The organism is Motilibacter rhizosphaerae, from assembly GCF_004216915.1.
Lineage (GTDB): Bacteria > Actinomycetota > Actinomycetes > Motilibacterales > Motilibacteraceae > Motilibacter > Motilibacter rhizosphaerae.
This window is the reverse complement of the sequence record NZ_SGXD01000005.1, coordinates 283,356-331,277: the sequence shown is the minus strand read 5'-3', so window position 1 is coordinate 331,277 and position 47,922 is coordinate 283,356. Positions and strand designations below refer to the sequence as shown.

Here is a 47,922-nt window from a genome sequence, read left to right as displayed (position 1 = left end):
GCGCCGATGGTACTGCCACCGAAGGGTGGTGGGAGAGTAGGACACCGCCGGACATCTGTTGTGGGGGGCCGGTCCTCCCCGTCACACCCCCTTTTGTGTGGGGTGGTGGCGGGTCGAGGACCGGCCCTTCGCCTTTTCCCCGACGCGTAGAGTCGCGGGACCAACTGGACAGCGGCTCGGACGGAGGGACTCGGCGTGGCTGAGGGCAACGACAGGGACCCGCGGCAGCGGCGCGACGGTGCGACCGGTCGTCCGGACCGGGCCTCGTCCGGTGGGCAGCGCTCGTCGGGCGCGCCCCGGTCGTCCGGTGGACCCCGCTCGTCCGGTGGCCAGGGCGGTGCTGGTTCGTCCGGCGCTCCCCGGTCCGCAGGCGGACCGCGCTCCTCGAGCGGCGCGCGCCAGGGCGGCCAGGGGGGCCGGCCGCAGGGTGGTGGCCGTCCCCAGGGCGGGCGACCCCAAGGGCCGCGTACGCAGGAGGAGCGTCCTCCTCGCGACCTCGGTCCCGAGCTGCCCGACGAGATCACCGGCGACGAGCTGCCCAAGCCCGTGATCGCCGAGCTGTCGAGCTTCCCGCCGCGCACGGCGACCCTGCTGGCGCGGCACCTCGTGGCCGCCGGCGTGCTGCTCGACGAGGAGCCCGAGCTCGCCTGGGCCCACGCCTCCTACGTGCGGGGGCGCGCGCCGCGGCTGGCCTCCGTGCGCGAGGCGGCGGGGCTCGCCGCGTACGCCGCCGGCCACTACGCCGAGGCGATGAACGAGCTGCGCGCCGCCCGCCGCATGACGGGGTCCGTGGCGCTGCTCCCGGTGCTCGCCGACCTCGAGCGGGCCCTCGGGCGGCCGGAGCGCGCCCTGGAGATCGCCGCGAGCGACGAGGCCCGGGGTCTCGACGCCGACGGCCTCGTCGAGATGCGCATCGTGGCCGCCGGCGCGCGCCGCGACCTCGGCCAGCTCGATGCCGCCGTCCTCACGCTGCAGGTGCCGGAGACGCGGCGCTCGCCGCGGCTCGCCTACGCGTACGCGGATGCCCTGCTCGCGGCGGGTCGCCGCGAGGACGCCCTCGCGGCCTTCCGCCAGGCTGCCGCGCTCGACCGCGAGGGCGCGACCGACGCCGACGAGCGCGTCGCCGAGCTCGAGGGGGTCGCCATCGTCGACCTCGAGGACGACGAGCTCGACGAGGAGGCCGTGGACGCGCTCGTCCTGCCCGCGGCCGGCTCCTCCCCGCTGTTCGAGGCTCCGCGCGCGGAGCAGGTGCCGGAGGCTCCGCCGGCGGCCGGCGGTGCGCCCGCCGCCGTCTTCCTGCCCCCGCAGGACGAGCAGGACTGACGGAGCAGCGGACCGGTCCTCCCGCGTCGCGGTCGTCCACACTCCCCGGCTGCGCGGCGGGAGCCGGTCGTCCACAGGGGGCCGCGGGCGGACCTCGGGCAGCGCGTCCTCCGAGCAGGATCGGGGGACCGGCGGCGCCCGTCGCCGGGCACCGTCCTGGAGGTCCTGTGCGCGCCCCTGCCCCCACCGCTGCCCCGGATGCCGGTCCCGCACCCCTGCAGCCGGACGACAACCGCGTCTTCCTCACCGGACGGCTCCCTGCGGCGCCCGAGGAGCGCGAGCTCCCGAGCGGGGACACGATCGTGGTCCTCCGGCTCGTCGTCCGCCGGCCCGCTGACCCGCGGGGCGGCCCGACCGTCGACACGGTCGACTGCGTGGTGCGGGCCCCGGGCCTGCAGCGGCGGGTCCTCGCCTGGGCGCCGGGCACGACGGTGTCGGTCGAGGGCGCGCTGCGGCGCCGCTTCTGGCGCTCCGCGGGAGGCCCCGCCAGCCGCACGGAGGTGCTGGTGGACAAGGCGCGCCTGGCGACGCGCGGCCGCTCCGGCTGAGGTGCGAGACTGGCGTGGACTCGTGGAAGGGGGCCGGGCGTGGAGCCGAGCGTCGAGCGTGGGGACGACGAGGGTCGCGGTCCGGGCGGCGAGGTCTACGACTGGTACCAGCGGGGGCGCACGCTCCTCGAGAGCGGCAGCCCCGAGGCGGCCGCGACGCTCCTCGAGCACGCGGTGGACGCCGAGCCCGGGTCGGCCAGCCTGCGCGAGGCCCTCGCCCGGGCGCTGTTCGACGCCCGCCGCTACGACGAGGCCCTCGTGCAGTTCACGACCCTCACGCAGCAGGCGCCGCAGGAGGACTACGCGTGGTTCGGCCTGGGCCTGACCCGCTACCGGCTCGGGCAGGTCGAGGCCGCGGCGGAGCACCTGGCGATGGCCGTGGCGATGCGGCCGGGGCGACCGGCGTACGTCCAGGCGCTGCGCGAGGCCCGCGCGACGCTGCGCGCCCGCGAGGAGCTCGCCGAGGGCGGCGGCGGGACCGTGGCGCCGGGAGCTGCGCCCGAGGGACCCGCCCCGGCGCCGGGCTCGGCACCGGTGGACGGCGACTAGCCGTGCTGGTCGCCTCCTGCGCGCCGCTGAGCGCGGCGTACGACGTCGCCCTGCTCGACCTCGACGGGGTCGTCTACGTGGGTCCCGCCGCCGTCCCGGGCGCCGCGGAGGCGCTCGCCGCCGCCGCGCGCGACGGGATGCGGCTCGCCTTCGTCACCAACAACGCCTCCCGCACGCCGTCATCGGTCGCCCAGCACCTCGGCGAGCTGGGGGTGCCGGCCACGGTGGAGCAGGTCGTCACCTCGGCGCAGGCGGCGGCGCGGCTCGTCGCGGAGCAGGTGCCCGCGGGCAGCCCGGTGCTCGTCGTCGGCGGCGAGGGGCTCGTGGTGGCGCTGGGGGAGCGCGGCCTGCGCGCCGTCGGCTCGGCCGACGACGGACCGGTGGCCCTGGTGCAGGGGTTCGCGCCGGAGGTCGGCTGGCGCCAGCTCGCCGAGGGCGCGCTGGCGCTGCAGCGGGGCGTCCCGTGGATCGCGTCCAACGTCGACCGGACGATCCCGACGCCGCGCGGCCTCGCCCCGGGCAACGGGACGCTGGTGGAGGTGCTGCGCCTCGCCACCGGTCGCGAGCCGGTCGTCGCGGGCAAGCCGGAGCTGCCGCTCCACGCCGAGGCCGTCGCGCGCACCAGTGCGGAGCGCCCGCTCGTGGTGGGGGACCGGCTCGACACCGACATCGAGGGTGCGGTGCGCGCGGGGACGCCGAGCCTGCTCGTCCTCACGGGGGTGACCGGCGCCGCCGAGCTGCTCGGAGCCGGGCCGCAGCACCGGCCGAGCTACCTCGGCGCCGACCTGGGCGCGCTGCTCGAGCCGCACGCCGCTCCCGCGCTCGAGGGCGACCGCGCGAGCCTCGGGGGGTGGGATGCGCACCTCGAGCACGGGGTCCTGCGCGTGACCGGGACCGGGGACCCGCTCGACGCCCTGCGCGCGGCCTGCGCGGCGGCGTGGAGCAGCGAGGGCGGGGTCGACCGCATCGACGCGCCGCCCGCCGCGCAGCTCCCTGCGGCCCCGGTGCGCGGCTGACCGCTCGCGACCCGTCGGCGCCGCCCCGACGACCCGCCGTCCACCCGCCGACGACCCGCCGTCCGCCCGGCGTCGACCCGCCGTCCACCACGTGCCCAGCCGCCGCCGACCGGGCCCGGCGAGCGCGCTGGCCGGAGGGGGCCCTCCCGGCGCTCCGCCCGCCCGGCCGTCAGTGGTCGCGGGTAGCGTGGTGCCCCTCGCCCGGGGACAGCCTCCCGGGCCCCGTCGACGGCCGCGAGCAGCGGCCACGAGCAGGAGGTGGAGCGTGAGCGACCTGCCCAGCCCCGCCGACCTCGCCCGCCCCGCTCCCGGTCCGCGGCCGGGGCCGCCGGCCACCCCGGGAGCCGGAGCGACCGACGCCGCCGCGGCGGTCGAGGCGGCGCTCGCGCCCCTGGCCCGGCTCGAGGGGCTCGACGTCGCCGAGCACGCCGCGGTCTTCGACGAGGTCCACCGCGGCCTGGCCGCCGTGCTCGCCGGTGCCCCCGGCCCGAGCCGGTGAGCCGCACCGCGATGGCCCCCCGCCAGCGCCCGGGCAAGCTGCTCCGCCTCGACGCCGAGCTCGTGCGCCGCGGGCTCGCCCGTTCGCGCGAGCACGCCTCCACGCTCATCGCGGCCGGCCGCGTCAGCGTCGCGGGCACGACCGCCACGAAGCCCGCCTCGCAGGTCTCGCCCGAGGTCTCCCTCGTCGTCGCCGAGGCAGCGGAGGGCCCGGACTACGCGAGCCGCGGCGGGCACAAGCTCGCCGGGGCGCTCGCGGCCCTCGTCCCGCGCGGCCTCGTCGTCGCTGGCCGCCGCTGCCTCGACGCCGGCGCCTCGACCGGCGGGTTCACCGACGTCCTGCTCCGCGCCGGCGCCCGGGAGGTCGTCGCGGTCGACGTCGGCTACGGCCAGCTCGCCTGGGCGCTGCAGACCGACCCCCGCGTCGTCGTGCGCGACCGCACCAACGTGCGCGACCTGACCCCGGAGCTGGTCGGCACCGTCGACCTCGTCGTGGGGGACCTGTCGTTCATCAGCCTGGCGCTCGTCCTGCCCGCGCTGTCCGGCATCACCGCGGAGGGCGGCGACCTCGTGCTCATGGTCAAGCCGCAGTTCGAGGTCGGGCGCGAGCGCCTGGGCAGCGGCGGCGTCGTCCGCGACCCCGGGCTCCGCGCCGAGGCGGTCCGCGGGGTGGCCGCGTCGGCGCTGGAGCTGGGGCTCGGCGTGCGGGGCGTCACCGCGAGCCCGCTCCCCGGCCCCTCCGGCAACGTGGAGTACTTCCTGTGGCTCCGCGCCGGGGCGGCCGCCCTCGACGAGGACGAGCTGCGCACGGCGATCGAGGAGGGGCCGCGATGACGGGGCTGCGCGTGGTCCTGCTGGTCGTCCACACCGGGCGTCCGGAGGCCCTCCCGCTGGCCGAGCGCGTGGTCGCGCGGCTCACCGGCGAGGGCGTCTCCGTGCTGGCCCTCGCCGAGGAGGCGGGCTCGGGCCAGCTGCAGGGCACCACGCCGGTCTCCGCGGAGCAGGTCTGCTACCAGTGCCCCGAGCTCATCGTCGTGCTGGGCGGCGACGGCACGATCCTGCGCGCGGCCGAGCTGGCGCGCGACACCGACGTCCCCGTCCTCGGGGTCAACCTCGGCCGGGTCGGGTTCCTCGCCGAGGCCGAGCCGGCGGACATCGACTCGGTCGCCGACCGCATCCTCGAGCAGTCCTACGACGTCGAGGAGCGGATGACGCTGGGCGTCGAGATCACGCTGCCGGACGGCAGCACGCGCCAGGAGTGGGCCGTCAACGACATCAGCGTCGAGAAGGCCGACCGGGCGCTCATGCTCGACCTCGCCGTCGAGGTCGACGGACGACCGCTGTCGGTCTGGGGCTGCGACGGGGTCGTGTGCGCCACGCCGACCGGGTCCACCGCGTACAACTTCTCGGCGGGCGGCCCGATCGTGTGGCCGGAGGTCGAGGCGCTGCTGCTGACGCCGCTCAGCGCGCACGCGCTGTTCAACCGCCCGCTCGTCACGGCGCCGACCTCCACCCTGGCCATCGAGCTGCTGAAGGGCCACGCGACGAGCCACGAGCGCTGCGGCATCCTCTGGGCCGACGGGCGCCGCTCGCACGACCTGCCGCCGGGCGCCCGCATCGAGGTGCGCCGCGGCGACCGGCCGGTGCGGCTCGCCCGGCTGCGCGCGGCACCCTTCACCGACCGGCTGGTCGCGAAGTTCCGGCTGCCGGTCCAGGGCTGGCGCGGGCCCTCCTCCGGCGGGAGCTGAGCCGTGCTGCGCGACGTCCGCATCCGCGACCTCGGGGTCATCGCGGAGGCGCTGCTGGAGCTCGGGCCCGGCCTGACCGTGCTCACCGGCGAGACCGGCGCCGGCAAGACCCTCGTGGTCGGCAGCCTCGCGCTGCTGCTGGGCGGCAAGGCCGACCCGGGCGCCGTCCGCGCCGGAGCCCCCACTGCGCTGGTCGAGGGGCGCGTCACCCTCGCACCGGGCAGTCCCGCCGCGGCCCGCGCCGAGGAGCTGGGCGCCGAGCTCGAGGACGGCGAGCTGCTGCTGGCCCGGTCGGTCTCGAGCTCGCGCAGCCGGGCCTGGGCCGGCGGGCGCAGCGTCCCCGCGTCCGTCCTCGGTGAGATCGGCGAGGAGCTCGTCGTCGTCCACGGCCAGTCCGACCAGCAGCGCCTCCTGCGCCCCGGCCGCCAGCGCGAGCTGCTCGACCGCTACGCCGGCCCCCCGGTGGCCGCCCTGCTCGAGGAGCACGCGGCGGGCTGGGCCCGGCTCCGCGAGCTCGAGCGGCGCACCGAGGAGCTCCGCGCAGGGCGCCGCGAGCGCGAGCAGGAGGCGGACCTGCTGCGCTACGGCCTCGAGCGCGTCGCGCAGGTCGCGCCGCAGCCGGGGGAGGACGCGGCCCTGCGCGAGGAGGCCGAGCGGCTCGGCAGCGCCGACGAGCTGCGCCGCGCCGCCGAGGTCGCGCACGCCGCGCTGCTGGGGGACCCGGACTCCGCCGGGGACGGCGCCGACGCCGTGGCGCTGGTGGGCGCCGCCCGCCGGCAGCTGGAGTCGGCCGCGACGGCCGACCCGGAGCTCGCTGCGCTGGCGGCGCGGGTGGCGGAGTCCGCGTACCTCCTCGCGGACCTGGGCGCCGACCTCGCGGCCTACGCCGCGGGCATCGAGGCCGACCCCGCCCGCCTCGCGCAGGTGCAGGAGCGCCGGGCCGCCCTCGCCGAGCTCTGCCGGCGCTACGGCGACACCGTCGACGAGGTGCTCGCGTGGAGCGAGCGCTCCGCGCTCCGGCTCGCCGAGCTGGACGGTGACGACGACCGCACCAGCGGCCTGGTCGCCGAGGCGGAGGCGCTGCGGGAGCGCCTCGGCACCGTGGCGGGCCGGCTCAGCGCCGAGCGCGCGGCCGCCGCAGTCCGCCTCGGGGAGGCGGTGACGGCCGAGCTGCGCGAGCTCGCCATGCCGCGCGCCAGCGTCGAGGTCGTCGTGCAGCAGCGCACTGCGGGTGCGGGCGAGCCCGCCCTGGACGTCGCGGGACAGCGGCTCGCCGCCGGTCCGACCGGCGTCGACGAGGTCGAGCTCCTGCTCGCGGCCAACGCCGGCGCACCGGGGCGGGGACTCGCCCGGGCCGCGTCGGGCGGCGAGCTCTCCCGGGTCATGCTCGCGCTCGAGGTCGTCCTCGCCGAGGTCGACCCCGTGCCGACCTTCGTCTTCGACGAGGTGGACGCGGGTGTCGGCGGCCGCGCCGCCGTCGAGATCGGGCGCCGGCTCGCCGCGCTCGCCGAGCACGCCCAGGTCCTCGTCGTCACCCACCTGCCGCAGGTCGCCGCGTACGCCGACCGCCACCTGCTCGTCGCCAAGGACAGCGACGGCACAGTGACGACGTCGGGGGTGCGGGCGCTGGACGACGGGGAGCGGGTGCGCGAGATCTCGCGGATGCTCAGCGGGCTGGAGGGCTCGGCGACCGGGCTGGCGCACGCCGAGGAGCTGCTCACGACCGCTCGCGGCACGAGGTGATCGCCGGGCCCCGGTCTGGCACGATGGCGCCACGATGAGGATCGCGCACTCCCGCCACCGGTCCCGCGACTCCGACCTGCCGGGCATCGTCGGCGTCGCGCGGGTGGACGCGCGCACGAAGAACCTCACCAAGCGGCTCGGAGCCGGCGAGGTCGCCGTCATCGACCACCGCGACCTCGACCGGGTGGGCGCCGAGGCGCTCGCCGCGCGCCGTCCGGCGGCGGTCGTCAACGCCGCCCCGAGCACGAGCGGGCGCTACCCCAACCTCGGGCCGGGGATCCTGCTCGAGGCGGGCATCCCGCTGCTCGACGACTGCGGCGCGGGCGTCATGGCGGTGCCCGACGGGAGCACGGTCCAGCTCGAGGGCGGCTCGCTCTACCGCGACGGGGTGCTCGTGGCCCGCGGCACGCTGCAGACCGCCGAGACCGTGGCCGCCTCGCTGGAGGCCGCCCGCGCCGGGCTCTCCGAGCAGCTCGAGGCCTTTGCGACCAACACGATGGAGTACCTCCGCCGCGAGCGCGACCTCCTCCTCGACGGCGTCGGCGTCCCCGACATCCGCACGGACCTCGCCGGGCGGCACGTGCTCCTCGTCGTGCGCGGCTACCACTACCGCGAGGACCTGCGGACGCTGCGCTCCTACATCCGGGAGTTCCGGCCCGTGATGATCGGCGTCGACGGCGGCGCGGACGCGCTGCTGCAGGAGGGCTACCTGCCCGACCTCATCGTCGGCGACATGGACAGCGTCTCCGACCGGGCGCTGTCCTGCGGTGCCGAGCTCGTCGTGCACGCCTACCGCGACGGCCGCGCACCGGGGCTCGAGCGGCTGGAGCGGCTCGGGCTCCCCACGGTCGTCTTCCCCGCCGCCGGCACCAGCGAGGACGTCGCGATGCTGCTCGCCGACGACAGCGGCGCCAGCCTCATCGTCGCGGTCGGCACCCACGCGACGCTCGTGGAGTTCCTCGACAAGGGCCGCTCCGGCATGGCGAGCACCTTCCTCACCCGGCTGCGCGTCGGGGGCAAGCTCGTCGACGCGAAGGGCGTGAGCCGGCTCTACCGCAACCGCATCTCCACCCTGCAGATCCTGCTCCTCGTGCTCGCGGGCACGGTCGCCCTGCTCGCGGCGCTCTGGTCCACGGCCGCCGGGCAGGTCTTCTTCATCTACGTCCAGGACCGCTGGGCCGACTTCACGTTCTGGCTCGAGAGGCTCACGTCCTAGATGGTCGACTTCCGCTACCACCTCGTCTCGATCATCGCGGTCTTCCTCGCCCTGGCCGTCGGGATCGTCCTGGGCGCGGGCCCGCTCGACAAGCCCATCGACCAGGCGGTGAAGGACCGCGCCGCGACGCTCGCCAAGGACAAGGCCGAGCTCCGGACGCAGAACGACGCGCTCAGCGCGCAGCGCGACTTCGACGAGTCGCTCATCAAGGAGGCGGTGCCCGCTGTCGTCGGGGGGCGGCTCGAGGCGGTCGCCGTCAACGTCGTCGCGATGCCCGGCACCTCCGGCGACCTGCTCGGCGCCGCTCGCGACGCGATCGAGGAGGCCGGCGGCACCGTCGGCGGCACCGTCTCGCTCACCAGCGACTGGACCGACCCGACCCGCTCCACCGACCTCGACGCCGCGCTGACCGCGACCGGGCAGGTGTCCGGGCTGAGCGGCACCGACGCGACCAGCGTCGCCGCCCGCGCGGCCGCCGCGGTGGCGAGCTCCGTGGTGACGACCGACACGACGGCCGTCGGGAAGGCCGACCCCGCGTCGCAGGCCGTGCTGCGCACGCTGCGCGACGCCGCCTTCCTGCGCATGGGCGGGAAGCCCTGGCAGCGCGCCAGCCTCGCCGTCGTCCTCGTGCCCGCACCGGCGCAGGTCGCGTCGGGCTCGTCGCGCAGCCCGCAGCAGGCGGCGGTCGACCAGGCCACCGGCGTCGCCGACGTCCAGGTCCCGCAGCAGCTCTCGAAGCTCGCCGCCGGCCTGGTCGTCGCCGGCCCGCAGCACAGCGCCGACCCGGCGGGAGCCGGGCCCGCGGGAGCGGTGGCAGTCGTGCGGAGCGGTCCGCTGCGTACCTCGGTGTCGACGGTCGACGACCTCGACATGACCGCCGGGCGCCTCGCCCTCGCCCTCGCGCTCGTCGCGGAGCGCGACGACCAGACCGGCCACTACGGCAACGGCGCCGCCGCCGACGCGCCGCTGCCGGCCATCCCCGGCGTCACCGAGCGGTGAGCGGCGTACGCCCTGCCGGAGCGGGCGCGGCGGCCGGGGCGCTGCTCGCGGCCGGCGCCCTGCGCGCCCTCCGGTCGCGCCCCCCGGGTGGCGCCGCTGCCTGGACGCGGCTCAACGCCCGCGGTCGCGAGGTCTCGCTGCTCGCCGGTCCGGCGTACGCGGGGGCAGCCGCCGCCGCACTGCTCGTCCAGCCCGGGCTGGGACGCCGGGAGCGCGCTGCTGCGGTGATCGCCGTCGCGGCGGCCGGCGGGCTGGGCGTCTACGACGACCTCGCCGGCAGCGGTGCCGACCGGGGTCTGGCCGGGCACCTGCGGGCGCTGCGCGCTCGCCGGCTGACGACGGGGGGCGTGAAGGTCCTCGGCCTGGGGGCAGCCGGGCTCGCCGCGGGAGGCTTGCTGCGCCGCGGCCCGCTGGACGCGGCGCTCGCCGCCGGCGTCGTCGCCGGCAGCGCCAACCTCGCCAACCTGCTCGACCTGCGGCCCGGCCGGGCGCTCAAGGCCGGGCTGCTGGCCGGGTCGCCGCACCTGCTGGGCCCTGCGCCTGCCCGGCTGCTCGTCGCGGCTCCGCTCGGTGCCGCTGCGGCGCTGCTGCCCGACGACCTCGGCGAGCTGGTCATGCTCGGCGACGGCGGTGCCAACGCGCTCGGCGCGGCGCTCGGGGTGGCGGCCGCGGCCGGTGCGGGACGCCGCAGCCTCGCCGCCCGGCTGGCGGTGCTCACCGCCCTCACCCTCGCCAGCGAGCGGGTGAGCTTCACCCGGGTCATCGCCGCGACCCCCGTGCTGCGCGAGCTCGACGCGCTCGGCCGCCTGCCGTGAGCACAGCGGTCGGGCGTCGCGCCGGCAGCCTCGTCGGCGCCGCCGGGCTGATCGCGGCGCTCACGCTGCTGAGCCGCGTGGTCGGCTCCGGCCGCTCGCTGGTCTTCGCCGTCGCGGTGGGGGACACGCCGCTCGGCACCGCGTACGCCACCGCCAACCAGCTGCCCAACGTGCTGTTCGAGGTGGCGGCCGGCGGGGCGCTCGCCGGTGTCGTCGTGCCGCTGCTCGCCGGTCCGCTCGAGCGGGGCGACCGCGAGGAGGCCGGCGCCGTCGCCTCGGCGCTGCTCGCGTGGACGCTCGTCGTGCTCGTCCCGATCGCCCTCGTGGCGGCGCTCGTCGGGCCGCCGCTGCTGCGCGCGCTGTTCGGCGGCGAGCACGAGCAGGGGGACGCCGCGGCGACGATGCTGCTGGCCTTCGTCCCCCAGGTCCCGCTCTACGGCGTCGCGGTCGTCACCGCCGGCATCCTGCAGGCCCAGCGGCGCTTCCTCGCCGCGGCCGCCGCCCCGCTCGCCTCCAGCCTGGTCGTGGTCGCGAGCTACGCCGTCTTCGGCGCGGTCGCCGACGCGCGCAGCTGGCCGGGCCGCTCGCTGCCGGCCGGCGCGCTCGCCGTCCTCGCCGGCGGCACCACGCTCGGGGTCGTCGCCCTCGCGCTGGTCACGGCCGCGCCGGCGCTGCGCTCCACCACCGTGCCGCTGCGCCCCCGAATGCGGCTCGACCCGGCCACCGCCGCCCGCGCCCGCGCGCTCGCCCTCTCCGGCGTCGCGGCCGTCCTGGCCCAGCAGGTGCTCGCGGTCGTCGTCATCGTCGTCGCCGACCTGCGCGACCCGCACCGCGCGCTGGTCGTCCACGGCTGGGCGTGGACGCTGTTCACGCTGCCCTACGCCGTCCTCGCCGTCCCGCTCGCCACCAGCGCGTACCCCGCGCTGAGCAGGCACGCGACCCGCGGCGACACCGTCGCGTACGCCGCGCTGGCCGCCCGCTCCACGCGCGCCGTCGTGCTGGCCTCCGGCCTCGGCGTCGCCCTGCTCGCCGGGGCGGCGCACCCGCTCGGCGCGCTGTTCGTGCCCACGGAACCGTGGCGGCTCGCGGGCGCGCTGCTCGCCTTCGCGCCCGGGCTGCTCGGGTTCGGGCTGCTCGCCCACCTCGGCCGGGCGCTGTACGCGCTGCACGCCGGGCGCGCCGCGGGCACCGCCGCGGTCACGGGCTGGGGGACGGCCGCCGCGCTGGCCGCGCTGCTCGGGTCGCTCGTGCCGAGGGGAGAGGTCGTCCCGGCGATCGGGGCGGCCACCTCCGCGGGGCTCCTCCTCGCCGGCGGGATGCTCCTGCGCGCGCTCCACCGCGCGGCAGGGCCTGCAGCGCTCGCGGGGGTGGGCCGCGGCACGGGGCTGTCCGTGCTCGCCGCGCTGGCGGGAACGGCGGCGGGGCTGCTGGTCGGCAGCCTGCTGCCGCCGGGCGCGGGGCGAGCGGCAGGGGCGGGCCTCGCCGTCGGGGCCGCTGTGGCCGCCGCCACGGCGTACGGTGCCGTTGCCCTCCTCGTCGACCGGCGAGGAGCGCGGGAGACGCTGGAGGGGATCCGTCATGGCTGAGGCGCCGCTGCGCGTCCGGCTGGTGCTCGCGACCAGCACGGGCGGCGTGGGTGCGCACGTGCGCGCGCTCGCGGCCCACCTGGTGGCCGCGGGTGACGACGTCTGCGTGCTGGGGCCGGCGCAGACGGAGACGCGGTTCCACTTCACCGCCACCGGCGCGTCGTTCACGCCGGTCGAGATCAGCACCTCGGCGCGGCCGGTCTCCGACGCCCTGGCCGTACGCCGGCTGCGCGGCCTGCTCGAGGGCGCCGACGTCGTCCACGCCCACGGGCTGCGCGCGGGCCTCGTCGCCTCGCTCGCCCTGCGCCCCGGCGCGGCGCCGCTGGTCGTGACGTGGCACAACGCCGTGCTGGCGGAGGGTGCGCGGCGGGCCGTGGTCAGCCGGATGGAGCGCCGCGTCGCCGAGCACGCGAGCGTCGTCCTCGGCGTCTCGGACGACCTCGTCGAGCGGGCCCGCACGCTCGGGGCCGCGGACGCCCGGCTCGCCGCGGTCGCAGCGCCCCCGCTGGCGGGGACGGGCCGCTCGCGCGAGGACGTGCGCGACGAGCTCGGCGCGGGCCGGTCGCCGCTCGTGGTCGCCGTCGGGCGCCTCGCGCCGCAGAAGTCGTTCGGCACGCTGCTCGGCGCGGCGCGGATCTGGCGCGACCGGCTCGACCGGCCGCTGACGGTGATCGCGGGCGAGGGGCCGCTGCGCGGCCGGCTGCAGCGCCAGATCAAGGACGACGGGCTGGCGGTGCGCCTGCTGGGCCACCGCGACGACGTGCCCGACCTGCTCGCCGCCGCCGACGTGGCGGTGCTGCCCTCGCAGTGGGAGGGGCGCCCGCTCGTCGTCGAGGAGGCGCTGCGCTCGGGGACCCCGCTCGTCGCCACCGCCGTCGGGGGCGTCCCCGCCATGGTGGGCGACGCGGGGCTGCTCGTGCCCCCCGGCGACCAGGGGGCCCTCGCTGCGGCGGTCATCTCGCTGCTCGACGACGCCGGGCTGCGCAGCCGGCTGCGGACCGAGGGCCAGCTGCGCGCCGCGGGCTTCCCGAGCGAGGCCGACACCGCCGCCGCCGCGCGCCGGCTCTACACCGAGCTGCGAGGCACCCGACCGGACGGAGCCGGCATCCGCTAGGGTGGAACCCCGTGGACGGGCGGGTGTTCTCGCCGCACACGGACGTTCGGGAGCGACTTTGGCCGGCCCCCAGCCCGCGAAGCACATCTTCGTCACGGGAGGCGTCGCCTCCTCCCTCGGCAAGGGACTCACCGCCTCCAGCCTCGGCAACCTGCTGACGCGCCGGGGCCTGCGGGTGACGATGCAGAAGCTCGACCCCTACCTCAACGTCGACCCCGGCACGATGAACCCCTTCCAGCACGGCGAGGTGTTCGTCACCGACGACGGCGCGGAGACCGACCTCGACGTCGGGCACTACGAGCGCTTCCTCGACCGCTCGCTGCACGGCTCCGCCAACGTCACGACCGGCCAGGTCTACAGCGCGGTCATCGCGAAGGAGCGCCGCGGCGAGTACCTCGGCGACACGGTCCAGGTCATCCCGCACATCACCAACGAGATCAAGGAGCGCATCCTCCGGCTCGGGCGCGCGGGCGAGGTCGACGTCGTCATCACCGAGGTCGGGGGCACCGTCGGCGACATCGAGTCCCTGCCCTTCCTCGAGGCGGCCCGCCAGGTGCGCCACGACGTCGGCCGCGACAACGTCTTCTTCCTCCACGTCTCGCTCGTGCCCTACATCGGCCCGTCGGGCGAGCTCAAGACCAAGCCGACCCAGCACTCCGTCGCGGCGCTGCGCAGCATCGGCATCCAGCCCGACGCCATCGTCTGCCGCTCCGACCGCCCGATCCCCCAGGGCGTCAAGCGCAAGATCTCGCTGATGTGCGACGTCGACGAGGAGGCCGTGGTCGCGGCCATCGACGCGCCCTCGATCTACGACATCCCGAAGGTGATCCACGCGGAGGGGCTCGACGCGTACGTCGTGCGCCGGCTCGGTCTCGCCTTCCGCGACGTCGACTGGACCGGGTGGGACGACCTGCTCCAGCGCGTCCACCAGCCTGCCCGCACGGTCACGGTCGCCCTGGTCGGCAAGTACGTCGACCTGCCCGACGCGTACCTCTCGGTCACCGAGGCCCTGCGCGCCGGCGGCTTCGCCCACGACTGCCGCGTCGACCTGCGCTGGGTGCCGGCCGACCTCTGCGACACCCCGGAGGGCGCCGCGCAGCAGCTCGGCGGGGTCGACGCCGTCTGCGTGCCCGGCGGGTTCGGCGTGCGCGGCATCGAGGGCAAGCTCGGCGCGATCCGCTACGCCCGCGAGCACCGGATCCCGACGCTCGGGCTCTGCCTCGGCCTGCAGTGCATGGTCATCGAGTACGCGCGCGACGTCGCCGGCCTCGAGGGCGCCAACTCGCTGGAGTTCGACCCCGAGGCGCCGCACGCGGTCGTGGCGACGATGGCCGACCAGCGCGACGTGGTCGCCGGCGAGCGCGACATGGGCGGCACGATGCGCCTCGGGCTCTACCCCGCGAAGCTCGCCGAGGGCAGCGTGGTCCGCGAGGTCTACGGCGAGCCGTACGTCGAGGAGCGGCACCGCCACCGCTACGAGGTCGCGAACGCCTACCGCCAGCAGCTCGAGGAGGCGGGCCTGCGCTTCTCCGGGACCTCACCGGACGGCCGGCTGGTCGAGTTCGTCGAGCTGCCGCGCGAGGCGCACCCGTACTTCGTCGGGACGCAGGCGCACCCGGAGTTCCTCTCCCGCCCGACGCGGCCGCACCCGCTGTTCGCCGGTCTCGTGCGCGCCGCGCTGGACACCCGGGAGGAGCAGCTCTCGGTCGAGCTCGTCCCCGAGGTGGCGGGCGCGTGAGCCGCCCCGGCGTCGACGAGAAGGCGACCGACAAGCGGCTCGTCCGCTCGGAGCGGGTCTTCCAGGGCAAGGTCTGGGACGTCCGCCGCGACACCGTCGACCTCGGGGAGGGCGGCACCGTCGAGCGCGACGTCCTCGCGCACCCCGGCGCGGTGGGCGTGGTCGCGCTGGACGAGCAGGAGCGCGTGCTGCTGCTGCGCCAGTACCGCCACCCCGTCGGGGCCTACCTCTGGGAGCCGCCCGCGGGCCTGCTCGACGTCGAGGGCGAGGACCCGCTCGTCAGCGCCCGGCGCGAGCTCTGGGAGGAGACGGGCTACCGCGCGGCGACCTGGCACGTGCTCGTCGACTTCTACAACTCGCCCGGTGGCACGAACGAGTCGTTCCGCTGCTACCTGGCGCGCGGGCTGGAGCGCGTCCCCGAGTCCGAGCGCCACCAGGGCGAGGGCGAGGAGGTCGGCATGGAGCTGGCCTGGCTCCCGCTCGACGAGGCCGTCGGGCGCGTGCTCGCCGGCGAGCTGCACAACCCGACCGGCGTCTCCGGCCTGCTCGCGGCATGGGCGGCCCGCGCCCGCGGCTGGCAGGACCTGCGGGCGGCCGACGCGCCGTGGGAGTGGCGGGTCCGCCCCTGCTGAGCGGGGCGGGCCTAGAGTCCCGAGACGTGTCGGTCGCGGCGCTGGTCCCCCAGCAGGCGGACGGGCCGGGCGATGAGCCCGCGGCCCCCTCGGCCGTCCTGCGCGGGCTGCTGCAGACCTACCTCGACCACCTCGCGGTCGAGCGCGGTGTCTCCGCCAACACCCTCGCGGCCTACCGGCGCGACCTGCGCCGCTACCTCGCCCACCTCGCGGCCAGCGGGCGCGAGACCCTCGACGGCGTCGGGGAGACCGACGTCTCGGGCTTCCTCGCCGCCCTGCGCCGAGGGTCTGCCACCTCCCCGCCGCTGTCCGCCGCGTCCGCCGCGCGGGCGGTCGTCGCCGTCCGCGGCTTCCACCGCTTCGCGCTGCGCGAGGGCGCCGTCACCGACGACGTAGCCCGCGCCGTGCGGCCGCCGACCCCGCCCAAGCGGCTGCCCAAGGCCATCGCCGTCGAGGAGGTCACGGCGCTGCTCGACGCCGCCGTCGCCGACGGCGGCCCGCGCGGGCTGCGCGACCGCGCCCTGCTCGAGCTGCTGTACGGCTGCGGCGCACGCATCTCCGAGGCCGTCGGGCTCGACGTCGACGACCTCGACCTCGACTCCGGCGCCGTCCGGCTGCTCGGCAAGGGCAGCAAGGAGCGGATCGTGCCGGTGGGGCGCTTCGCGCGGGAGGCGGTCGCGGCGTACCTCGTGCGCGGGCGGCCCGAGCTCGCGGCCGCCGGCCGGGGGAGCGCGGCGCTGTTCCTCAACGCGCGAGGTGGGCGGCTCTCCCGGCAGAGCGCGTGGGTGGTGCTGCGGGCGGCTGCGGAGCGCGCCGGCATCAGCGCGGAGCTCTCGCCCCACACGCTGCGCCACTCGTTCGCGACGCACCTGCTCGACGGCGGGGCTGACGTCCGGGTCGTGCAGGAGCTGCTCGGGCACGCCTCCGTGTCGACGACGCAGATCTACACGCTGGTGACGGTCGACCGGCTGCGCGAGGTGTACGCCTCGGCGCACCCGCGCGCGCTCACCCGCTGACCCTCCTCCCCGTGATCATGCAGGTCCTGGGATGGGCCCTGCCTCCCGCACCCTCGTGATCATGCACATCTTGGGCCGATCGCCCGCCCCAAGACCCCGGTGATCATGCACCTCCTGGGGCCGATCGCCCCGCCCTCAAGACCCTCGTGGTCGTGCACGTCCTGCGCTGGTCGGCCAGCCCCCAAGACGCTCGTGATCATGCAGATCTTGGTCCCATCCCTCCGCCCGGGATGTGCATGATCACGGGGAGGTTGAGGTTCCAGGATGTGCATGATCACGGGGGAGCTGGGGTCCCAGGATGTGCATGATCACGGGGAGGTGGGGGCCCAGGATGTGCATGATCACGGGGAGGTGGGGGGCCAGGAAGTGCATGATCACGGGGGAGGGGTGGCGGCGAGGGCGGCGCCGGCGGCGCGCAGGTGCTCCTCCGGCTCCGCGAGCGCCGGAGCGACGCCCCCCGCCAGGTCGACCAGGGCGAGCGCGGTGTCCGCAGGCGGGGCGATCGCCAGCTGGCCCGCCACCACCGCGGTGCGTACGCCGGCGTCCCGCGCGAGCGCGAGGGCGTGCGCCGGCGCCTTGCCGGTGAGTGAGGTCGCGTCGAAGCGGCCCTCGCCGGTGACGAGCAGGTCTGCCCCTGCGAGGGCAGCGGCCAGCCCGACGAGCTCCGCGACGCGCGCGGCGCCGGGCACGAGGCGGGCACCCCACGCTGCCGCCAGCCCGTACGCGGTCCCGCCCGCCGCGCCCGCGCCCGGCGCTGCGGGGTCACCACCCAGCAGCGAGGCCAGCCGCAGCAGGCCGCGGTCGAGCAGGGCGACGTCGCCGGGGGACGCTCCCTTCTGCGGCCCGAACACGGCCGCGGCACCCGCAGGACCGGTCAGCGGGGCGGCGACGTCGACGAGGACGTCGACGCCGCCGGGCGGTGCCGCGACGAGCCGGTGCAGGTCGACGGCCGACAGCCGGTCGAGCGCACCGCCGCCGAGGGGGAGCGGGCGGCCGTCGCCGTCGAGGAAGCGGACGCCGAGCGCGGCGAGCAGGCCCGTACCCCCGTCGGTGGAGGCGGAGCCCCCGACGCACACGACGAGCCGGTCGACCCCCTCGGCGAGCGCGGCAGCGAGCACCTCGCCCAGGCCGCGCGTGTGCGCGCCGAGCGGGTCCGGCCGATCCAGCAGCGGGAGCCCGGAGGCGACGGCGAGCTCGGCCACGCCCGTACGGTCCGGCAGGAGCAGCCACGCCGCGTCGACCGGGCGGCCGTCCGGGCCGGAGACGCCGGGGACGGCGCGACGGACCGCGCCGGGGACCGCGAGCTCGAGCGCGTCGAGGCTGCCCTCACCGCCGTCGGCGAGGGGGAGCAGCACCAGCTCGTCGCCCGGACGCACCGAGCGCCAGCCGTCGGCGAGCGCGGCGGCGACCCGCGTGGCCGGGACGGTGCCTTTGAAGCTGTCGGGTGCGAGGACGACGCGCACGCTCAGCGCGGGTGCGGCGCGGAGCGGACGACCTTGACGTTGAAGCCGGAGCCGCCGAGGGCGCCGGCGATCCGCAGCCAGAGCGGCAGCCACATCTCCATCCCGCGCGCGGCTTCGATGCCCCCGAGGTCGAGCACGTCGGCGTGGCCGAACGCCCGCAGCACCCCGGTGACGAGGGCCTTGGCCTCCGCGTCGTCGCCGGCGACGAACACCGTCGTGTCCTCGCCGAGCGTCTCCGGGTGGACCATCAGCGGGGCCGTCAACGTGTTGAGCGCCTTCACCACGCGCAGCCGGGGGTACGCCCGCTGGACCTGCTCTCCCAGCGAGTCGGTGTTGCAGACCGACAGCGTCGGCAGGCCCTCACCGTGCTGCAGCGGGTTGGCCACGTCGAGGTAGACCCGCTCGCCGAGCGCCTGGGCGCCCACCGCCTCGAGCACCGCGAGGGTGACGTCCCCTCCGCTCGCCCCCACCACCAGCTCGGCGTCGGCCACGGCGTCCCGGAAGGCCGCCACACGGACCCCGGGGTGGGCGTCGAGCCAGACCCGCAGCGGCCGCGCGCCCCACCCCGCGTCCTCGCGCGCGAGCGAGGCGGCCGGGTCGCGCGTCCCGACGACGACCTCGTGCCCCAGCTCCGCCAGCCGACCCGCGATGTGCTGCCCGACCATGCCCGTCCCGAGGACCGCAGTGCGCATGCCCGCAACCTAGTCCGGCCCCGGCCGCCGGTCGACGGTGCAGCGCACCGGTCTCGTTGCCGCTGCGGTCCGCCAGCGCGTAGGGTCCCCTCGCGGGCGAGCGGACGGAGGCGCATCGGTGGCGAGGGGCGTACGGCACGAGCAGCCCTCCCTGCTGCCCGGCGGCGACGAGGCCCTCCTCGACCTGCGCCGCGCCAAGCCCGGATCCGCCCCCCCGACCCGGGCCACGCGCGAGCGGATCCCGGCCCCGGCCTTCCCGGACCCGCCGCCGCTGCAGGAGCACGGCCCCGCGCGCGTCATCGCCGTGTGCAACCAGAAGGGCGGGGTCGGCAAGACGACCTCGACGATCAACCTGGGCGCGTCGTTCGCCGAGCTCGGCCGCAAGGTCCTCCTCGTCGACCTCGACCCGCAGGGCGCGCTGAGCGTCGGGCTCGGGGTCAGCGCGCACGACCTCGACCTCACCGTCAACGACGTGCTGCTCGACCGCAGCAAGGGCCTCGCGGACGTCCTGCTCAAGACCGAGTCTCCGCTGCTCCACCTCGCCCCCGCCAACATCGAGCTGTCCGGCGCGGAGATCGCGCTCGTCAACGAGGTCGGGCGCGAGCAGGTGCTCGCCGACGCCATCGACGACGTGGTCGACGACTACGACGTCGTGCTCATCGACTGCCAGCCCTCGCTCGGGCTGCTCACCGTCAACGCGCTCACCGCCGCCGACAGCGTCCTCATCCCGCTGGAGTGCGAGTACTTCGCCCTGCGCGGCGTCGCGCTGCTCGTCGACACCATCACCAAGGTGCGCAACCGGCTCAACCCCGACCTCGAGATCGAGGGCATCCTCGCGACGATGTACGACGGGCGCACCACCCACAGCCGCGAGGTGCTGGCGCGCCTCGTCGAGGCGTTCGGCGACAAGGTGTTCCAGACCGTCATCGCGCGGACCGTCCGCTTCCCCGAGACGACGGTCGCGGGCGCCCCGATCACGAGCTACGCGCCGAGCTCCACCGGAGCCGAGGCCTACCGCCAGCTGGCCCGCGAGGTGCTCTCCCACTGGGCCGCCGCTGCGGGCGACGCCTCCGGTCGGTGACCGCCGCGGGGACGAGCGAGCCGGTCGCGAGCGCCGCCTCGCCCGCGCCGTTCGCGGTGCGGCTGGACAACTTCGAGGGCCCGTTCGACCTCCTGCTGCAGCTCATCAGCAAGCACCAGCTCGACGTCACCGAGGTGGCCCTCGCCAAGGTCACCGACGACTTCATCGCGCACATCCGCGCCATGGGCTCCAGCTGGGACCTCGACCAGGCCTCGGAGTTCCTCCTCGTCGCGGCGACCCTGCTCGACCTCAAGGCCGCTCGGCTGCTCCCGAGCGCGGAGGTCGAGGACGAGGAGGACCTCGCGCTGCTGGAGGCGCGCGACCTGCTCTTCGCCCGGCTGCTGCAGTACCGCGCCTACAAGGAGGTCGCCGCCGAGCTCGCGCTCCGCCTCGCCGAGGAGTCGCGGCGCTTCCCGCGCAGCGTCTCGCTCGAGGCCCAGTTCGCCGGGCTGCTCCCCGAGGTCGTGCTGGGGCTGGGGCCCGACGCCTTCGCCGCGCTGGCCGCCCGGGCGCTCGCGCCGAGGCCGGTGCCGACCGTCATGGACGAGCACGTCCACGCCGCACGGGTCAGCGTCCGCGAGCAGGCGGAGATCCTCGTGGCGCGGCTGCGCGGCGGGCGACCCACCACCTTCCGCTCGCTGGTGGCGGACGCCGAGGAGACCCTCGTCGTCGTGGGCCGCTTCCTCGCCCTGCTCGAGCTGTTCCGCGACGGCAGCGTCGCGTTCGAGCAGGTGGACGCGCTGGGCGAGCTGCAGGTGCGCTGGACGGGCGCGGCGGACGGCGCGGACGCCGTCGTCCGCGCGGCGTCGGACTTCGACGAGGACCTCGCGCCCGCCGCGGGCGAGGAGCAGGAGGGGCAGGCATGACGGAGACCACAGAAACCACGCAGACCACGGAAGCCACGGGACCCGTCGAGGAGCCCGCGCAGCTCGCCGCGGTGCCCGAAGTGCCGCTGCGCCCCGCCCTCGAGGCCGTCCTCCTCGTGGTCGACGAGCCCGTCCCCTCCCTCGTGCTGGCGGCGCTGGTCGAGCGGCCGGTCGACGAGGTCGAGCAGGCGCTGCGCGAGCTCGCAGCCGGCTACGCGGAGCAGGGCCGCGGCTTCGAGCTGCGCCAGGTCGCGGGCGGCTGGCGCTACTACACCGCCCCCGAGTGCGCACCGGTCGTCGAGCGCTACGTGCGCGACGGCCAGCAGGCACGGCTGACGCAGGCCGCGCTCGAGACGCTGGCGGTCGTCGCGTACCGCCAGCCGGTCACCCGCGGGAGGGTCAGCGCCATCCGCGGCGTGAACGTCGACGGCGTGGTGCGTACCCTCGTGGCGCGGGGCCTGGTCGAGGAGGCCGGCTCCGAGGAGTCCGGTGCGCTGCTCTACCGCACGACCGGCTACTTCCTGGAGCGGCTCGGGCTCGGCTCGCTGGACGAGCTGCCGCCGGTCGCGCCGTACCTCCCCGAGGTCGACGCCGTCGACCTGGGCTGAGGGTGGGTCTCTACTAGAGGATGAGGGTTCTGGACGTGCAGAACGAGGGTGTCCGGCTGCAGAAGGTGCTGGCGGCCGCGGGGCTCGGGTCGCGCCGCGCCTGCGAGGTGCTCATCGACCAGGGGCGGGTCGAGGTCGACGGCAAGCGCGTCCGCGAGCAGGGCATGCGGGTCGACCCGGACACCGCGGTCATCCTCGTCGACGGCCGCCGCATCAACGCGGCGCCCGACAAGGAGTACCTCCTCCTGCACAAGCCCTCGGGCGTGGTCAGCGCCATGAGCGACCCGGAGGGCCGTCCGACGCTGAGCGACCTCGTGGGGGAGAGCCGGCGCCTCTTCCACGTCGGGCGCCTCGACATGGACACCGAGGGCCTGCTCATCATGACCAACGACGGGGAGCTGGCCCACCGCCTCGCGCACCCGTCGTTCGAGGTGGAGAAGACCTACCTCGCGGAGGTGCCGGGCCCGGTCCCGCGCGGCATCGGCAAGCAGCTGCGCGAGGGCGTGGAGCTCGAGGACGGCGTCGCCTCCGTCGACTCCTTCCGCGTCGTCACCGCGTCGTCGAACCGCGCCATGGTCGAGGTCGTCCTCCACGAGGGCCGCAAGCACGTCGTGCGCCGCATGCTCGCCGAGGTCGGCCTGCCGGTGCAGCGGCTGGTGCGCGTCCGCTTCGGGCCGCTCTCGCTCGGGGACCTGCGCCCGGGCAAGGTGCGCCCACTGAACCAGAAGGAGATCGGCGCGCTGTTCGCCGAGGTCGCGCTGGTCGAGGACCGGCGGACGGACGACGACGACCGCGCGGACGGCCCGCAGGACGCCGACGAGTAGGGTGCCCGAGCGCGGCAGGCGACCGCGCGGAGCACGAGGGAGCAGGGGTACGTGGCAGTCCGAGCCGTCCGTGGAGCCGTCCAGCTCGACCGCGACGAGGCCGAGCACCTGCTCGACTCCGTCGAGGAGCTGCTCGTCGAGATGCTCAAGGCGAACGAGCTCTCCCTCGACGAGCTCATCAGCGTGCTGTTCACCTCGACCCCGGACCTGGTGAGCGAGTTCCCCGCCGTCGCCGCCCGTCGCCTGGGCATGGGCGACGTGCCGCTGATGTGCGCCCAGGAGCTCGCCATCGCCGGCTCGCTGCCGCGCGTGGTGCGGGTGCTTGCGCACATCGAGACCCCGAAGTCGCGCCAGGAGCTGCGCCACGTCTACCTGCGCGGGGCCGTCGCGCTGCGCCGCGACATCGCGCAGTGACGAGCGCGCCGGCGGAGGAGGGCGGGGGCGCGCTCCGGACCGTCCACGTCGCGGGGGCCGGGCTCATCGGCGCGTCGGTCGGGCTGGCGCTGCGGCGCGCCGGCGTCACCGTCACGCTGAGCGACGCCGACCCGGAGGTCGCCCGCCGGGCCGAGGAGCTCGGCGCGGGGAAGGCCGCCCTGCCGGAAGAGCCGGTCGACGTCCTCGTCGCGGCCGCGCCGCCCGCTGCCGTGGCGGGCGTGCTGCTCGAGGCCGTGGCGGCGGGGCGCGCCCGCACGTACACCGACGTCGCCGGGGTGAAGGAGGGGCCGCTGCGCGCGGTCGCCGACGCGCACCCCGGTCTCGCGAGCCTCGTCGGCGGCCACCCGATGGCCGGGCGCGAGCGCAGCGGTCCCGGCGCGGCGCGTACGGACCTGTTCGAGGGGCGGCCGTGGATCGTCACGCCGCTGCCCGGCAGCGGCGCCGAGCACGTGGAGCGGGTCGAGGCGCTGGCCCTCGCCTGCGGCGCGGTCCCGGTCCGCATGGAGCCGGCGGAGCACGACCGGGCGGTGGCGCTCGTCTCGCACGCCCCGCACGTCGTCGCGGCGCTCGTCGCCGGGCGGCTCGCGGCGGCCCCCGAGCGCGCGGTCGGCGTCGCGGGCACGGGCGTCCGCGACATCACGCGGGTGGCCGAGTCGGACCCCGCCCCCTGGCTCAGCCTGCTCACCGCCAACGCCGCTCCCGTCGCCGAGGTCCTCCGCGCGCTGCGCGCCGACCTGGACCGCGCGCTCGACGCGCTCGACGCGCTCGCCGCGGGCGGTGCCACGACCGACGACGTGGAGGCGCTGCTGCGGGCGGGCAACGCCGGGCGCCAGCGGCTCCCGGGCCGCCACGGCGGACCGGTCGAGCACCTCGCCACGGTTCCGGTGGTGGTGCCCGACCGCCCCGGCGAGCTGGCGCGGCTGCTCGTCGCGGTCGAGGAGGCGGGCGTCAACGTCGAGGACCTCGAGATCGAGCACAGCCTCGGCCAGCCCGCGGGTCTGGCGGAGGTGCTGGTGCGCCCGGGCGAGGCCGACCGGCTCGCGGCCGCGCTGACGGCGGCCGGGTGGTCGGTGCACCGGTAGTCTGGTCCCTCGTGACCGGTGCTCCTGCTCCCCTCCAGCGGCTCGTCCTCGCGGTCGACGGGCCCTCCGGCTCCGGGAAGTCCTCGGTCTCGCGCCGCGTCGCCCGCGTGCTCGGGCTCGGCGTCCTCGACACCGGCGCGATGTACCGCGCCGTGACCTGCGCCGCGCTGGACCGCGGGCTGGACCTCGCCGACGCCGACGCGGTGGCCGCGCTGGCGCGGGCGGCGCAGCTCGAGCAGTCGCTCGACCCCGAGCGCGAGTCCGTCGTCATCGACGGCACCGACGTGACGACCGCGATCCGGGAGCCGCGCGTCTCGGCCGCGGTCAGCGCGGTGGCCACCAACCTCGCCGTCCGCGAGGAGCTCGTCGCCCGCCAGCGCGCGGTCGCCGCCTCCGGCGGTGTCGTCATCGAGGGCCGCGACATCACGACCGTCGTCGCCCCCGACGCCCCGGTCCGCATCCTGCTCACCGCCGACGAGGGGGCCCGGGTCGCCCGCCGGGCGCGCGAGCTGCACGGCACCGCAGACGCGCAGGCGCTGGCGGCGACGCAGGACCTCGTCGTGCTGCGCGACGCCCGCGACTCCACGGTCGCGGCGTTCACCACGGCTGCGGAGGGCGTCGTCGAGATCGACACCTCGGCGCTCGGCTTCGACGAGGTCGTGCAGGCGGTGCTCGACGTCGTCGTCGCGCGCGTCCCCGAGGCCGCCGCCGTCCTGCACCCGGCGGAGGCCGCCCGATGAGCAGCTCGCACCGCGACTCGCACGACTCCGACGCCCTGGACGCGCACGACGCCCTGCCCACGCAGGACACGCAGGACGCGCAGGACGGGACGGCCCCCGCCCCCCTCCCCGGGGAGCAGCAGCACGGCTTCGACGAGGGCGACGACAGCGACGACCTGCTGCACGCCGAGGACGAGCTCGACGACGACGACGGGGACGACGACCTCGACGGCTTCGACGAGCTGGCGGAGACCGACGCCCTGCGCTCGGAGTACGCCGACGACCTCGACGACGAGGCCGCGGGGCTCGTCCTGCCCGTGCTCGCCGTCGTGGGCCGGCCCAACGTCGGCAAGTCCACCCTGGTCAACCGCATCCTCGGGCGCCGTGAGGCGGTCGTCGAGGACGTCCCCGGCGTGACGCGCGACCGCGTCGCGTACGACGCCCAGTGGAACGGCCGCGACTTCACCCTCGTCGACACCGGCGGCTGGGAGCGCGACGTGACCGGGCTCGACGCGCGCGTGGCCGAGCAGGCCGAGCTGGCCGTCGAGGCCGCCGACGCGGTGCTCTTCGTCGTCGACGCGACCATCGGCACGACCGACACCGACGAGGCGGTCGTGCGCGTGCTGCGGCGGTCCGGCAAGCCCGTCGTCCTCGCGGCCAACAAGGTCGACAACGCGCGCACCGAGGCCGAGGCCGCGTCGCTGTGGAGCCTCGGGCTCGGTGAGCCGCTGCCCGTCTCCGCGCTGCACGGCCGCGGCACCGGCGACCTGCTCGACGCGGTGCTGGGCGTGCTGCCGCAGCCGCGGCCGGCCGAGAGCGCGCCGTCCGGTCCGCGGCGCATCGCGCTCGTCGGGCGCCCCAACGTCGGCAAGTCCTCGCTGCTCAACGCCCTCGCGGGGGAGGAGCGCGTCGTCGTCGACGCGACGGCCGGCACCACGCGTGACCCCGTCGACGAGATCGTCGAGCTCGGCGGGCGCGACTGGCGCTTCGTCGACACCGCGGGGATCCGCCGCCGGGTGCACCTCACCTCCGGCGCCGACTACTACGCCTCGCTGCGCACCCGCGCGGCCATCGAGAAGGCGGAGGTGGCGGTGCTGCTGCTCGACGCCAGCGAGCCGCTGGCCGAGCAGGACATCCGCATCGCGACGATGGTGGAGGAGGCGGGGCGCGCGCTCGTCCTCGCCTTCAACAAGTGGGACCTGCTCGACGAGGACCGCCACGAGCTGCTCGAGCGCGAGGTCGAGCGCGACCTCGGCCCGGTGCGCTGGGCGCCCCGCGTCAACATCTCGGCCAACACCAAGCGCCACCTCGAGCGGCTCGTCCCGGCGCTCGACACCGCGCTGCAGGGCTGGGAGACCCGCGTCCCGACCGGGCGGCTCAACTCCTTCCTCGGCCAGCTCGTGGCCGCCACGCCGCCGCCGGTGCGCGGGGGCAAGCAGCCGAAGATCCTGTTCGCCACGCAGGCCGCGAGCCGGCCGCCGCGCTTCGTCATCTTCACGACGGGGTTCCTCGAGGCGGGCTACCGGCGCTTCATCGAGCGCCGCCTGCGCGAGGAGTTCGGGTTCGCCGGGACGCCGATCTCGCTCTCCGTCCGCGTGCGCGAGAAGCGGTCGCGCAAGAAGTAGCGGCTGTCCGGCGGACCGCCGGCGTGCGGTAGGGTTCTTCCTGCCTCGCCGCGCTTCTGCGCTCGTCGGGGCTTCGGGCTGTAGCGCAGCTTGGTAGCGCACTTGACTGGGGGTCAAGGGGTCGCAGGTTCAAATCCTGTCAGCCCGACGTTCGAGCGGGGCCGGTCTGCGGACCGGCCCCGCTCGTCTGTCCCGAGCACGGTCTGCAACGCTGCATGGTTGCATGCTCACGCTCCGTAGCCTCTCCTCCAGTGACGCGATAGGCTGACCGGGACAGCCGCCGGGCGGGAGGAGAGGCCGTTGGGCTCCACCGACGCGGGTGCGCTCGACGCTGGCGTGCTGACCGTCCCCAACGCGCTCTCGGCGGCGCGGCTGCTGGGCGTCCCCGTCTTCCTCGTCCTCGTGCTCGGCCACCACGACGGCTGGGCCCTCGCCCTGCTCGTCGCCAGCGGCGTCACCGACTGGCTCGACGGCTGGCTCGCCCGCAGGCTCTCGCAGACCAGTCGGCTCGGGGCGCTGCTCGACCCGGCGGCCGACCGCCTCTACATCGTCGCGACCCTCGTCGGGCTCACGGTGCGCGGCATCATCCCGCTGTGGCTGCCGGCGGTCCTCATCGCCCGCGAGCTGCTGCTGTCGGTCGTGCTCGCGCTGCTCCAGCGCCGCGGGTACGGCCCGCTGCCCGTGCACTTCCTCGGCAAGGCCGCGACCGCGAACCTGCTCTACGCCTTCCCCCTGCTCCTGCTCGGCGACGGCACGGGGACCGTTGCGACGACGGCCGACGCGGTCGGCTGGGCCTTCGCGGTCTGGGGCACGGCCCTCTACTGGTACGCCGGCGTCCTCTACGTCCTGCAGGCCCGCGACGTCCTGGGCTGGGGCGGCGTACCCGGCGTGCGGGCGGGAAGGACAGCGGCGTGAGAGCGGTCGTCATGGCAGGCGGCGAGGGCACGCGCCTGCGCCCCATGACGGCCTCCATGCCCAAGCCGCTGCTCCCGGTGGTCAACCGCCCGATCATGGAGCACGTCCTGCGGCTGCTGCGCCGCCACGGCTTCGACGAGACCGTCGTCACCGTGCAGTTCCTCGCCGCGCTGGTGCGCAACTACTTCGGGGACGGCGAGGACCTCGGCATGCACCTGCAGTACGCCACCGAGGAGACCCCCCTCGGCACGGCGGGCAGCGTGCGCAACGCCGCGCACCTGCTGCACGACGACACCTTCCTCGTCATCAGCGGCGACGCGCTCACCGACATCGACCTCAGTGCGATGGTCGACGCGCACCGCAAGCGCGGCGCGCTCGTCACCGTCTGCCTCAAGCGCGTCGAGAACCCCCTCGACTTCGGCATCACGATCCTCGACGAGCAGGACCGGGTGCAGCGCTTCCTCGAGAAGCCCACGTGGGGGCAGGTCTTCTCCGACACCGTCAACACCGGCATCTACGTCATGGAGCCGGAGGTGCTCGACCTCGTCACCGTCGGCGAGACGGTCGACTGGTCCGGCGACGTCTTCCCGCAGCTGCTCGCGCAGGGCGCGCCCGTCTACGGCTGGGTCGCGGACGGCTACTGGGAGGACGTCGGTACGACGGAGTCCTACCTCCGCGCCCAGGCGGACGTGCTGCTGCGCAACGTCGACGTCGACATCGACGGCTTCGAGGTCTCCCACGGGGTGTGGATCGGGGAGGGCGCCGACGTCGACCCCGATGCCAAGCTCATCGGCCCGCTCTACATCGGCGACTACGCCAAGGTCGAGGGCGGCGCGGTGATCCGCGAGCACACCGTGCTCGGCAGCAACGTCGTCGTGAAGTCCGGTGCGCTGCTCGAGCGCGCCGTCGTCCACGACAACGTCTTCATCGGTCCCCAGACGAGCCTGCGCGCCTGCGTCGTCGGCAAGAACACCGACATCATGCGCGGCGCCCGCGTCGAGGAGGGCGCGGTCATCGGTGACGAGTGCGTCATCGAGGAGGAGGCGATCGTCCAGTCGGGGGTGAAGGTCTACCCCTTCAAGACCCTCGAGGCCGGCGCGGTCGTCAACCAGAGCGTCATCTTCGAGTCGCGCGGCCAGCGGAACCTGTTCGGCGCGCGCGGCGTGAGCGGGATCGTCAACGTCGAGATCACCCCCGAGCTCGCGGTGCGGCTCGCGAGCGCGTGGGCGACCACGCTGCCGAAGGGCTCGACCGTCGTCACGGCGTGCGACCACAGCCGCGGCGCCCGGACGATCAAGCGCGCGGTGATCGCGGCGCTCAACAGCTCGGCGCTCAACGTGGAGGACCTCGAGGCGGTGCCGCTGCCGGTGGCGCGCCTGCACACGGCGGACGTCGGCAGCGGGGGCGTCTACGTGCGCACGACGCTCGGGCAGCCGGAGAGCATCGACATCGTGCTGCTCGACAGCACCGGCGGGGACATCAGCCAGAGCGACCAGCGCAAGGTCGAGCGGGTGTTCAGCCGCCAGGAGTACCGCCGCGCGTTCCCCGGCGAGATCGGCACCCTGGTGTGGCCGAGCCGGGTGGGGGAGGCGTACGTCACCTCGCTGCTGCGCTCGATCAGCACCCGCGGGGTCGCCGAGGCGGAGATGAAGGTGGTCGTGGACACCGGCGGCGGCTCGGCCGCGCTGATCCTGCCCTCGCTGCTGGGCCGGCTCGGCATCGACGTGCTCACCATCGGCAACCGGCTCGACGAGTCGTACCCCACCGAGACCCCCGAGGGCCGGCGCAGCGCGCTCGCGCGCCTGGGCGACCTCGTCGCCTCCTCGGGTGCGGCGTTCGGCGTCCGCTTCGACACCGTGGGCGAGCGCATCTCGCTCGCCGACGAGACCGGCCGGGTCATCGACGACGAGCGGGCGCTGCTCGTCGTGCTGGACCTCGTCGCGGCCGAGCGCAACCACGGCACGGTGGCCCTGCCGGTCACGACGACGCGGGTGAGCGAGCAGGTCGCGCGCTTCCACGGGGTGCGGATCGCGTGGACGGGGACCTCCTCCGACCAGCTGGCGCTCGCCTCCCACGAGCCGGACCTCGTCCTCGGCGCGGACGGGCGCGGGGGGTTCGTCATCCCCGAGTCGAGCGGCAACATCGACGGCATGGCGACGTTCGTCCACCTCGTGGGCCTCGTGGCACGGACCCAGCTGCAGCTCTCCGAGATCGACGCGCGCATCCCGCAGTCGCACATGGCCCGGCGCTCGGTCCCCACCCCGTGGGCGGCCAAGGGCGCGGTCATGCGCAGCGTCGTGGAGGCAGCGGCCGGCCGTCCCCTGGACACCACCGACGGGGTCCGCCTCACCGAGCCCGACGGGGCGTGGGTCCTCGTCCTGCCCGACCCCGCCGAGCCCGTCACCCACCTCTGGGCCGAGGCGGCGGACGCCGAGCGCGCCGAGGAGCTGCTCGAGGAGTGGACCCACACGGTCGAGCGTGCCGACCGCTGAGGGGAGCGGCCCCGGCTCGACCATGGCGCTGGTCGACGACCTGCTGCTCCACCGCACGCCCCACCCGCGCACCCCGCCGCCCGGCCCCCCGCCGCGCGCCGTCCGGTGGCTCGGCGCGCTGGTGGGGGTGCTCTGCGGCCTCGTGCTCGTCGTCGCCGCGCTGCACGCGCGCACGGGCGTGCCCGTCACCGCCCAGCAGCGCAGCCTCGTCGCCGCGGTGGACGACCGGCGCACGGCCCTCGACGGCACCGAGCAGCAGCTGCGCGAGCTGCGGGCCGCGGTGGCCAGCGCGGCCACGGCGCCGGTCGCGCCCGCAGCACTGCCGAGCGCCGGACCCAGCGGCGCCGCCGCCGCCCTGCCCGCGGAGGGCAGCGGCGTCGTGCTCCGGCTCGTCGTGCCCACCGGTGCGGACCAGGCGGTGCAGGACCGCGACCTCCAGCAGCTCGCCAACGACCTCTGGGCAGCGGGCGCGGGGGCCGTGGCGCTGGACGGCGTGCGCCTCGGCCCGCGCACCGCGATCCGCACCGCCGGCAGCACGGTGCTCGTGGGCTACCGGCCCGTCAGCCCGCCGTACGTCCTGAGCGCGACCGCCCCGGGTGCCGGCGGCGGGGCCGCCCTGCGCGCCCGCGTCCTCGCCGGCCCGGCACGCGAGCAGCTGGCCGACCTCGCCGCGGCGTACGACGTCGGCTGGTCGCTCTCGTCGCGTACGGTCTCCCTGCCGGCCGCGTCCCCCGCCCCCCTGCGGCTGGCGTCTCCAGCGCCGGGAGGAGGACGGTGACCGCGGTCCTCGGCCTCGTCGTCGGCGTCGTCGCCGGCCTGCTGCTGCACCCGGCGGTGCCGCTCTGGCTGCAGCCGTACCTCCCCATCGCCGTCGTCGCGGCGCTCGACGCCGTGTTCGGCGCCCTGCGCGCCGGGCTCGAGGGGCTGTTCGACGAGCGGGTCTTCGTCGTCTCGTTCGTCTCCAACACCGTGGTCGCGGCGCTCATCGTCTTCCTCGGCGACCAGCTCGGCGTCGGCGGCCAGCTCTCCACGGGCGTCGTCATCGTCCTCGGCGTGCGGATCTTCGCCAACGTCGCGGCGATCCGCCGCCGGCTGTTCGGGGCCTGAGCGTGACCGCACCCGCTCTGGAGCTGCTGCGCCGCGCGCTGCGCCCCAGCCGCGGCCAGGCGGTCGTCGCGGTCCTGCTCGCCCTGGTCGGCTTCGGGCTCGTCGTGCAGGCGCGTTCCGCGACGGGGTCCGGGCTCGCGGGGCTGCGCCAGCCGGAGCTCGTCCGCATCCTCGACGACACCGAGGCGCGCTCCCAGCAGCTGCGCCAGGAGCAGGCCCGGCTCCAGGCGCAGCTCGACCGGCTGCGGGCGGCCGGCGCCGACCAGCAGGCGGCGGCCGCGCAGGCGCGCAGCCGCGCCGAGCAGCTCGAGGTGCTCGCCGGCACGCGCGCGGCGCGCGGACCCGGGGTCGAGCTGCGCGTGCCCGACCCGCACGGCGCCGTCGGCGCCGCGACGCTGCTCGACGCCGTGCAGGAGCTGCGCGACGCGGGCGCCGAGGTGGTCGCCGTCGACGGCGTGCGGATCGTCGCCAGCAGCGCCTTCGTCGACGTCGGCGGTGGCGTCGAGGTGCGTTGGACCGGCGGGAGCGCGGAGGTCTCCGCGCCGTACCTCCTCCAGGCGATCGGCCCGGTCCAGGAGCTGCGCACCGGCCTCGCGATCCCCGGCGGGGTGCTCGACGACCTGCAGGCCCTGCAGCTGGAGCCGGTGCTGACGAGCGCGGGCGCGCTCGAGCTCGGGCCCCTGCCCGGCACGTCGCTGCCGCCCTCGCCCCTGCCCTCGGGGAGCCCGGGCCACTAGGCTGCCCGCGCCCGACCAGACCGAGTCCGAGACGAGCAGGAGGCGCTGTGGTCCCCGAGGAGCTGCACTACACCGAGCAGCACGAGTGGCTGCGCGAGCAGGACGGCGTGGTGCGCGTCGGGATCACCGACTACGCCCAGGACGCCCTCGGCGACGTGGTCTTCGTGTCGCTGCCCTCCGTCGGTGACACGGTGAGCGCGGGGGAGTCGTGCGGCGAGGTCGAGTCCACCAAGAGCGTCAGCGAGGTCTACGCACCGGTGAGCGGTGAGGTCGTCGCCCGCAACGACGCGCTCGACGCCACGCCGGAGCTCGTCAACTCCGACCCGTACGGCGAGGGCTGGATGTTCGAGGTGCGCGGCTCCACCGAGGGCGTGGAGCTGCTGGACGCGGCGGGGTACTCCTCGCTCACCGGCGGCTGACCCGCGCTCGGCGCGCGGGACGGGACGTAGGCTCGCCCCAGCGCGGTTGACCCGCACCGCTGCGGGCCGTAGGTTCCGGGACAGGTCCGACCCTCGACCTCGAGTGGAGGTCGACACGCCGTCGAGCTGGAGGAGAAGCGCATGCCGTTCTGCACCCACTGCGGGCACGCCAACGACGAGTCCGCGCGGTTCTGCAGCACGTGCGGCTCCGCCCTGCGTCCCGTCGACGCGACCACCGCGCTGCCGCTGGGCGGTACGCCGGAGCCGGCCGTCGAGGCCGAGGAGCCGGCCGGCGTCACGCCCGCGGACCTGGCCGCGGTCGACGCGCTGCCGCCCGGGTCCGCCCTGCTGGTCGTGCGCCGCGGGCCCAACGCCGGCAGCCGCTTCCTCCTCGACGAGGACGTGACGACGGCGGGCCGCCACCCGGAGAGCGACATCTTCCTCGACGACGTCACCGTCTCGCGCCGGCACGTGGAGTTCGTCCGCGTCGAGGGCGGCTTCGAGGTGCGCGACGTCGGGAGCCTGAACGGCACCTACGTCAACCGCGAGCGCATCGACACCGCGCCGCTGACGGGCGGCGACGAGGTCCAGATCGGCAAGTACCGGCTGGTCTACCTCGCCGGCGGGAGCGGCGGAGGAGCCAGGGGGTGAGCGCCCTGCCCGCGCCCGCCAGCCGCAGCATCGGCGAGGTCCTCGCGGAGCTGCGCCAGGAGTTCTCCGACGTGACGATCTCGAAGATCCGCTTCCTCGAGGCCGAGGGGCTGGTCGAGCCGCAGCGCACGCCGTCGGGCTACCGGAAGTTCTCCACCGCCGACGTCGAGCGGCTGCGCTACGTCCTGCGCGCCCAGCGCGACCACTACCTGCCGCTGCGGGTCATCAAGGACCACCTCGACGCGCTCGACCGCGGGCTCGAGCCCCCGCAGACGGCGCTCACGGCTCCGCGGGTGCCGCGCGTCGTCCCCGAGCCCGGCACGCCGCTGCCCGCCGACGCCGGCGGCCCCCCGCTGCGGCTCTCGCGCCGCGAGCTCTGCGAGGCCGCCGGGCTGGAGGAGCGCCAGCTGGCCGAGGTCGAGGGGCACGGCCTGCTCCGGGCGCCCGAGGGCGGCTGGTACGACCGCGACGACCTGCGCGTCGCGCAGACGGTCGCCGAGCTCGCCCGCTTCGGCGTCGAGGCGCGCCACCTGCGCCCCTTCCGCACCGCCGCGCAGCGCGAGGCCGACCTCGTGCTGCAGGTGACCGACCCCCTGCAGCGCCAGCGGCAGGCCGACTCCCAGGCCAGGCGCGAGGAGGCGGTGCGCGAGCTGTGCGCGCTGACCCTGCGCCTGCACGCCCTGCTCGTGAAGGCCGCGGTGGACGGCGAGGACCGCTGAGCCCGGCTGGGCCCTGCAGTCCCGCGCAGTCCCGCGCAGTCCCGCTCGGTCCCGCTCGCTCCCGACGCAGCCCGCGGGAGCGGGCTACTGTGGCGGGGTGAACAGGCTCGACGTCGTGGGTGTGCGCGTGGAGATGCCCTCCAACCAGCCGATCGTGCTGCTCAAGGAGACCGAGGGCGAGCGCTACCTCCCCATCTGGATCGGGGCGGTGGAGGCGACGGCGATCGCCTTCGCCCAGCAGGGCGTCGTGCCCACCCGGCCGCTGACCCACGACCTGCTCCGCGACGTGCTCACCGGGCTCGGCCGCACCCTCGACCGGGTCGACATCACCGCGCTGCGCGACGGCGTGTTCTACGCCGAGCTGCGCCTCTCCGGCGGCGTCTCGGTCAGCGCGCGCCCCTCCGACGCCATCGCGCTCGCCCTGCGCACCGGCAGCCCGGTGTGGTGCGACCCCGCCGTGCTCGAGGAGGCGGCGATCGCCATCCCCGACGAGCAGGAGGACGAGGTCGAGAAGTTCCGCGAGTTCCTCGACTCGATCTCCCCCGAGGACTTCGAGGCGGGCGGCAACACGCCGTCGTAGCCCGCGTCGTTGACCCCGGGAGGGGCGCGGCCGTACCGTTCGGGCACAGGAACACCGTCGCTGTAGTTCCACGGGTGGCACCATCCGCGGGGTCCGGGCGACGGGCAGCAGCAACGGCCAGGAGGCGGGCATGAGCCGCACGAGCGGGACCGGCGCGTCCCACGCGCCCGCGGGCCGCCCCGCACCCCAGCCGGTCGCCCACCAGGGCTCGCTGTTCGAGGACGCCGCGCCGCAGGACGACCAGGTCGGCTACCGCGGGCCCACGGCCTGCTCCGCCGCCGGCATCACCTACCGCCAGCTCGACTACTGGGCCCGCACCGGGCTGGTCGAGCCGAGCGTCCGCTCCGCGGCCGGCTCCGGCTCCCAGCGGCTGTACTCCTTCACCGACATCCTCGTGCTGAAGGTCGTCAAGCGGCTCCTCGACACCGGCGTGAGCCTGCAGAACATCCGCTCCGCGGTCCAGCACCTGCGCCAGCGCGGGGTCGACGACCTCGCCGGCATCACGCTCATGAGCGACGGGGCCAGCGTCTACGAGTGCACCTCCGCCGACGAGGTCGTCGACCTCGTGCAGGGCGGCCAGGGCGTCTTCGGCATCGCCGTCGGGCGCGTGTGGCGCGAGGTCGAGGGGAGCCTGGCCGAGCTGCCGGGCGTGCGCCCCGACGACACCGAGCACGCCGCCGGCACCGACGAGCTCAGCGCGCGCCGCGCCCGCCGCACGGGCTGACGCGCCGGTCCCGGGTCCCAGCCGTTAGGCTGGGGGGGTCGACGATCCCGCGCGGGAGAGTCGCCGCGCAGCCAGCGCGGTGCGCCGAAGGAGCAACCTCCCCGGAACCTCTCAGGCCCTAGGACCGCGCAGGGGAGACGCCTCTGAAGAGCAGGAGCCTCGAGCTCCTCGCCGAAGGAGAAAGCCGGCGACGCGGCCGGTGAAGCTCTCAGGCCCAGCGACAGAGGGGGAGCCGCTCCGCCCTGCCCGGCCCCCTGGAGGCTGCCGTGACGTCCCCCTTCACCGCCCGCCACATCGGCCCCGACCCGGTCGAGCAGCAGAAGATGCTGCAGCGGCTGGGCTACGACAGCCTCGAGGCCCTGCTCGACGCGGCGGTCCCCGCCGGCATCCGCTCCACCGCCGAGCTCGACCTGCCGCTGCCGGCCAGCGAGGAGGAGGCGACCGCGGAGCTGCGCGCGCTCGCCGCCCGCAACGCCGTCCGGGTCCCGATGATCGGCCTCGGGTACTTCCGCTGCCTGACCCCGGCGGTCGTGCGCCGCAACGTGCTCGAGGACCCCTCCTGGTACACCGCGTACACGCCGTACCAGCCGGAGATCTCCCAGGGCCGGCTCGAGGCGCTGTTCACCTTCCAGACCCTGGTCAGCGACCTCACCGCGCTGCCCGTCGCCGGCGCGAGCCTGCTCGACGAGGCGACCGCCGCGGCCGAGGCGCTGACGATGGCCGCGCGGGTCGCGCGCGGCGCGGCGAAGGGCGGGGCGTTCGTCGTCGACGCCGACACCCACCCGCAGACGCTCGCGCTGCTCACCGGCCGGGCCGAGCCGCTCGGCATCCCCCTCGTCGTGCGCGACGTGGTGCGCGAGGGCCTGCCCGACGGGCCTGTGCTCGGCGTGCTGCTGAGCTACCCGACCTCCTCCGGCGCCGTCCACGACCTCCGCGCGCTCGCCGCCGAGGTCCACGAGCGCGGCGGCCTCGTCGCCGCGGCGACCGACCTGCTCGCGCTCACGCTGCTGACCCCGCCCGGGGAGTGGGGCGCCGACGTCGCCGTCGGCAGCGCGCAGCGCTTCGGCGTCCCGCTGTTCTACGGCGGCCCGCACGCCGGCTTCATGTCGGTGCGCGACGAGCTCGCCCGCCAGCTCCCCGGCCGCCTGGTCGGGCTGAGCCGCGACGCGGACGGGCAGCCGGCGTACCGGCTCGCGCTGCAGACCCGCGAGCAGCACATCCGGCGCGACAAGGCGACCTCCAACATCTGCACCGCGCAGGTCCTGCTCGCCGTCGTCAGCGCGATGTACGCGAGTTACCACGGCGCCGAGGGCCTCCGGGCGATCGCCGAGCGGGTCCACGGCCACGCCGCCGACCTCGCCGCCGGGCTGCGCGCGGCGGGCGTCGAGCTCGCGGCCGACGCGTACGTCGACACCGTCACCGCGGTGGTGCCGGGGCGCGCCGAGCAGGTCGTCGCCGCAGCGCGCGAGGCCGGCGTCGACCTGCGCCTCGTCGACGCCGACCGCGTCGGTGTGTCGTGCGACGAGACCACGCGACCGGAGCACGTCGACGCAGTCCTCGCGGCGTTCGGCGCGGCCCGGGTGGAGGCCGCCGAGCCGGCGCTGCCGGCGGCGCTGGGACGCACCAGCGCGTACCTCACGGCGCCGGTGTTCACCGACCACCGCAGCGAGACCGAGCTGCTGCGCTACCTCAAGCGCCTGTCCGACCGGGACTACGCGCTGGACCGCGGGATGATCCCGCTCGGCTCCTGCACGATGAAGCTCAACGCCACCAGCGAGCTCGAGCCCATCTCGTGGCCGGAGTTCGCCGACGTCCACCCGTTCCAGCCGGCCGAGGACGCCGAGGGCTACCGGCGGCTCATCGCCGACCTCGAGCACTGGCTCGCCGAGGTCACGGGCTACGACGCGGTCTCGGTGCAGCCGAACGCCGGCGCGTCCGGCGAGCTCGCCGGGCTGCTGGCGATCCGCGGGTACCACCGCGCCAACGGTGACGAGGGCCGCGACGTCTGCCTCGTGCCGGCCAGCGCGCACGGGACGAACGCCGCGTCGGCGGTGCTCGCCGGGCTGCGCGTCGTGGTCGTCGGCACCACGGACGACGGCGAGGTCGACCTCGACGACCTCCGCGCGAAGATCGCGGCGAACGAGGGGCGCGTCGCCGCGATCATGGTGACCTACCCGTCGACGCACGGCGTCTACGAGGACACCATCACCACCGTGTGCGAGCTCGTGCACGAGGCCGGCGGCCAGGTCTACGTCGACGGCGCCAACCTCAACGCGCTCGTCGGCATCGCGCGCCCCGGCGCGTTCGGCGCCGACGTCAGCCACCTCAACCTGCACAAGACGTTCTGCATCCCGCACGGCGGTGGCGGTCCCGGCGTCGGCCCGGTAGCGGCGCGGGCGCACCTCGCGCCGTACCTCCCCGGCCACCCGCTGGGCGGCGAGCGGCCGGAGAGCGCGCCGGTCAGCGCGGCGCCGTGGGGGAGCGCCGGGATCCTGCCGATCCCGTGGATGTACATCCGGATGATGGGCGCCGAGGGCCTGCGCCGCGCCACCGAGGTCGCCGTGCTGTCGGCCAACTACGTCGCGGCGCGGCTGCGCGACTCCTACCCCGTGCTCTACAGCGGGCACGACGGGCTCGTGGCCCACGAGTGCATCCTCGACCTGCGCCCGCTGACGAAGGAGACGGGCATCACGGTCGACGACGTCGCCAAGCGGCTCATCGACTACGGCTTCCACGCCCCGACCATGAGCTTCCCGGTCGCCGGGACGCTGATGGTGGAGCCGACGGAGAGCGAGGACCTGCGCGAGATCGACCGGTTCTGCGACGCGATGATCGCGATCCGGCAGGAGGCGGCGGCCGTGGCCGCCGGGCGCTGGCCCGCAGGGGACAACCCGCTCGCGCGGGCGCCGCACCCGGCGTACCTGCTGGCCGAGGAGTGGGACCGGGCCTACACCCGCAAGGAGGCGGTGTACCCCGAGGGCGTGGACCGCGCGGCCAAGTACTGGCCGCCGGTGTCGCGGATCGACGCCGCGTGGGGCGACCGGAACCTCGTCTGCGCGTGCCCGCCGATCGAGGCGTACGAGGACTAGGGGAGCGCCGCCGCCCGGGACCTGCCGGGCGGCGGGAGCGGGGTCAGGCGGTCACACTGCCCGAGCTCGCTCAGGCGGTCACACTGCCTGAGCTCGCTCAGGCGGTCACACTGCCTGAGCTCGCTCAGGCGGCGGCGAAGGCCCGGCGGTGCGGCTCGACCGCGATCCCGCCGGGCAGCAGCTCGCCGGTGTCCTCGAACAGCACGACGCCGTTGCACAGCAGCGCCCAGCCCTGCTCGTAGTGGCTGGAGACGATCACCGCGGCCTCGTGGTCGGGGGCGGCGGCGTCCGGGCACTCCGGGGTGTGGCTGCAGCTCATGGTCTCGCTCCTCGTGTCCTGCATCTCGCGTCCTGCTCTTCTCACGTCCAACTCCCTTCGGCGCGTCCTCACGAGTCCTTCACCTCCGCGACGGAGATCGTCACGGGGTCCACCCGATCGCACCCGCCTACTCGGAGGAGCCGGAAGGCCCAGGACTCGGTTCATGCCTGGTGCAGCGCCAGGAGGTGAACGCTGGAGGGCTGCTGCTTGTGCCCGTGGGGTGGCTGCTCAGGTGGCACGGGGCCGGGGGGCGACTAGCGTGCAGGGGTGACCCGGATCGCGGCTGCGGCCACCGCCCTGCCTGAGCACCGCTACGCCCAGGAGGACATCACCCGCGCCTTCGCCGCCGTCGTCCACCCGGGCGAGGACAAGCTGGCGCTGCTCGACCGCTTCCACCGGGCGACGGGCGTCGAGACGCGGCACCTCGCCCTCGCGTTGGAGGACTACGCGGGCCTGGACTTCACCGCCGCCAACGACGCGTTCGTCCGCGTCGCCGTCGAGCTGGGGGAGCGCGCGGTGCGCTCCGCGCTGGAACGCGCCGGCCTCGAGCCCGCCGACGTCGACCTCGTCATCTCGACGACGGTCACCGGGCTCGCCGTCCCGAGCGTCGACGCGCGGCTCGTCGGCCGGCTGGGACTGCGCCCCGACGTGCGCCGCCTGCCGCTGTTCGGCCTCGGCTGCGTCGCGGGCGCGGCCGGGATCGCCCGCGCCGCCGACCACCTCGCCGGCCACCCGGACGACGTCGTCGTCCTGCTCGCGGTGGAGCTCTGCTCGCTGACCGTGCAGCGCGACGACGACTCGGTGCCCAACCTCATCGGCAGCGGGCTGTTCGGCGACGGCGCGGGCGCGGTCGTCCTCGTCGGCGAGCGGCGCGCCGAGCGGATGGGCCTCGCCGCCGGAGCCGGTACGCCCGCCGTCGTCGACTCGCAAAGCGCGTTCTACCCCGACACCGAGCGCGTCATGGGCTGGGACATCGGCAGCACCGGGTTCCGCCTCGTGCTGGCCGCCAGCGTCGCCGACGTCGTCGAGGAGCACCTCGCCCGCGACGTGAAGGGCTTCCTCTCGGGTCATGACCTCGACGTCAGCGACATCCGGGTCCTCGTCGGACACCCCGGAGGTCCCAAGGTCCTCGACACCGTGACCCGCGTGCTGGGCCTGGCGCCCGACGCGCTGCAGCACTCCTGGGACTCCATGCGGGAGGCCGGCAACCTCTCCTCGGTCTCCGTCATCTCCGTGCTCGAGCGCACGGTCGCCGCCGGCCCGCCTGCCGCGCACGACCCCGGGCTGCTGTTCGCCATGGGGCCGGGCTTCTGCTCCGAGCTCGTCCTGCTGGACTGGTGAGCATGGCCTGGTACGTCGTGCTCGTCCTCGCCGTCGCGCTGGAGCGGCTCGCCGAGCTCGTCGTGGCCACCCGCAACGCGCGCTGGAGCCTGTCCCAGGGCGGGCGGGAGAGCGGCCAGGGGCACTGGCCGTTCATGGTGACGCTGCACACCGGCCTGCTCGCCGCCTGCCTGCTCGAGGCGGGGCTGCTGCACCGCTCGTTCGTGCCCGCCCTCGGCTGGACGTGCCTCGCGCTCGTCGTCCTCGCCCAGGCCCTGCGCTGGTGGTGCATCCGCACGCTCGGGCGGCAGTGGAACACCCGCGTCATCGTCGTGCCGGGGCTCGCGCGCGTGTCGGGCGGCCCGTACCGCTGGCTGGCGCACCCCAACTACGTCGCGGTCGTCGTCGAGGGGCTCGCGCTGCCGCTGGTCCGCTCCGCGTGGATCACCGCTGCCGCCTTCACCCTGCTCAACCTCCCGCTGCTCGCGGTGCGCCTGCGCGCCGAGGAGCGCGCGCTCGCGTCGCTGGCCTGAGATGAGCGCTCCGGTCGACCTCCTCGTCGTCGGCGGCGGCCCCGTCGGGCTGGGCACGGCCGTGCTCGCCGCCGAGGCCGGGATGCGGGTCGTCGTGGCCGAGCAGCGGGCGTACCCCGTCGACAAGGCGTGCGGCGAGGGGCTGATGCCGACGGCGCTGGGGCTCGTCCAGGCGCTCGGCGCGGACCCCGAGGGGTGCGCGATCGGCGGCATCGCGTACCTCACGGCAGACGGGTCGGTGCGCGCCTCCGCCCGCTTCCGTGGCGGGACCGGGCGCGGCGTGCGGCGCCTGGAGCTCTCCCGCGCCCTGCGCGCGCGGACGCTGGAGTGCGGGGTCGAGCTGCGCCAGCTGCGGGTGGACGCCGTCGAGCAGACCGCGGACGACGTCCGCGCCGGTGGCGTCCGCGCGCGCTGGGCCGTCGCCGCGGACGGCCTGCACTCCCCGCTGCGCCGCTCGCTCGGGCTCGCGGCGCCCGAGCGGGGCCCGGCGCGCTACGGGCTGCGGCGGCACTACGCCCTCGCCCCCTGGAGCGACGAGGTCGAGGTGTCGTGGACGGCGGGGGCCGAGGCGTACGTCACTCCCGTGGGGCCGGACCTCGTCGGCGTCGCGCTGCTCAGCACGCGCAGCGGCCGCGGCTACGACGAGCTGCTCGCGGGCTTCCCCGCGCTGCGGGCCCGGCTGGGCGACGCGGTCGGCGGCCCCGTCCGGGGCGCCGGCCCGCTGCGCCAGGGCGCCAGCGACCTGCGCGCCGGCCGGGTGCTGCTCGCGGGCGACGCAGCGGGCTACGTCGACGCGCTCACCGGCGAGGGCATCGCCGTCGGCCTGCGCGGGGCGGGCGAGCTGGTGCGCTGCCTGGTGCGCGACGAGGCGGAGGCGTACGCCGCGCGGGCTGCCCGGAGCACGCGCCGCACGCGGGTCCTCACCCTCGGGCTGCTCTCCGCCTCCCGCGTCCCACCCGTCCGGTCGGCGCTCGTGCCGGCCGCGGCGCGCCTGCCGCGGGTCTTCGAGCGGGTCGTCGGCGCCCTGGCCTGAGCGCACCGCGAGGTAGGGTCCGTCGGGTGTTCCACCTGAGCTTCGGCTGGCGGACGGCCGCCGAGCTGTGCGCCGCCTGGGCGCTGCTCGGGCTCGCGCTGGCGCTGCTCCCGTGGAGGTGGGCGCGCATCGGCGCGCTCGCGGCCCGGGAGTGCGCCGTCATGGTCGGGCTGTACGGCGTCTGGATGCTCGTGGGGGCCTACACGCTGCACGACGAGCGCGGAGCGGTACGCCGCGGCCAGGACATCTGGTCGGCCGAGCGCGCCCTGCACCTGCCGAGCGAGGCCTGGGTCCAGCGCCCGGTGTCGGGGACGCCGCTGCTCGCGCACGCGGCCGACGCGTACTACATCTACGGGCACTTCACCGTGCTCACCATCTGCCTGGCCTGGACGTGGTGGTACCACCGCAGCGCCTACGCGCGGCTGCGTCGGCTCATCATCGTTGCCACGCTGCTCGCGACGGCCGTGCAGGTCGTACCGGTCGCTCCGCCACGGCTGCTGCCGGGCCACCTGGTGGTCGACCTCGGCACGGAGTACGGCGAGACGGTCTACGGTCCCGGCGGCCTCGGCGCGGCGAGCCAGCTGGCGGCGATGCCCTCCATCCACGTCCTGTGGTCGACGCTCGTGGGCCTGACCGTCGTCGTGCTCTGGCGCTCCCGGTGGCGCTGGCTCGGGCTGGTCCACCCGGTGACGATGTCGCTCGTCGTCGTGGTGACCGGCAACCACTACTGGGCGGACGGGGCGGTCAGCGAGGTCCTCCTCGCGGTCTCCGCCCTGGCGGTGCTGGGCGTGCCCCGGCTGCTCCGCGGTCGGTCGGCTCCTCCGAGCGTGGTCGAGCCCGTGGCGCCGGCCACCGTGCCGGCGAGCGCAGGGTAGGTCCCGGGCAGCCCGGAGGATCAGGTCCGGCCCTCCGTCTGCTGGGCGTCGGCGAGCGTGAGCTGCTCGTCGAGGGCGCGCGGCATCCAGTCGGCGGGGAGCACGGCGAATCCCGCCGTGCGCGCCGCCTCCAGCACCTCCACGTCGTCGTCGACGAGCACGTCGACGGGGGCCTCCTGGATCAGCCGGCGCAGCAGCTCGACCTTGGTGACCCGGGCCGGGCGGCGGTCGCCCTGGCGGCGCATGACGAGCCTGCCCTCGGGCAGCCCGTGCTGCTGCAGCCAGGCCTCGGTGTCGCGCCGGCAGCGCTCGGGCCGGCCAGTGAGGTAGACGATCCGGTGGTCCTCGGCGAGCCGCCGGGCGACGGCCTCGCCCTCCGGGAGCAGGGGGTCGTCGGGCGCCGCGGCGAAGAACGCGTCCCAGTCCTTCGGCCGGTGCTGCAGGTGCGGCAGCCGGTGGCGGACGTCGGCGAGCACGCCATCCACGTCCACCGCGGCGTAGGGCAGCTCGCCGGGGGCCGGCTGGTCGACCGCGCCCTCGGACTGCGCGGAGAGGACGTGCACGGGTTCGGGGTGGACGAGGCTGGAGTGCACCGGGTCGTGCTCGTGCTGCGGGTGCGCGGTGGAGGGGCTCACGCTGCTGTCCTGCTCCCAGCGGCGCCTGCTGAAGCGCGATCGCCGGCGGGCGCCGCTCCGGGCCCGCGGGGGACCAGCCCCGTGACCGAGACCGACGAGCCCTGGCGCCCCTTGTCCACGAGCACCTGGACGGGCACCCGGGCGCGCAGCTCGGCGACGTGGCTGACGACGCCGACGGCGCGCCCGCCCTCGCGCAGGCCGTCGAGGACGTCGAGGACCTCGTCGAGGGTGTCCTCGTCGAGCGAGCCGAACCCCTCGTCGACGAAGAGGGTCTCGATGACGGCGCCGCCGGCCTCCGCGGTCACGACGTCGGACAGCCCGAGCGCGAGCGCGAGGGAGGCCGTGAAGGCCTCGCCGCCGGACAGGGTGCCGGGGTCGCGGGCGACGCCGGTCCACGCGTCGACGACCTGGAGCCCCAGGCCGGCCCGGCCCCGGCCCGCACCGGCGCCGTCGCTGTGGACCAGGGAGTAGCGCCCGCTGGACATCCGCTGCAACCGCTCGGTGGCCGCCTCGGCGACCTGCTCGAGGCGCGCCGCGAGGACGTAGGCGGACAGCCGCATGCGCAGGGCGTTGTCGCCTCCGGCGCCCTCGACGAGCCGGGAGAGGCGCTCGGCCAGCACCGCGTCGGACTGGGCGGGGCGCAGCCGCTCCACCCGGTCGTCGACCTCGAGGACGAGCCCCTCGAGCTCGACCGCCCGCCGGCTCGCCAGGCCCTGGGCCGCGACCGCCCCTTCGAGGGCGGCTGCGGCCCGCGCGAGCTCCTCCGTGGCCGCGGCCAGCTCGCGGGCCGGCGCCTCCGGGTCGCCGCCGAGCAGGGCCTCGAGGCGGCCTCCCGAGAAGCGCGGCTCGGCGAGCCGCTCGGCCAGGGCGGCCTCCTCCCGGTCCAGGGCCTGGAGCCGGGTCTCGAGGGCGGCCAGCTCCGCCGGCGGGAGCGACGCCGCTGCTGCGGCTGCCGCGTCCGGGAACCCGGCGGCCGTCGCGGCCTGCTCGGCCTCCTCGCGGGCGGCGGCGGCCCGTGCCGCGGTCGCCTCCGCCTGCCGCTCCGCGTCGAGCACGCGCTCGACGCGGTGGACGAGGTCGCCGAGCCGCGCGTGGCGCTGCTCGACGTCGGGGTCCTCGCCCCTCGCCGCGGTACGCCGCTCCTCCGCCGCCGCCCGCTCGCGCCCGAGCGCCGCCAGCTCCGCCTCCAGCCCCGCGAGCGCGCCGGTCGCCCGCAGCACCTCTGCCGACGTGCTCCGCTCCTCCTCGGCCAGCGCGTCGAGCGCGGCGCGCGAGCGGGCGGCCTCCTCGCGGGCGGTGCGGGAGGCGACCCAGCGCGCCTCGAGCCCGGTGCAGCGGGCGGCGAGCACCGCCGGGTCGTCCCCTGCCCGGGCTGCGGCGGCGGCGGCGCGGGCGCGCAGCCCGGCCTCCTGCTCGGCTGCGGCAGCCGCGCGGGCCTCGGCCGCGTCGGCGGAGCGCCGCGCGCGCTCCTCGTCCACCGCGGCGTCCGCGCCCCCGAGCGCTGGGGCCGGGTGCTCTGCCGAGCCGCACACCGGGCACGGGTCCCCGGGCAGCAGCCCGGCCGCGAGCTCCGCGGCCATCGCGTCCAGGCGACGGCTGCGCGCGGCGAGCCAGGCCTCCTTGGCGTCGAGCCCCCGGCCCCGGAGGTCCTGGGCCCGGGTCGCGGCGGCAGTCAGCTGCGTGGCGAGCACTGCGGCCTCGTCCGCGGCGGACCGGGCGGCGCGCGCCGCGGCGAGCTCGCGCTCGAGGGCGGGCTCCTCCGCGGCTGCGGCCGCAGCGGCGTCGAGGGCCGCGGCGAGCAGGGCGCGCCGCTGGGGGAGTGCGTCGCGGCGCAGGCCCGCGGCGTCCACGGCGGCGCGCTCGGCGGCGACGGTCGAGGTCAGCCGGGCGAGGTCGCTGGCCCAGCGCGTCGGCGCGGTCTCCGCCATGAGCTGCTCGAGGACCGCGAGCTCCCCGCGCGTCGCCGCCAGCAGGTCCCCGAGCGCCGGAGACGGCTGCCCGCGCAGTGGCCCGGGGAGCTCGCGGCGCACCGCGTCCCGTGCGCGACCGGCGGTCGACGCGGCCCGCTCGGCCGCCGCCGCCACCGGCAGGAGCCCCGCGACGGGCGCGGCCCGCAGCGCGGCCGCGCGCTCCGCGGTCCAGCGCGGCCGCTCCACCGCTGCCGCGGCCAGGGCGCCCCGGCGGCGCTCCAGCTCCTGCGCGTCGGCCGTGTCCGCGGCGAGCTGCGCCGCGTCCCCGGCCTGCGCACGCGCCGCCGCCTCCCGGTCGCGGGCGGCCCGCAGCTCGACCACGGCGGCGTCCGCCTGCGCGCGCGCCGCCGCGGAGAGCCGGCGCACGCGGTCCTGCGCCGCGGTCAGCGGGTCCGGCGCGCCCGCGGCCGGGTCGGCGCCGTCAGCGCCGGCACCGTCTCCAGGGCCGCCAGCGCCGGCAGTGTCGGCAGTGTCGGCAGTGTCGGCAGGGTCGTGCGAGCCGGCAGCGCCAGCGGTGTCGTCAGGGCCGGCAGCCGGTGGTGCGTCGTCCGCGACCGCCGCCCCATGGCGCGCGGCGTCCCCCGCGGCCTGGTCGACGCGGCCGAGCGACACCTCGAGCTCGCCCTGCAGCTCCTCGACGAGGCGGGCCGTCGCCCGACGGCGCTCGGCGAGCCAGGCCTCGACGGCGGCGAAGCGGCCGGTCCCGAACAGCGTCTGCAGGATGGCGCGGCGCTCGTCGGCGTCGGCGCGCAGGAACCGCGCGAACTCGCCCTGCGGCAGCAGCACCACCTGGCAGAACTGGTCCTGCGTCATGCCGACGAGCTCGCGCAGCAGGTGGCCGGCCTCGTCGAGCCTGGTGGAGAGCACCTGCGGCCCGTCGCACCCCAGCTCCTCGACGGACACGCGCGCCTGCTCGCGCACGGTTCCGGTGCCGCGCCGCTTCGGCCGGTCCCAGGCCGCACGACGGCGTACGCGCAGGCGCCTCCCGCGCACGGTCAGCTCCAGCACCACCTCCGGCGCGGCCCCGGCGTCGGCGTGGTCGCTGCGCAGGTGCCCGGCTGCCCGGCGGGCGCCGGGGACGGCGCCGTACAGGGCGAAGACGACCGCGTCGAGCAGGGTCGTCTTCCCCGCGCCCGTCGGGCCGGAGAGCAGGAAGAGGCCGGCGTCGTGGAGGGCGTCGACGTCGAGCTCGACCGTGCCGGCGAAGGGGCCGAACGCGGTCACGGTCAGGGAGTGCAGGCGCACTACGCCGCCGCCTCGTCGCGCCGGGCCGCCTCGAGGGCGTCCCGCAGGAGCCCGGTCTCGGCGGCGTCCGGCGCGCTGCCGCGCACGTGCTCGACGAAGCCCGTGGCGAGCTCGAGGTCGCTGCGCCCGCGGACGCGCTCGGCGTACGACGCTCCGGCAGCGCTGCGGTCGCCCTCGGGCTCGAGGCCGAGCACGAGCACGTGGGGGAATCGCGCGCGGAGCGCCTCCATGGGCTCGCGCGGCCGGACGGGGTCGGTGAGGACGACCTGCAGCCAGGACGACTCGTGGCGCTCGAGCGACGGGTCGGCGAGCAGGTCGGCGAGCCGGCCGCGGAGGCGCGCGAGCGGGCGGGGGACCGGGCAGGGGAGCACGGTCGTGCCGGCCAGCCCGCCAGCGTCGAGCTCGACCAGCGTGACGGACTTGGCGTGGGTGGCCTCGGAGAAGCTGTAGGCCAGCGGCGAGCCGCTGTAGCGGACGTGGGGGGCGAGCTGCTGGGGCCCGTGCAGGTGCCCGAGCGCGGCGTAGTCGACCCCGGCGAACAGCCCCACCGGGACCGAGCCGACGCCGCCGACGCTGATGTCGCGCTCGCTCTCGCTGGTCGCGCCGCCGGTGACGAACGCGTGGGCGGCGACGACCGAGCGGGTGCCCGGCCGCGTGGCGAGGTCCGCGCGCACCAGGCCGAGGGCGGTCGTGAGGACCGCCTCGTGGCCCCGGCCGTCGCAGCCGAGGACCCCGGCGACCGCGTCGGGCTCGAGGTAGGGCAGCGGGTAGACCGCCACGTCGCCGTGCTCGTCGTGCAGCAGCACGGGGCGGCCGGCGGCGGCGGGGTCGGTGCGCAGGTGCGCGCCCGCCCGCTCGAGCAGCCGCGAGCCGAACCCGAGCCGCGAGGCCGAGTCGTGGTTGCCGGACAGCAGCACGACCTCGGCGCCCGCGGCGGTGAGCCGCGCGAGCGCCTCGTCGAACAGCCGGACGGCGTCCACCGGCGGCAGCGCGCGGTCGTAGACGTCGCCGGCGACGAGCACCACGTCGACCCGCTCCGCGCGGACGACCTCGACGAGGAAGTCGACGAAGGCGGCCTGCGGCCCGAGCATGCCCTCGCGGTGGAAGGAGCGCCCGAGGTGCCAGTCGGAGGTGTGGAGCAGCCGCATGCCCAGCACCGTAGGCAGCACCACCGACAGAGTCCGCCCCGGCGCGCCGGTACGGCCAGGTCACCCGCCCAGCAGGGGGTACGGACCGGTCCGGCCAGGGATCATGGGCCCGTGGGCAAGCCTGTCGAGCAGCGCGTCTTCACCCGCGAGGACCGCCGGCGCTACCGCGACAAGGTGCGGGGCAACCTGGACGCGCTCGCGCGGATGCTCGCCGAGGACCGCTTCGCCGACGAGTCGCCGATGACCGGGCTCGAGGTCGAGCTCAACCTCGTCGACGCCGACGGGCGGCCGGCCATGCGCAACGGCGAGGTGCTGGCGCAGATCGCCGACCCGTCGTTCCAGACCGAGCTCGGCCGGTTCACGATCGAGGTCAACGTCCCGCCGCGCCGGCTCGACGGGCGCAGCGCCGCCGACCTGGAGGCCCAGCTGCGCGAGGTGCTGAACCGCGCGGACGAGCGGGCGGGGGTCACCGGTGCCCGCATCGTCACGGTCGGTGTCCTGCCGACGCTGGGGGAGCGGGACGCGAGCCGCGCGTCGCTGTCGGACGACTCGCGCTACGCCCTGCTCGACGAGCAGATCCTGCTCTCCCGCGGGGAGGACATCGAGCTCGCCATCACGGGTCCCGAGCAGCTGAGCGCCCTCGCGGACTCGATCGCGCCGGAGGCCGCCTGCACCAGCGCCCAGGTGCACGTCCAGGTGCGCCCCGAGGCGTTCGCGGGCACCTGGAACGCCGCCCAGGCGGTGAGCGGGGTCCAGCTCGCGCTGGGGGCGAACTCGCCGTACCTCTTCGGCCGCCAGCTCTGGGCCGAGACGCGGATCGCGCTGTTCCAGCAGGCGACGGACACCCGCAGCGAGGAGCTCAAGGCGCAGGGGGTGCGGCCGCGCGTGTGGTTCGGGGAGCGCTGGATCACCTCGATCTTCGACCTGTTCGAGGAGAACGTCCGCTACTTCCCCGCGCTGCTGCCCGTGTGCGACGACGAGGACCCCCAGGCGGTGCTGAACGAGGGAGGCGCGCCCCAGCTGGCCGAGCTCTCCCTGCTCAACGGCACGGTCTACCGCTGGAACCGCCCTGTCTACGCCGTCGCGGACGGCGAGCCGCACCTGCGCGTCGAGAACCGCGTGCTGCCGGCCGGTCCGACCGTCGCCGACATGGTCGCCAACGCGCTCTTCTTCCACGGGGTCACGCGGGTGCTCGCCGAGGCGGAGCGGCCGGTCTGGTCGCGGATGCCGTTCGCGGTCGCCGAGGACAACTTCCTGCGCGGCGCGCGCGAGGGCATCGAGGCCTCGGTGACCTGGCCGGGGATGGGCCGGCTGAAGGCGACCGACCTCGTGCTGCGCCACCTGCTGCCGCTCGCCCACGACGGGCTCGACCGCTTCTGCGTCGACCCGACGCTGCGCGACCACTACCTCGGGATCATCGAGGCGCGCTGCACCTCACGCCGCAACGGCGCGGTGTGGCAGGTGGAGGAGGTACG

46 protein-coding genes, 1 tRNA gene and 2 riboswitches (1 of these 49 cut by a window edge) are annotated in these 47,922 nt (G+C 76.4%); of the genes, 41 read left to right on the top strand and 6 right to left on the bottom strand.

The window, feature by feature from the left end; translation table 11 throughout:
* Positions 1-546: 546 nt before the first annotated feature.
* The 16 genes from EV189_RS18295 (at position 547) to xerD (ending at position 16,541) form a co-directional block, all read left to right on the top strand.
* Complete coding sequence (locus EV189_RS18295) at positions 547-1,323, top strand: hypothetical protein (RefSeq protein ID WP_196788592.1); 777 nt, start codon at positions 547-549, stop codon at positions 1,321-1,323.
* 167 nt (positions 1,324-1,490) lie between these two features.
* A complete protein-coding gene (locus EV189_RS18290; RefSeq protein WP_231116547.1) occupies positions 1,491-1,871 on the top strand; it encodes a single-stranded DNA-binding protein in 381 nt (126 codons plus the stop codon).
* 39 nt (positions 1,872-1,910) lie between these two features.
* Positions 1,911-2,420: a tetratricopeptide repeat protein gene (locus tag EV189_RS18285; protein WP_130494429.1), complete on the top strand. Its 510-nt coding sequence runs from the start codon at positions 1,911-1,913 to the stop codon at positions 2,418-2,420.
* Between the two features lie 2 nt (positions 2,421-2,422).
* A complete protein-coding gene (locus tag EV189_RS18280; RefSeq protein WP_231116546.1) occupies positions 2,423-3,436 on the top strand; it encodes an HAD-IIA family hydrolase in 1,014 nt (337 codons plus the stop codon).
* A gap of 265 nt (positions 3,437-3,701) precedes the next feature.
* Positions 3,702-3,935 carry a hypothetical protein gene (locus tag EV189_RS18275; protein ID WP_130494428.1) on the top strand — a complete coding sequence of 78 codons (234 nt, stop codon included), beginning with the start codon at positions 3,702-3,704 and terminating at the stop codon, positions 3,933-3,935.
* Between the two features lie 11 nt (positions 3,936-3,946).
* Positions 3,947-4,768: a TlyA family RNA methyltransferase gene (locus EV189_RS18270; RefSeq protein WP_130494427.1), complete on the top strand. Its 822-nt coding sequence runs from the start codon at positions 3,947-3,949 to the stop codon at positions 4,766-4,768.
* Positions 4,765-5,682, top strand: coding sequence for an NAD kinase (locus EV189_RS18265; protein WP_130494426.1), 918 nt, complete (start codon positions 4,765-4,767; stop codon positions 5,680-5,682). Before EV189_RS18270 ends, EV189_RS18265 begins: the two co-directional genes overlap by 4 nt.
* Before the next feature lie 3 nt (positions 5,683-5,685).
* A complete protein-coding gene (recN, locus tag EV189_RS18260) occupies positions 5,686-7,425 on the top strand; it encodes a DNA repair protein RecN (RefSeq protein ID WP_130494425.1) in 1,740 nt (579 codons plus the stop codon).
* 34 nt (positions 7,426-7,459) lie between these two features.
* Entirely contained in the window at positions 7,460-8,641 is a 1,182-nt protein-coding gene (gene steA, locus EV189_RS18255) for a putative cytokinetic ring protein SteA (protein ID WP_130494424.1), read from the top strand.
* Positions 8,642-9,640, top strand: coding sequence for a copper transporter (locus tag EV189_RS18250; RefSeq protein WP_130494423.1), 999 nt, complete (start codon positions 8,642-8,644; stop codon positions 9,638-9,640).
* Positions 9,637-10,455 carry a hypothetical protein gene (locus EV189_RS18245; protein WP_130494422.1) on the top strand — a complete coding sequence of 273 codons (819 nt, stop codon included), beginning with the start codon at positions 9,637-9,639 and terminating at the stop codon, positions 10,453-10,455. Before EV189_RS18250 ends, EV189_RS18245 begins: the two co-directional genes overlap by 4 nt.
* Positions 10,452-12,041 (top strand): murein biosynthesis integral membrane protein MurJ, encoded by a 1,590-nt coding sequence (gene murJ, locus EV189_RS18240; protein WP_130494421.1) that lies wholly within the window; start codon positions 10,452-10,454, stop codon positions 12,039-12,041. Before EV189_RS18245 ends, murJ begins: the two co-directional genes overlap by 4 nt.
* A complete protein-coding gene (locus tag EV189_RS18235) occupies positions 12,034-13,155 on the top strand; it encodes a glycosyltransferase (RefSeq protein WP_130494420.1) in 1,122 nt (373 codons plus the stop codon). Before murJ ends, EV189_RS18235 begins: the two co-directional genes overlap by 8 nt.
* 58 nt (positions 13,156-13,213) lie before the next feature.
* Positions 13,214-14,893: a CTP synthase gene (locus tag EV189_RS18230; protein WP_130494419.1), complete on the top strand. Its 1,680-nt coding sequence runs from the start codon at positions 13,214-13,216 to the stop codon at positions 14,891-14,893.
* A complete protein-coding gene (locus tag EV189_RS18225; RefSeq protein WP_130494418.1) occupies positions 14,890-15,525 on the top strand; it encodes an NUDIX domain-containing protein in 636 nt (211 codons plus the stop codon). Before EV189_RS18230 ends, EV189_RS18225 begins: the two co-directional genes overlap by 4 nt.
* A gap of 26 nt (positions 15,526-15,551) precedes the next feature.
* On the top strand, positions 15,552-16,541 hold the full coding sequence (xerD, locus tag EV189_RS18220; protein ID WP_269204202.1) for a site-specific tyrosine recombinase XerD: 990 nt from the start codon (positions 15,552-15,554) through the stop codon (positions 16,539-16,541).
* 374 nt (positions 16,542-16,915) lie between these two features.
* Here xerD and EV189_RS18215 read toward each other — a convergent pair whose 3' ends face one another.
* Both EV189_RS18215 and EV189_RS18210 read right to left on the bottom strand, forming a co-directional pair.
* Positions 16,916-18,004 (bottom strand): glycerate kinase, encoded by a 1,089-nt coding sequence (locus EV189_RS18215; RefSeq protein WP_130494416.1) that lies wholly within the window; start codon positions 18,002-18,004, stop codon positions 16,916-16,918.
* A 2-nt stretch (positions 18,005-18,006) separates the two neighbouring features.
* Positions 18,007-18,696, bottom strand: coding sequence for an NADPH-dependent F420 reductase (locus EV189_RS18210; protein WP_130494415.1), 690 nt, complete (start codon positions 18,694-18,696; stop codon positions 18,007-18,009).
* 184 nt (positions 18,697-18,880) lie between these two features.
* Between EV189_RS18210 and EV189_RS18205 the strand changes: the two genes are divergently transcribed.
* The 20 genes from EV189_RS18205 to gcvP all read left to right on the top strand — a co-directional run bounded on the left by EV189_RS18205 (position 18,881) and on the right by gcvP (position 37,369).
* Positions 18,881-19,777, top strand: coding sequence for a ParA family protein (locus tag EV189_RS18205; RefSeq protein WP_407938159.1), 897 nt, complete (start codon positions 18,881-18,883; stop codon positions 19,775-19,777).
* Complete coding sequence (locus tag EV189_RS18200) at positions 19,774-20,643, top strand: segregation and condensation protein A (protein WP_231116545.1); 870 nt, start codon at positions 19,774-19,776, stop codon at positions 20,641-20,643. The genes EV189_RS18205 and EV189_RS18200 overlap by 4 nt, the downstream gene beginning before the upstream one ends.
* Positions 20,640-21,251 (top strand): SMC-Scp complex subunit ScpB, encoded by a 612-nt coding sequence (gene scpB / locus EV189_RS18195; protein WP_130494413.1) that lies wholly within the window; start codon positions 20,640-20,642, stop codon positions 21,249-21,251. Before EV189_RS18200 ends, scpB begins: the two co-directional genes overlap by 4 nt.
* Before the next feature lie 35 nt (positions 21,252-21,286).
* Positions 21,287-22,075 carry a pseudouridine synthase gene (locus EV189_RS18190; protein WP_231116544.1) on the top strand — a complete coding sequence of 263 codons (789 nt, stop codon included), beginning with the start codon at positions 21,287-21,289 and terminating at the stop codon, positions 22,073-22,075.
* Between the two features lie 51 nt (positions 22,076-22,126).
* Positions 22,127-22,489: a chorismate mutase gene (aroH, locus tag EV189_RS18185; protein WP_130494411.1), complete on the top strand. Its 363-nt coding sequence runs from the start codon at positions 22,127-22,129 to the stop codon at positions 22,487-22,489.
* Complete coding sequence (locus tag EV189_RS18180) at positions 22,486-23,592, top strand: prephenate dehydrogenase (protein ID WP_130494410.1); 1,107 nt, start codon at positions 22,486-22,488, stop codon at positions 23,590-23,592. Before aroH ends, EV189_RS18180 begins: the two co-directional genes overlap by 4 nt.
* Before the next feature lie 11 nt (positions 23,593-23,603).
* Entirely contained in the window at positions 23,604-24,332 is a 729-nt protein-coding gene (gene cmk / locus EV189_RS18175; protein ID WP_130494409.1) for a (d)CMP kinase, read from the top strand.
* On the top strand, positions 24,329-25,936 hold the full coding sequence (der, locus tag EV189_RS18170; protein WP_130494408.1) for a ribosome biogenesis GTPase Der: 1,608 nt from the start codon (positions 24,329-24,331) through the stop codon (positions 25,934-25,936). The genes cmk and der overlap by 4 nt, the downstream gene beginning before the upstream one ends.
* Positions 25,937-26,010: 74 nt before the next feature.
* A tRNA-Pro gene (locus EV189_RS18165) sits at positions 26,011-26,084 on the top strand.
* A 152-nt stretch (positions 26,085-26,236) separates the two neighbouring features.
* Positions 26,237-26,851, top strand: a complete 615-nt coding sequence (locus EV189_RS18160; RefSeq protein ID WP_130494407.1) for a CDP-alcohol phosphatidyltransferase family protein — start codon at positions 26,237-26,239, stop codon at positions 26,849-26,851.
* A complete protein-coding gene (locus EV189_RS18155; protein ID WP_130494406.1) occupies positions 26,848-29,343 on the top strand; it encodes a mannose-1-phosphate guanyltransferase in 2,496 nt (831 codons plus the stop codon). The genes EV189_RS18160 and EV189_RS18155 overlap by 4 nt, the downstream gene beginning before the upstream one ends.
* Positions 29,330-30,121 carry a DUF881 domain-containing protein gene (locus EV189_RS18150; RefSeq protein ID WP_130494405.1) on the top strand — a complete coding sequence of 264 codons (792 nt, stop codon included), beginning with the start codon at positions 29,330-29,332 and terminating at the stop codon, positions 30,119-30,121. The genes EV189_RS18155 and EV189_RS18150 overlap by 14 nt, the downstream gene beginning before the upstream one ends.
* Positions 30,118-30,450: a small basic family protein gene (locus EV189_RS18145; RefSeq protein WP_130494404.1), complete on the top strand. Its 333-nt coding sequence runs from the start codon at positions 30,118-30,120 to the stop codon at positions 30,448-30,450. Before EV189_RS18150 ends, EV189_RS18145 begins: the two co-directional genes overlap by 4 nt.
* A 2-nt stretch (positions 30,451-30,452) precedes the next feature.
* Positions 30,453-31,187: a DUF881 domain-containing protein gene (locus EV189_RS18140; protein ID WP_165400379.1), complete on the top strand. Its 735-nt coding sequence runs from the start codon at positions 30,453-30,455 to the stop codon at positions 31,185-31,187.
* Positions 31,188-31,234: 47 nt separating this feature from the next.
* A complete protein-coding gene (gene gcvH, locus EV189_RS18135; protein ID WP_130494403.1) occupies positions 31,235-31,606 on the top strand; it encodes a glycine cleavage system protein GcvH in 372 nt (123 codons plus the stop codon).
* A 141-nt stretch (positions 31,607-31,747) separates the two neighbouring features.
* Complete coding sequence (locus EV189_RS18130; protein ID WP_130494402.1) at positions 31,748-32,257, top strand: FHA domain-containing protein; 510 nt, start codon at positions 31,748-31,750, stop codon at positions 32,255-32,257.
* Complete coding sequence (gene ftsR / locus EV189_RS18125; RefSeq protein ID WP_130494401.1) at positions 32,254-32,976, top strand: transcriptional regulator FtsR; 723 nt, start codon at positions 32,254-32,256, stop codon at positions 32,974-32,976. The genes EV189_RS18130 and ftsR overlap by 4 nt, the downstream gene beginning before the upstream one ends.
* Before the next feature lie 97 nt (positions 32,977-33,073).
* Entirely contained in the window at positions 33,074-33,556 is a 483-nt protein-coding gene (locus tag EV189_RS18120) for a bifunctional nuclease family protein (protein ID WP_130494400.1), read from the top strand.
* 130 nt (positions 33,557-33,686) lie between these two features.
* Positions 33,687-34,280, top strand: coding sequence for a MerR family transcriptional regulator (locus EV189_RS18115; protein WP_130494399.1), 594 nt, complete (start codon positions 33,687-33,689; stop codon positions 34,278-34,280).
* A 42-nt stretch (positions 34,281-34,322) separates the two neighbouring features.
* Positions 34,323-34,417, top strand: a riboswitch (glycine riboswitch).
* A riboswitch (glycine riboswitch) is annotated at positions 34,418-34,514 on the top strand.
* A gap of 32 nt (positions 34,515-34,546) precedes the next feature.
* The gene (gene gcvP, locus EV189_RS18110) at positions 34,547-37,369 is read left to right on the top strand and encodes an aminomethyl-transferring glycine dehydrogenase (protein WP_231116543.1); all 2,823 of its coding nucleotides are present in this window, start codon (positions 34,547-34,549) and stop codon (positions 37,367-37,369) included.
* Positions 37,370-37,493: 124 nt separating this feature from the next.
* Here the strand turns inward: gcvP and EV189_RS18105 are convergent, their stop codons facing one another.
* Positions 37,494-37,688 carry a DUF5999 family protein gene (locus tag EV189_RS18105; protein WP_130494397.1) on the bottom strand — a complete coding sequence of 65 codons (195 nt, stop codon included), beginning with the start codon at positions 37,686-37,688 and terminating at the stop codon, positions 37,494-37,496.
* 267 nt (positions 37,689-37,955) lie between these two features.
* On the opposite strand from EV189_RS18105, the gene EV189_RS18100 reads away from it, so the two are divergent.
* The 4 genes from EV189_RS18100 to EV189_RS18085 are packed head-to-tail and all read left to right on the top strand — an operon-like array spanning position 37,956 to position 41,449.
* Positions 37,956-39,029: a type III polyketide synthase gene (locus EV189_RS18100; protein ID WP_130494396.1), complete on the top strand. Its 1,074-nt coding sequence runs from the start codon at positions 37,956-37,958 to the stop codon at positions 39,027-39,029.
* Positions 39,030-39,031: 2 nt separating this feature from the next.
* Entirely contained in the window at positions 39,032-39,541 is a 510-nt protein-coding gene (locus EV189_RS18095) for an isoprenylcysteine carboxyl methyltransferase family protein (RefSeq protein ID WP_130494395.1), read from the top strand.
* Position 39,542: 1 nt separating this feature from the next.
* A complete protein-coding gene (locus EV189_RS18090; RefSeq protein ID WP_130494394.1) occupies positions 39,543-40,574 on the top strand; it encodes an NAD(P)/FAD-dependent oxidoreductase in 1,032 nt (343 codons plus the stop codon).
* 26 nt (positions 40,575-40,600) lie between these two features.
* Positions 40,601-41,449, top strand: a complete 849-nt coding sequence (locus EV189_RS18085) for a phosphatase PAP2 family protein (RefSeq protein ID WP_130494393.1) — start codon at positions 40,601-40,603, stop codon at positions 41,447-41,449.
* A gap of 20 nt (positions 41,450-41,469) precedes the next feature.
* Here the strand turns inward: EV189_RS18085 and EV189_RS18080 are convergent, their stop codons facing one another.
* From EV189_RS18080 to EV189_RS18070, 3 genes are all read right to left on the bottom strand, one after another.
* On the bottom strand, positions 41,470-41,955 hold the full coding sequence (locus tag EV189_RS18080) for a phosphatase domain-containing protein (RefSeq protein WP_130494457.1): 486 nt from the start codon (positions 41,953-41,955) through the stop codon (positions 41,470-41,472).
* A 125-nt stretch (positions 41,956-42,080) separates the two neighbouring features.
* Positions 42,081-45,299, bottom strand: a complete 3,219-nt coding sequence (locus tag EV189_RS18075) for an AAA family ATPase (RefSeq protein ID WP_130494392.1) — start codon at positions 45,297-45,299, stop codon at positions 42,081-42,083.
* Entirely contained in the window at positions 45,299-46,447 is a 1,149-nt protein-coding gene (locus EV189_RS18070) for an exonuclease SbcCD subunit D (protein ID WP_130494391.1), read from the bottom strand. Before EV189_RS18070 ends, EV189_RS18075 begins: the two co-directional genes overlap by 1 nt.
* A gap of 111 nt (positions 46,448-46,558) precedes the next feature.
* Between EV189_RS18070 and EV189_RS18065 the strand changes: the two genes are divergently transcribed.
* Positions 46,559-47,922, top strand: partial view of a glutamate-cysteine ligase family protein gene (locus EV189_RS18065; protein WP_130494390.1) — the 5' portion only. It continues 118 nt past the right edge of the window; only the first 1,364 of its 1,482 coding nucleotides appear in the window; its start codon is at positions 46,559-46,561; the stop codon falls past the right edge of the window.

Excerpts from the sequence above, each read along its gene's own strand:
- EV189_RS18210 (WP_130494415.1), bottom strand. The coding sequence starts at position 18,696 with ATGCGCACTGCGGTCCTCGGGACGGGCATGGTCGGGCAGCACATCGCG.
- EV189_RS18130 (WP_130494402.1), top strand. The coding sequence starts at position 31,748 with ATGCCGTTCTGCACCCACTGCGGGCACGCCAACGACGAGTCCGCGCGG.
- EV189_RS18095 (WP_130494395.1), top strand. The coding sequence starts at position 39,032 with ATGGCCTGGTACGTCGTGCTCGTCCTCGCCGTCGCGCTGGAGCGGCTC.
- EV189_RS18250 (WP_130494423.1), top strand. The coding sequence starts at position 8,642 with ATGGTCGACTTCCGCTACCACCTCGTCTCGATCATCGCGGTCTTCCTC.
- EV189_RS18105 (WP_130494397.1), bottom strand. The coding sequence starts at position 37,688 with ATGAGCTGCAGCCACACCCCGGAGTGCCCGGACGCCGCCGCCCCCGAC.
- EV189_RS18235 (WP_130494420.1), top strand. The coding sequence starts at position 12,034 with ATGGCTGAGGCGCCGCTGCGCGTCCGGCTGGTGCTCGCGACCAGCACG.
- EV189_RS18070 (WP_130494391.1), bottom strand. The coding sequence starts at position 46,447 with ATGCGGCTGCTCCACACCTCCGACTGGCACCTCGGGCGCTCCTTCCAC.
- EV189_RS18090 (WP_130494394.1), top strand. The coding sequence starts at position 39,543 with ATGAGCGCTCCGGTCGACCTCCTCGTCGTCGGCGGCGGCCCCGTCGGG.
- der (WP_130494408.1), top strand. The coding sequence starts at position 24,329 with ATGAGCAGCTCGCACCGCGACTCGCACGACTCCGACGCCCTGGACGCG.
- EV189_RS18270 (WP_130494427.1), top strand. The coding sequence starts at position 3,947 with ATGGCCCCCCGCCAGCGCCCGGGCAAGCTGCTCCGCCTCGACGCCGAG.
- EV189_RS18265 (WP_130494426.1), top strand. The coding sequence starts at position 4,765 with ATGACGGGGCTGCGCGTGGTCCTGCTGGTCGTCCACACCGGGCGTCCG.
- steA (WP_130494424.1), top strand. The coding sequence starts at position 7,460 with ATGAGGATCGCGCACTCCCGCCACCGGTCCCGCGACTCCGACCTGCCG.
- EV189_RS18115 (WP_130494399.1), top strand. The coding sequence starts at position 33,687 with ATGAGCCGCACGAGCGGGACCGGCGCGTCCCACGCGCCCGCGGGCCGC.
- scpB (WP_130494413.1), top strand. The coding sequence starts at position 20,640 with ATGACGGAGACCACAGAAACCACGCAGACCACGGAAGCCACGGGACCC.